Raw genomic sequence first — 57,671 nt, forward strand, 5'->3', positions numbered from 1 at the left:
GCCAGTTTTGCCGCCGTGGCAATTTCATCTTCCCCTTGCGCAGCCACCAGCATCGCGGCCAGACGCGGATCGTTGCCCAGCGCCGCCATTTTCTGACCGCGCGCCGTCAGACGCTCGCCTTCCAGCGCGCCAAGCTGCGTCAGCAACGTGCGCGCAGCGGCGAGGTTAACGACAGGGGGAGAATCAAGCCAGGTAAGCTGTCCAGGATCCGGACAGCCCCACTGCAGCAGATCCATCACCAGACCCGACAAATCACTTTGTAAAATTTCTGGCGTGCTTTGCTGCGCCGCGCGTTCAGCCTGTTCCGCGCTGGTCAAATGCAGGCAGATACCCGGCTCAAGACGTCCCGCTCGGCCAGCGCGCTGCACCATCGACGCCTGGCTGATGCGCTGCGTCAGGAGTTTAGTCAGCCCGGTACGCGGGTCAAAGCTTGCTACCCGCTCCTGCGCGCTATCCACCACCAGGCGAATACCTTCAATGGTCAAACTGGTTTCAGCAATGTTGGTTGCCAGCACCACCTTGCGCTGCCCAACCGGAGCAGGAAGGATAGCTTTACGCTGATCCTGCAGCGACAGCGCGCCGTAAAGCGGGCAAAGCAGCACATCGCCGCCTACGCGGGTAGAAAGGTGCTCCTGCACGCGCTGGATCTCACCGACACCCGGCAAAAACAGAAGCAGCGAGCCGGGTTCCTGACGCAGCAGTTCTGCGGTTGCGATGGCGACCGCTTCGTCAAAACGCTGATGGGTCGGAAGCGGTTGATAGCGGCGTTCAACGGGAAACGCCCGCCCTTCAGAGCTGATAACAGGCGCATCGGGTAGCGCCTGCCGTAGCCGCTCATTGTCCAGCGTGGCCGACATTATCAAAAGCCGGAGATCGTCGCGCAGCCCCTGCTGAACGTCCAGCAACAGCGCGAGGGCCAGATCCGCCTGCAGGCTGCGCTCGTGGAATTCATCCAGGATCACCAGCCCAACGCCGTTCAGCTCCGGATCGTTTTGCAGCATGCGGGTAAGAATGCCCTCGGTGACCACTTCAAGACGCGTGGTCGGGCCAACGCAGGTCTCGGCACGCATCCTGTAACCTACCGTTTCGCCCGGTTTTTCATTCAGCAGCTCCGCCAGGCGCTGCGCCACGTTGCGCGCGGCCAGCCTGCGCGGCTCCAGCAGGATAATTTTCCCGCTGATGTTCCCGTCTTTCAGAATCTGCAGCGGCAGCCAGGTGGACTTACCCGCCCCCGTCGGGGCATTCAGCAAAACCTGCGGGGAGTGGCGTAAGGCAGCGAGAAGGTCAGGAAGAACGACGGCGACCGGCAATGAGGACACTAACAGCTCCAGAGGGTTAACATTAGTCGGCGTACATTGTAGCATCGGCGCATATCATTACCGAGTCCTCCGTATGCCTGAGTCGAAACGGCTGTTTTTTGCCATTGAATTGCCCACCACGATACAGCGTCAAATTGTTCGCTGGCGTGCTGACAACTTCGCGCCGGAAGCAGGCCGTCCTGTTGCGGCGGCTAACCTGCACCTGACGCTGGCCTTTTTGGGCGACGTCAGCGCCGAAAAACAGCGGGCATTAGCCGCAATGGCCGGGCGTATTGCCCAGCCGAAATTTACGCTGCAACTTGACGACGCGGGTCAGTGGCTGCGTTCGCGCGTGGTCTGGCTGGGAACGCGCCAGCCGCCGCGCGGATTATTGCAGCTGGCGAACATGCTGCGCGCGCAGGCGGCGCGCAGCGGCTGTTATCAGAGCCCACAGCCGTTTCATCCACATATCACGCTGCTGCGCGATGCCGGTCAGGCCGTTGCCATCCCGCCGCCGGGTTTTCACTGGGCGTTTCCGGTCAACACATTCGCGCTTTATGAATCCGTCTTTGCACAGGGACGCACCCGTTATACGCCGCTACAGCGCTGGACGCTGGGCAACACCGAAAGGAATTCTGATGAAGTTTAGTCCTCCTCTGCAGCACGCCACGTTAATCCAACGCTACAAACGCTTCCTCGCCGATGTGATTACCCCCGAAGGGGTTCAGCTCACCCTGCACTGCCCCAATACCGGAGCCATGACGGGATGTGCGACGCCGGGTGACAGGGTCTGGTATTCCACATCAGAAAATAGTAAACGGAAATATGCCCATACCTGGGAAATGACCGAAACCCAAAACGGGGCATTTATTTGCGTTAATACCCAGCGCGCCAATCAGCTGGTTAAGGAAGCGCTGACCCTTGGCACAATTCCCGAACTGGTGGGATATGGCACGCATAAAAGTGAAGTGAAATATGGCGATGAGGGCAGCAGAATTGACTTCATGTTACAGGCGGAAGACAGGCCGGAGTGCTATATTGAAGTGAAATCAGTGACGTTAGCGGAACAGGAAAATGGCTACTTCCCGGATGCGGTAACGCTACGTGGCCAGAAGCATCTGCGAGAGCTAATGAGTGTTGCGGCGGCGGGCAAACGCGCCGTATTGCTGTTTGCGGTGTTGCATTCAGCCATTGAACGTTTCTCCCCTGCCCGCCATATTGACCCTAAATACGCGCAATTGTTGAATGAGGCACAAAAGCAGGGGGTAGAGGTTTTCGCTTATAAAGCGGAACTTTCTGCCGATAATATGACTCTGAGATCCTCTCTTCCCATTGTCTTATAAGGGATTAGACGATTGACGAATAAGTGTTCTGGCCGCGTGCGCAAATACGCTTTTCCTCACAGGCTTGTCAAGTGTTACGTTTAGATAATTGCCATACGGAAAAGCATCTGCTATTTATAGCGACCTGATTTTTCCCCCAACACGGGGATCGATAGTGCGTGTTAAGGAGAAGCAACATGCAAGAAGGGCAAAACCGTAAAACATCGTCCCTGAGTATTCTCGCCATCGCTGGGGTGGAGCCGTATCAAGAGAAGCCGGGCGAAGAGTATATGAACGAAGCCCAGCTGTCGCACTTCAAGCGTATTCTTGAAGCATGGCGTAATCAACTCAGGGATGAAGTCGATCGCACCGTTACTCATATGCAGGATGAAGCTGCCAACTTCCCGGATCCGGTAGACCGTGCCGCTCAGGAAGAAGAGTTCAGCCTCGAACTGCGTAACCGTGACCGCGAACGCAAACTGATCAAAAAGATCGAGAAAACGCTGAAAAAAGTCGAAGACGAAGATTTTGGCTACTGCGAATCCTGCGGTGTTGAAATCGGTATTCGTCGCCTGGAAGCGCGTCCAACCGCCGATCTGTGCATCGACTGTAAAACGCTGGCCGAAATCCGCGAAAAACAGATGGCCGGTTAACACCAGCGCTGTTTACACACTCCAAAGGCGGGAGTCTCTCCCGCCTTGTTACTGTTGATATGTCTGAATCACACTATATTGGGCGCTTCGCGCCATCTCCTTCCGGTGAATTACACTTCGGCTCATTAATTGCCGCGCTCGGCAGCTACCTGCAGGCTCGCGCCCGCCTGGGAAAATGGCTTGTCCGCATTGAAGATATTGACCCTCCGCGTGAAGTTCCCGGTGCAGCAGAGACCATTCTGCGTCAGCTGGAACATTACGGTCTTCACTGGGATGACGAGGTGCTCTGGCAGTCAAAACGTCACGATGCTTATCGGGAACGTCTGGCCTGGCTTCGCGATCGGGGGCTTGCCTATAACTGCACCTGCACCCGCGCGCGTATCCAGAGCGTGGGTGGGGTCTATGATGGCCACTGTCGTACGCTCAATCTCCCCCCGGAAAATGCCGCCGTGCGCATCAAGCAGCGCTCCCCGGTGACGCGCTTTAACGATCTCCTCTCCGGTGAGATTCATGCCGATGAACGTCTGGCGCGTGAGGATTTTATTATTCACCGTCGTGACGGCCTTTTCGCCTACAACCTGGCCGTGGTCGTCGACGATCGTTTTCAGGGCGTGACGGAGATTGTGCGCGGGGCGGATCTGGTCGAGCCCACCGTGCGACAAATATCGCTGTATCACCAGTTTGGCTGGACGGCCCCGGATTACATTCATCTGCCGCTGGCGGTTAATGCGCAGGGCTTAAAATTGTCAAAGCAGAACCACGCCCCGGCCCTGCCAGAGGGCGATCCGCGTCCTGTTTTGATCGACGCGCTGCGGTTTCTCAACCAGAATGTAACCAACGAATGGCAGGATCTGCGTATTGACGAACTGCTGAAAATGGCCGTTGCCAACTGGACGCTCGCGGCAGTGCCCAAAATCCAGCATTCTCAAATGCGTTGCGCTGAGCTATGATTAGCCGCTTTTTTCATAACAAAACACACTACGAGGTGTACCATTTTTACCCGAGTCGCTAATTTTTGCCGTAAAGTGCTAAGCCGCGAAGAGAGCATGGCGAACGATGCTATTGCACAGCCACACATGTCGGTTATTCCGCGTGAGCAGCACACAATTTCCCGCAAAGATATCAGTGAAAATGCCCTCAAGGTGCTCTATCGTCTGAATAAAGCGGGCTACGAGGCCTATCTCGTAGGCGGTGGAGTGCGTGATTTACTGCTGGGCAAAAAACCGAAAGATTTCGACGTGACGACCAGCGCCACGCCTGAGCAGGTGCGCAAACTATTCCGTAACTGCCGTCTCGTTGGCCGCCGTTTCCGTCTGGCTCACGTGATGTTTGGGCCAGAAATTATCGAAGTGGCGACCTTCCGCGGCCACCACGAAGCGGGCGCGTCCGATCGCACGACGTCACAGCGCGGCCAGAACGGTATGCTGCTGCGTGACAATATCTTCGGATCCATCGAAGAAGATGCCCAGCGTCGCGACTTCACCATCAATAGCCTTTATTACAGCGTGGCGGATTTCACCGTGCGCGATTACGTCGGCGGCATGCAGGACCTGAAAGAAGGTCTGATCCGTCTGATCGGCACGCCGGAAACGCGCTATCGTGAAGATCCCGTGCGTATGCTGCGCGCCGTGCGTTTCGCCGCCAAGCTGAACATGCGCATCAGCCCGGAAACGGCAGAGCCTATTCCGCGTCTGGCGACGCTGATTAACGACGTGCCCCCTGCCCGCCTGTTCGAAGAGGCCCTGAAGCTGCTGCAGGCCGGCCACGGCTTTGAAACCTACAATCTGCTGCGTGAATACAACCTGTTCCAGCCGCTGTTCCCGACCATTACCCGCTACTTCACCGAAAACGGTGACAGCCCAATGGAGCGGATGATTGTGCAGGTGCTGAAAAATACCGATACCCGCATTCGCAACGACATGCGCGTGAACCCGGCGTTCCTGTTTGCCGCGATGTTCTGGTATCCGCTGCTGGAAACGGCCCAGCGCATCACCCAGGAGAGCGGACTCGCCTATTACGATGCGTTCGCGCTGGCCGCCAACGACGTGCTCGACGAAGGCTGCCGCACGCTCGCCATTCCGAAACGTATTACCACTCTGGTGCGCGATATCTGGCAGCTTCAGCTGCGCATGTCCCGTCGTCAGGGCAAACGCGCCTGGAAGCTGATGGAGCATCCTAAATTCCGCGCAGCCTTCGATCTCCTGTCGCTGCGCGCGGAAATTGAACGCAACCAGGAGCTGCAGCGTCTGGCGCAGTGGTGGGCCGAATTCCAGGTTTCCGCCCCGCCAGAACAAAAAGATATGCTCACCGGGCTGGATGAAGAGCCGGAACCGCGTCGCCGTCATCGTCGCCCGCGCAAACGCGCGCCGCGTCGTGAAGGAACAGCATGACCCTCGCGTATATCGCCATCGGCAGCAATTTAGCCTCTCCGCTGGAGCAGGTGAATGCTGCCGTACAGGCGCTGGGTGAGATCCCGCAAAGCAAGATTGTGGCTGTCTCCTCGTTCTACCGCACTCCGCCGCTGGGTCCGCAGGATCAGCCTGATTATCTGAACGCCGCCGTGATCCTTGAGACTGAACTGGGCCCAGAAGAGCTGCTGGACAATACCCAGCGCATCGAACTGCAGCAGGGCCGCGTTCGCAAAGCCGAGCGCTGGGGACCGCGCACGCTGGACCTCGACATTATGCTGTTTGGTCACGAGACCATTAACACTGAACGTCTCACCGTTCCGCATTACGACATGAAAAATCGCGGGTTTATGCTCTGGCCGCTGTTTGAAGTCGCGCCCGATCTTATCTTCCCGGATGGCACCCCACTTAAGTCCATTCTGGACAGCCTCAACGCGGAAAGACCCGCTCGCTGGTGATCGGGTCCCCCTGCTGATTAGCCTCAAAATAATTGTGGCTAATCGGTTACCTAAAATCATTGTTCCCTCGAATGTTACTGTTAGAATGCGCAAAGATTCGCTTTGGGCTATCAGGAAACAGTATGAAACCAACCACCATCTCCTTACTGCAGAAATGCAAACAGGAAAAAAAACGCTTCGCCACCATCACCGCGTATGACTACAGCTTCGCCAAACTGTTTGCCGAAGAGGGGATCAACGTCATGCTGGTCGGAGATTCGTTAGGGATGACGGTACAAGGACATGATTCCACCCTGCCGGTGACGGTTGAGGATATCGCTTACCATACCCGCGCCGTGCGCCGTGGCGCCCCAGCCTGCCTGCTGCTTTCCGATCTGCCGTTTATGGCCTACGCCACGCCGGAGCAGGCATTTGAAAACGCGGCAGCGGTGATGCGTGCGGGCGCTAATATGGTCAAAGTTGAAGGCGGCGCCTGGCTGGTGGATACGGTGAAGATGCTCACCGAGCGTGCCGTGCCGGTGTGCGGCCATTTGGGTTTGACGCCGCAATCCGTCAACATCTTTGGTGGATATAAAGTGCAGGGCCGTGGTGATGCAGCCCAGACGCTGCTGGATGATGCCCTGGCGCTGGAAGCCGCAGGTGCCCAACTGCTGGTGCTGGAGTGCGTGCCGGTTGAGCTGGCGAAGCGCATTACTGAAGCTCTGTCGATTCCGGTGATTGGTATTGGTGCGGGCAACGTGACTGACGGTCAGATTCTGGTGATGCACGACGCCTTTGGCATCACTGGCGGACATATTCCAAAATTTGCCAAAAATTTCCTCACCGAAGCGGGCGACATGCGCGCTGCGGTCAGGCAGTATATTGCCGACGTTGAATCCGGTGTTTACCCGGGTGAAGAACACAGTTTCCATTAAGGAGTCTCGTTGTGCTAATCATTGAAACCCTGCCGCTGCTTCGCCAGCATATCCGTCGTGCGCGTCAGGAAGGTAAACGTATCGCACTGGTCCCGACCATGGGCAACCTGCATGACGGCCATATGAAGCTGGTTGACGAAGCAAGAGCCCGTGCAGATATCGTGGTGGTCAGTATCTTCGTTAACCCAATGCAGTTTGACCGCGCCGACGATCTGGCACGCTATCCGCGCACCCTGCAGGAAGATTGCGAGAAGCTCAAAAAACGCCATGCGGATATCGTCTTCTCACCTGCACCGGCGGATGTTTACCCGCAGGGTACTGAAGAGGCAACCTACGTTGACGTCCCGGGCATTTCCACAATGCTCGAAGGCGCGAGCCGCCCGGGTCATTTCCGCGGCGTTTCCACTATCGTCAGCAAGCTGTTCAACCTTGTGCAGCCGGACGTTGCCTGCTTCGGTGAGAAAGATTTCCAACAGCTGGCGCTGATCCGCAAGATGGTTGCGGATATGGGTTACGATATCGAGATTGTCGGCGTACCGATTGTACGCGCCAAAGACGGTCTGGCGCTCAGCTCGCGAAATGGCTACCTGACCGCCGACCAGCGTAAAATCGCGCCGGGCTTAAGCAAGGTCATGAATACCATGGCAGAACAGCTTCTGGCGAAAGAGTTAACTGCCGAAGAGATTATTGCTCTGGCTGAACAGGCGCTGAACGATAAAGGCTTCCGCGCTGATGATATTCAAATTCGCGATGCCGACACGCTTCTGGAGCTTACACAGACCAGCAAACGTGCGGTCATTCTGGTGGCGGCATGGCTTGGTCAGGCCCGCCTAATCGACAACAAAGTGGTTGAACTGGCGTAGGTTTCTCTACCCGGAAGATGAAAGGTAAACGTAATGATTCGCAAAATGCTGCAAGGTAAGCTTCACCGTGTGAAAGTCACCCAGGCCGACCTGCACTATGAAGGCTCCTGCGCCATCGACCAGGATTTCCTTGATGCCGCGGGCATCCTTGAAAACGAAGCGATTGATATCTGGAACGTTAACAACGGCAAACGTTTCTCAACCTATGCCATCGCCGCCGAGCGCGGGTCTAAAATCATCTCCGTTAACGGCGCGGCAGCGCACTGCGCGGACGTGGGCGATATTGTGATTATCGCCAGCTTCGTGATGATGTCTGATGAAGAGGCACGCCGCTGGCAGCCGAAAGTCGCCTATTTTGAAGGCGACAACGACATGAAACGTACCGCGAAGGCGATTCCGGTTCAGGTTGCTTAAGCATTATCCCTGCGGCTGATTGCTGATCAGCCGCGACATTGTTTCCAGCGAATCCGTTCTTAAGATGTACAGGCGTTTCAGTAAGAACGGATTATCCCCCGGCTTCACCTTCCCTTTCACCGTCGTCACTGCCAGATGGAAACCGGCATCATTTGCCGCCTTTATCGCTTTATTGTCGTAGCCGCCAAACGGATAGGAAAGATAGAGCACGCGCGGGTTAAACTGCGCCAGCGCGCGACGCGAGCGTTCAAAATCAAACAAAATCACGTGATAGCTGCGGCTCAGTAAAATCGGGTGCTTATACCCATCCACGCGGTGCAGGAAGTGGGTATGTGACTGAATATCAAACACATCCTGAATGCCCTTTATCTCCTGCACGCTCATAAACTGCAGCGATTTGGGGTCCCATTTCTGCGGGTGGCCTTTAATGCGGGAAGAGATAATAAATGCGGTAGCCTTGAAGCCGTATTCTTTCAGCACAGGATAGGCATAGCGGCTGACAGATTTCAGGCCGTCGTCAAAGGTTATTACCACCGATTTTGCAGGCAGGTTCATTTTGTTACGCACGTACCCTTCCAGCTGGTACATCGTCAGGGTGGTATAGCCTTGATCGCGTAACCAGGCCATCTGGTTGTTAAACGCACGTACGCTGGTGGTCGTGGACGTATGTCGAAAGCGCGTGTTTTCTTCATCACGCAAAATATGATGGTAGGTCAGAACCGGAAGTCCATTATCTTCCTGCGCATCCAGGCTGCTGATCCACGCCAGACGATTGCCGATGCGGATCTGAAACCAGGTCTGATTCAGGCGGTCTTTCAGTTTGTTTAATATGGGATAGCGAAGATTGGCGCTTAATGTGCCGAACGGCGCGCTACCGCTCGACGGCGCGTTATAGACCGGCGTGTCTTTCCAGGTAATGAGATTCTGATTGCTCAGGGGTTTATTGAGATCCCCGAGGCTGTCCTCAACGCGCTGCTTCCCCTGAACCGGCTCCAGGTGCCCTTTATCGATAAAACCCGTGCCAAAACCGAAGCGAAATTCATAGTAGTCCGCCGCCGCGGGCACAACGGCGAGGATCTGCCCGGCGCGCACGTTACCGACGTTGATCACGCTGTTTCCCACCTGCGCCCAGATCGCCGCGTCTTCGGTGGTTTGCATGTACTGGGCAGGCAGCGTTTGCTGACTGAGTAAACTGGCTGAGCTGACGCCGGAAATGAGCATCAATAGCAGGAAAAGAATGCGCGGTAGCATGGTGTCTTAATCGGTGCGGAAAACTGCCGCTATTGTAACAAATGAGACATCAATACCAACGTTTAATTCTTATACAAATCGTGGAGCAGGACGAAAGGAGGATTTTTTTGCTGCTGATGCCACAAGCTGCTGACGCCCGGAACGCCCTGTGCCACGATAGCCTGGCGAAACTCAGCGCTGCTTAAGGATCCACGCTGCGGATACATTAACGCCAGCAGGGAGAGGTTAATACCCGAGATCACTTCACAGCACGCGTGCTTATGGCTGAGCAAAGCGGCTGCGCGGTAAGGCGCCGCGCCCGATTTATCGGTAAGGAAAATCACACCATCACCGGTGTCCGTTTCATGCAGGGCATCGCACATCATGCGGCTAAGCATGTTGGTGCTCAACCCGCGCCAGTAGTTTACCGCCCGGCATTGCACCAGCGGGCCAAATCTGGCTTCAAGCTTATCAAGCATTTCCTGCGCCTGTTCATCATGGCAGGTGATAACCCATCCCAGCATAACTCTCTCCTTAGCAGGAAAGTAGTTTAGCGAAGTGAAGGTTAGCTTTCGGTGATAGCTGTCAAAGAAAGTGCCCGGCAAACTAAACGTCGCCGGGCAAAAGATTAGCTGCGCAGACCGCGTCCGCGCTGGATCAGATACCAGCAGAGCAGGTAGAAGGCGATGATGAACACCACCAGCACCGCAACCGTGGTAAACAGCGGCACATCGGTAATGCCGAGGAAGCCAAAGCGAAAACCGCTGATCATATAGACAATCGGGTTCAGGTGCGACAGCGCCTGCCAGAACGGTGGCAGCAGCGTCAGGGAGTAGAACACCCCGCCGAGATAGGTCAGCGGCGTCAGCACGAAGGTCGGAATCAGGCTGATATCGTCAAACGTCTTAGCGAACACAGCGTTCAGTAGTCCGGCCAGCGAGAAGAGGATTGCCGTCAGGAGCAGCGTCAGCGCGACGAACAGCCACGAGTGGACCTGGAACGGCACGAAGAACAGCGAAATCGCCGTGACCAGGATCCCCACGCACAGCCCGCGCGCTACGCCGCCGCCAACATAGCCCGCGATAATGACGTGCGTCGGCACAGGCGCAACCAGCAGCTCTTCAATATTGCGCTGGAACTTAGCGCTGAAGAATGACGACGCTACATTGGCGTAGGCGTTAGTAATCACCGCCATCATAATCAGTCCCGGCACGATAAACTGCATATAGGTAAAGCCGTGCATTTCACCAATCCGGGAACCAATCAGGTTACCGAAGATGATGAAATAGAGCGTCATCGTGATGACCGGTGGCACCAGGGTTTGCACCCAGATACGCATAAAGCGGTTAATCTCTTTCGCCCAGATACTTTTCAGCGCGACCCAGTATAGATGCGTCATGCCTTGTCTCCTTGTTTGTCCTGTACCAGAGAGACAAACAGCTCTTCCAGTCGGTTCGCTTTGTTACGCATACTTAAGACCTGAATCCCCTGCGCGCTCAGCTGCGAGAACACGCTGTTAATCCCCTGCTCGCGCAGCACTTCCACCTCCAGCGTCGAGGTATCGACGAGGCGATACTGATACCCTTCAAGCTTCGGCAGCGGGCTTTTAGCCGCCAGATCGAGGATGAAGGTTTCTGATTTCAGCTTGGAGAGCAGATTCTTCATCGAGGTGTTCTCCACCAGCTCACCGTGCTGGATGATGCCGATGTTCCGGCAGAGCATTTCCGCCTCTTCAAGGTAGTGGGTAGTCAGAATAATGGTGGTGCCTTTGTCGTTGAGATCCTTCAGGAAGCCCCACATGGAGCGTCGCAGCTCGATGTCTACGCCCGCCGTTGGCTCATCAAGAATCAGCAGTTTTGGCTCGTGCATCAGCGCGCGGGCAATCATCAGGCGGCGCTTCATCCCGCCGGATAGCATCCGGGCGCGTTCGTTACGCTTTTCCCACAGGTCGAGCTGCTTGAGGTATTTTTCGCTCCGTTCGAGGGCCTCTTTACGCTCGACGCCGTAATAGCCCGCCTGGTTAACGACGATCTGCTGCACCGTCTCAAACGGATTGAAGTTGAACTCCTGCGGCACCAGACCCAGCTGACGCTTGGCGTTCACCACATCTTTTTGCAGGTCATAACCAAAGACGCTCACCCGGCCGGACGTTTTATTGACCAGCGAGCTGATAATCCCAATGGTGGTCGATTTCCCCGCGCCGTTCGGCCCCAGAAGCGCGTAAAAATCACCGGCCTCTACTTTTAGATCTATTCCGCGCAGCGCCTGGACGCCGCCCGGATAGGTTTTTTTAAGCTGCTCAAGCTCCAGTGCAATTGCCATGAAATTAACTTACCTTCAGTTCTGACACACGTTGTGTGGTTTCATTAAAAGTCGGGTTACCCTATAGTAGCGCAACGCAATTACTCGGTTACAGGTCGCTAACCTCCATGAACAACATAGATACACTCATCAGCAACAATGCACTATGGTCAAAAATGCTGGTGGAGGAAGACCCCGGATTTTTTGGAAAACTCGCGCAGGCTCAGAACCCACGCTTTCTCTGGATTGGATGTTCCGACAGCCGCGTTCCGGCGGAGCGCCTGACCGGCCTTGAACCCGGCGAACTGTTTGTTCACCGCAATGTCGCCAATCTCGTGATTCACACCGATCTCAACTGTCTTTCTGTTGTTCAGTATGCCGTGGACGTTCTGCAAGTCGAGCACATCATCATTTGCGGCCATTACGGCTGCGGCGGCGTGCAGGCGGCGGTTGAAAACACGGAGCTGGGGCTCATTGATAACTGGCTACTGCACATCCGCGATATCTGGTTCAAACATAGCTCACTGCTGGGTGAAATGCCGCAGGAGCGTCGCATGGATACCCTTTGCGAACTCAACGTGATGGAGCAGGTGTATAACCTGGGCCACTCAACGATCATGCAATCAGCCTGGAAACGCGGGCAGAAGGTCTCTATCCACGGCTGGGCGTACGGAATTCACGATGGTCTGCTGCGCAATCTGGAAGTGACCGCCACCAACCGCGAAACGCTGGAGCAGCGTTACCGTTCGGGGATTGCCAACCTTCAGCTTAAGCATGTGAATCATAAATAAAGCCGGGGATGTTCTCCCTCTCCCTGCGGGAGAGGGCCGGGGTGAGGGCATCAGCCCGCAATTACTCGTCCAGCAATACCACTTTCCCAACATACGGCAGATGGCGATAACGCTGCGCGTAGTCAATGCCGTAACCGACGACGAATTCGTCAGGAATTGAGAAACCCACGAACTCTACCGGCACCTGCACTTCACGGCGGTCAGGCTTATCCAGCAGGGTGCAAATCGCCAGCGATTTTGGCTCACGCAGGCTCAGGATCTCGCGCACTTTTGACAGCGTATTGCCGGAGTCGATAATGTCCTCAACGATCAACACATCTTTGCCACGAATATCTTCATCCAGGTCTTTCAGGATTTTCACATCACGGGTGGTGGACATGCCGCTGCCGTAGCTGGAGGCGGTCATAAAATCGACTTCGTGGGGCACATGCACTTCACGGCACAGGTCTGCCATGAACATGAAAGAGCCACGCAACAGACCGACCAGCACCATTTCGCTGCCGCTGTCCTTGTAATGTTCGGTGATTTGACGACCCAGTTCGGCGATACGCGCTTTGATCTCGGCTTCCGGGATCATCACTTCAACAGTATGTTTCATATTACTAACCAAATGATTTTAATGAAAATCTCTCAATACGGATGAGTTAATATCCAGCACTGATACGCAAGCCCCTTATTATATCAGCAAATGGATAAGCCTGGCGTATGAGTTATAAAAAGCAAATATTGTGATTCCGATCACACTTGTTAATACCTATAATTAGTTGCTAGCAAATTATTAACAAAAACTGACGAGTACACTTTCTATGGCTGAAACAAACTCTAAACAGCCGCGTCTACTGGTGACATTAACAGCAGCGTTCGCAGCCTTCTGCGCGCTGTATCTGTTAATCGGTGGCGTCTGGCTGGTCGCTTTAGGCGGCTCCTGGTACTACCCGATTGCGGGCCTGGTGATGGTTGCCGTAACCGTCCTGCTGTTGCGTAGAAAACAATCCGCACTGTGGCTGTATGCCGCATTCCTTCTTGCCACCATGATCTGGGGCGTCTGGGAAGTCGGCTTTGACTTCTGGGCGCTGACGCCGCGCAGCGATATTCTGGTCTTCTTCGGTATATGGCTGATCCTGCCGTTTGTCTGGCGTCGCCTGATCGTGCCGTCCAGCGGTGCCGTTGCGGCGCTGGTAGTAGCCCTGCTGATCAGCGGCGGTATCCTGACCTGGGCCGGCTTTAACGACCCGCAGGAGATCAACGGTACGCTGAACGCAGAATCGACGCCTGCGGCGGCGATCTCTCAGGTCGCTGACGGCGACTGGCCTGCCTATGGTCGTAACCAGGAAGGCCAGCGTTACTCCCCGCTGAAGCAGATCAACGCGGACAACGTTAAAAACCTGAAAGAAGCCTGGATATTCCGTACCGGCGACCTTAAGATGCCGAACGATCCGGGTGAACTGACCAACGAAGTGACGCCAATTAAAGTCGGCGATATGCTTTATCTGTGTACGGCGCACCAGCGTCTGTTCGCGCTCGACGCGGCCACCGGTAAAGAGAAATGGCACTTCGATCCGCAGCTAAACTCCAACCCGTCCTTCCAGCACGTGACCTGCCGTGGCGTCTCTTACCACGAAGCGCGCCCGGATAATGCGAGCCCGGAAGTCATTGCCGACTGTCCTCGCCGCATCATGCTGCCGGTCAACGATGGTCGCCTGTTCGCCATCAATGCCGAAACGGGCAAGCTGTGCGAAACCTTTGCCAACAAAGGTATCCTGAATCTGCAGACCAACATGCCTGACACCACGCCGGGTCTGTATGAGCCAACCTCACCGCCAATCATCACCGATAAAACCATCGTGATTGCCGGTTCGGTAACGGATAACTTCTCCACGCGTGAAACCTCCGGCGTTATCCGTGGTTTCGACGTGAATACCGGTAAACTGCTGTGGGCCTTCGACCCGGGCGCGAAAGATCCAAACGCGATCCCGTCTGACGAGCATACCTTTACCTTTAACTCGCCAAACTCCTGGGCACCAGCGGCGTATGACGCGAAGCTGGACCTGGTCTACCTGCCGATGGGCGTTACTACGCCAGATATCTGGGGCGGTAACCGCACGCCGGAACAGGAACGTTATGCCAGCGCTATCGTGGCGTTGAACGCGACCACCGGTAAGCTGGCCTGGAGCTATCAGACCGTACACCACGATCTGTGGGATATGGATATGCCGTCCCAGCCGACGCTGGCGGACATTACCGTTAACGGCAAAACCGTTCCGGTGATTTACGCCCCGGCCAAAACCGGCAACATCTTCGTGCTGGATCGCAGCAACGGCAAGCTGGTTGTGCCTGCCCCGGAAAAACCGGTACCGCAGGGTGCGGCGAAAGGCGATTACGTCAGCAAAACCCAGCCGTTCTCCGACCTGAGCTTCCGTCCGAAGAAAGACCTCAGCGGGGCAGACATGTGGGGCGCCACGATGTTTGACCAGCTGGTGTGCCGCGTGATGTTCCACCAGCTGCGCTATGAAGGCATCTTCACGCCGCCTTCTGAGCAGGGCACGCTGGTCTTCCCGGGTAACCTGGGGATGTTCGAGTGGGGCGGGATCTCCGTTGACCCTAACCGTCAGGTAGCGATTGCTAACCCGATGGCGCTGCCGTTCGTTTCCCGTCTGATCCCACGCGGTCCGGGCAACCCAATGGAACAGCCGAAAGACGCGAAAGGCAGCGGTACCGAAGCCGGCATTCAGCCGCAGTACGGCGTACCGTTCGGCGTAACGCTGAACCCGTTCCTGTCTCCGTTTGGTCTGCCGTGTAAACAGCCTGCCTGGGGTTACATCTCCGGTCTGGATCTGAAAACTAACCAGATCGTGTGGAAAAAACGTATTGGTACACCACAGGACAGCATGCCGTTCCCGATGCCGGTTCCGGTGCCGTTCAATATGGGTATGCCAATGCTGGGTGGCCCAATTTCCACTGCCGGTAACGTGCTGTTCATCGCGGCAACCGCAGATAACTACCTGCGCGCGTACAACATGACCAACGGTGAGAAACTGTGGCAAGGCCGTCTGCCAGCGGGTGGACAAGCCACGCCGATGACCTATGAAGTGAATGGCAAGCAGTACGTTGTCATCTCTGCGGGCGGTCACGGTTCGTTTGGCACGAAGATGGGCGACTATATTGTCGCGTATGCGCTGCCTGACGAAAACAAGTAACTGAAAAGCCCGGTGGCGCTTACGCTTACCGGGCCTATGGATACGCTATGTAGGCCGGGTAAGGCGAAGCCGCCACCCGGCTTTTTTACACGGTAAAGCCCAGCATCATCCCCGTATCTTCATGTTCCAGCAGATGGCAGTGCGCCATGTAGGCAAACTCCCTCGGCGCGTCGTGGCCAAACTTCACCAGCACCTCGCTGACGCCGCCCTCCACCTTCACCGTATCCTTCCAGCCCGCGCGATGCGCGTCCGGCGCTTTACCGTTCTCAGAGAGAATGCGGAACTGGGTGCCGTGGATATGGAACGGATGCAGCATCATGTCCCCTTCGCCTGAAATCACCCAGCGCTCAAACTGGCCCTTTGTCGCAGCAAACATCGGCGTGTTCATATCGAACGCCTTGCCGTTGATCATATTGGCGTTGTGGAAATCAAAGCCATGGTCGCCGTGATTCATGTTCCCCATGCCGCCCATTTTTCCATGGTCCATATTCATATGGCCCATCATCTGCCCGTGATGCATTCCCGCCATCGCCTTATCGCCATATTTCGCCATCAGCGCCTGCATGCCCATCATATCGAGCATCGGGTTCATAGAGAGCTGCAGCTTGCGTTGCGTAAGCCCATCAAGCGACGGAAGTGCCGGCATAGTGGTTAACGTATCAGGGAGCGTGCCGGAAGCGGTCACCAGTAAAGGCTGGATACGCAGCACCGGATGCGGCTTGTCAAACGGCGCGACCGCCATCCCCATCTGGCTAACCGGCAGCGTCACGAGGTCAAACGCCTTGCCGTCGCTGATGTCCACCAGCACCTCAAAGCGTTCGCCCATCAGCATCGGCAGTTCGTTGACCTTCACCGGCTCAGGCAGCAGCCCGCCGTCGCTGGCGACCACGTACAGCGGACGCTTATCGCTGGTAGCAAAATTGAGGGAACGCGCGTTACAGCCGTTAAGCAGACGCAGGCGCAGCCAGCCCTTCGGTGCGGCGTGCTGAGGATAAATGGCGCCGTTGGTCAGCAGCGTGTCACCAAACCAGCCTACCGCCGCGCTCATCACATCCAGCTGGTAGTCAATTTGCCCGTCAGCGGTGAATTTCTTGTCCTGCACAATCACCGGCACATCGTCGATGCCCCACTGCTTCGGCAGGCGCAGCAGGCGGCTTTCGTCGTCTTCAATCAGCACCAGCCCCGCCAGCCCCATCGCCACCTGATGGCCCGTCTTACCATGCTGATGCGGATGGAACCAGCAGGTCGCCGCGCGCTGGTCGGGGGTAAAAGTGACGCTGCGCGAGCCGCCCGCTTTGATGATGCCCTGCGGCCCGCCGTCTACCTCTCCCGGCACTTCCAGCCCGTGCCAGTGCAGCGTCGTCTCTTCGGCGAGCGTGTTGTGGATATCCACCGTCACCGCTTTCCCTTTACGCAGCTGAAGCGCCGGACCGAGCAAATTGCCGTTATAGCCCCACGTCGTGGCGTTGTGCGCACCGAATGTTGTTTTGCCTGCCTGAACCACAAGCTGGATACGGCTGCGGGCGTCAGCGGTCACCAGGTCAGGGATGGGTAAGGCAGGCCTGTCAGCCGCGCAAACCGCGCGGCTCCAGAGGGGTAATGCGCTGGCAGCCCCCAGCACAGCGGAATATTTTAAAAAATCACGACGTTGCATGTTCATTTCCTTATTTCCAGCAGGCGATCTTTTGAGCATAAACCCTCCCCTTACCGGAAGGTCAAGTAAAGCGGCAATAATAAAGATCGTCGCACTGGCATCAAGTATGCTAACGTTAATTTTCCGTGAAGAAGTGGTAGAAGCAATGAAGACGTTTTTCAGGACAATTTTGTTCGGTAGCCTGATGGCAATGTGTGCGAACAGCTATGCGCTAAGTGAAAATGAAGCGGAAGATATGGCCGATTTAACGGCGGTTTTTGTATTCCTGAAAAATGATTGTGGCTACCAGAATTTACCCAACGGGCAGATTCGCCGCGCGCTGGTCTTTTTTGCCCAGCAGAACCAGTGGGATCTCAGCAACTACGACAGCTTCGACATGAAGGCGCTCGGCGAAGACAGCTACCGTGACTTAAGCGGTATTGGCATTCCCACTGCTAAAAAATGCAAAGCGCTGGCTCGCGACTCACTCAGCCTGCTCGCCTACGTTAAATAACCTTCCCGACGCCTCCTGTTGAACCTCTGGCCGTGCAACCACGGTTAGAGTTAGCTATCATGTTTCGCTCATTTTTTGCGAGCGTAACGGATGTTTACACAGGAGGAGTTCGCTATGGCCGACCACACGTTGTGGCATGAAACATTGCATGACCAGTTTGGTCAGTACTTTGCCGTTGATAACGTGCTCTATCATGAGAAAACCGATCACCAGGATCTGATCATCTTCGAGAATGCTGCCTTTGGCCGCGTGATGGCGCTGGACGGCGTTGTGCAAACCACCGAGCGCGACGAGTTTATTTATCATGAAATGATGACCCACGTCCCGCTCCTGGCGCACGGTCACGCGAAGCATGTTCTGATTATCGGCGGCGGCGACGGCGCAATGCTGCGTGAAGTGTCCCGCCATCGTTCCATTGAAACCATCACCATGGTGGAAATCGATGCGGGCGTCGTCTCTTTCTGCCGCCAGTACCTGCCCAACCACAATGCCGGCAGCTATGACGATCCGCGCTTTAGCCTGGTGATTGACGACGGCGTTAACTTTGTTAACCAGACCTCGCAGACCTTTGACGTGATTATCTCCGACTGCACCGACCCTATTGGCCCTGGCGCATCGCTGTTCACTTCCTCGTTCTACGAAGGCTGCAAGCGCTGCCTGAACCCGGGCGGGATCTTCGTCGCACAAAACGGCGTCTGCTTCCTGCAGCAGGATGAAGCGCTGGACAGCCATCGCAAGCTCAGCACCTATTTCGAGGATGTCAGCTTCTATCAGGCGGCCATTCCGACGTACTACGGCGGGATCATGACCTTTGCCTGGGCAACGGATAACGACGTATTACGCCATCTCTCCACCGAAATTATTCAGGCCCGCTTCCATCAGGCAGGTCTACAGTGCCGATACTACAATCCGGCTATTCATACCGCAGCGTTTGCTCTGCCGCAGTACCTGCAAGACGCATTATCCACTAAGGGGGTGAGCTAATTGAAAAAGCTTAAACTGCATGGCTTTAACAATCTGACCAAAAGCCTGAGTTTTTGTATTTACGATATCTGCTATGCCAAAACAGCGGAAGAACGCGATGGTTACATCGCCTATATCGACGAACTCTACAACGCCAACCGTCTGACCGAGATCCTGTCAGAAACCTGTTCCATTATCGGCGCAAATATCCTTAATATCGCCCGACAGGATTATGAACCCCAGGGCGCGAGCGTGACCATTCTGGTCAGCGAAGAGCCGGTTGACCCGAAGCTTATCGACAAAACGGAACATCCGGGCCCGCTGCCGGAAGTGGTTGTTGCCCACCTGGATAAAAGCCATATCTGCGTCCATACCTACCCGGAGAGCCATCCGGAAGGTGGGCTGTGTACGTTCCGCGCCGATATTGAAGTGTCGACCTGCGGCGTGATTTCCCCGCTGAACGCGCTGAACTATCTCATCCACCAGCTGGAATCGGATATCGTCACGATTGATTATCGCGTGCGCGGTTTTACTCGTGACGTCAACGGCATGAAGCACTTCATCGACCACGAGATCAACTCCATACAGAACTTTATGTCCGAGGACATGAAATCGCTGTACGACATGATGGACGTGAACGTGTATCAGGAAAACATCTTCCATACCAAGATGTTACTTAAGGAGTTCGACCTTAAGCACTATATGTTCCACACGAAGCCGGAAGATTTGAGCGAAGAAGAGCGTAAGGCTATTACTGACCTGCTCTGGAAAGAGATGCGCGAGATTTACTACGGCCGTAATATTCCGGCCGTGTAAGAACAAGCCGGAGCAGGGATGCTCCGGGCTGTTATTTCTGTTTCATGAAATCACGATATGCGTTCACCACCTGAAGGAAGTCTTCTACGCCACACATCGACAGGCTCTCTTCGTCATAGTAGCTCATTCCCTCTTCCATCTCGTCACCTGAAAACTCGAGCTGGTTGGCACGCACCATGACCTCTTCACCATCCATCCACAGCGTATATTCATGCCCGGCGCGCTGCCAGGATCGTTCACTGCCTTTTACCGTATTTGCCGCCTGTTCAACCTCATCAAGAAGTGCGAGGTTTTCTTTCACCTCTTCGTTAAACCAGTGTCCAACGGCTTCGTGGCCCATCGACATACGCACTTTCACCACTCCGGTGATGTCGCGCAGAAATTCGTAATCCATAGTGTTTTCCTCTGCAAAGCCATTAAGGTAATTATCGCAGCAGCGAGGAAGAAAAAAAGCGTGAGAGGTGGGAGGAATGAAAATAAAAAGGTGAGAGCAAGACCCTGCGGCCTGATGCCCTCACCCCGTCCCTCTCCCACAGGAGAGGGTGCAAACACTAAAAACCGTCTCGTGGAGACGGTTTTGCTGTTTATACTGCCGTCTGGAAGATAACCCCGTCAGCCTTCTCGGTGTACTGAGAGAGCTGATCGAAGTTCAGATAGCGGTAGGTATCAACCGCAGTCTTATCCACCTGAGCCACGAAGGTCTGATACTCTTCCGGCGTTGGCAGTTTGCCAATCAGCGCCGCAACCGCCGCCAGCTCAGCAGAAGCCAGGAAGACGTTCGCACCGGTACCTAAACGGTTCGGGAAGTTACGGGTCGAGGTGGAGACCACCGTCGCGCCGTCGGCTACGCGCGCCTGGTTACCCATACACAGGGAACAGCCAGGAATTTCGATACGTGCACCGCTCTTACCAAACACGCTGTAGTATCCCTCTTCGGTCAGCTGAGCCGCGTCCATACGGGTCGGCGGAGCCACCCACAGACGGGTTGGCAGCTGTCCTTTGTGGGTATCCAGCAGCTTACCGGCTGCGCGGAAGTGACCGATGTTGGTCATGCACGAACCGATGAACACTTCGTCGATCTTCTCGCCCTGAACTTCAGACAGCGGACGCGCGTCGTCCGGATCGTTCGGTGCACACAGGATTGGCTCTTTGATATCCGCCAGATCGATGTCGATCACCGCCGCGTACTCTGCGTCGGCATCGGCTTCAAGCAGCTGCGGATCGGCCAGCCATTTTTCCATGCCCTGGATACGACGCTCCAGCGTACGACGGTCGCCGTAGCCTTCTGCAATCATCCACTTCAGCAGCACGATGTTAGAGTTCAGGTACTCAATGATAGGCTCTTTGTTCAGCTTGATGGTACAGCCCGCAGCTGAACGCTCGGCGGAGGCATCGGTCAGCTCGAACGCCTGCTCAACCTTCAGATCCGGCAGACCTTCAATTTCCAGGATACGGCCAGAGAAGATGTTTTTCTTCCCTTTCTTCTCAACGGTCAGCAGACCCTGTTTAATCGCATACAGCGGGATCGCGTGAACCAGGTCGCGCAGGGTGATACCCGGCTGCATTTTACCTTTGAAGCGCACCAGCACCGATTCCGGCATATCCAGCGGCATTACGCCGGTCGCCGCAGCAAACGCCACCAGACCGGAACCCGCCGGGAAGGAGATACCGATTGGGAAACGGGTATGGGAGTCACCGCCGGTACCCACGGTATCCGGCAGCAGCATACGGTTCAGCCAGGAGTGGATTACGCCGTCGCCCGGACGCAGGGAAACACCGCCGCGGTTCATGATGAAGTCTGGCAGCGTGTGGTGCGTGGTCACGTCAACCGGCTTCGGATAAGCCGCAGTGTGGCAGAAGGACTGCATCACCAGATCGGAAGAGAAGCCCAGGCACGCCAGGTCCTTCAGTTCGTCGCGAGTCATTGGGCCAGTGGTGTCCTGAGAACCTACGGAGGTCATCTTCGGCTCGCAGTATGCGCCAGGACGAACGCCGGCGACGCCGCAGGCGCGACCGACCATTTTCTGTGCCAGAGAGTAACCGCGATTGCTTTCCGCCACGTCTTTCGCGTGACGGAATACATCACTGTGCGGCAGACCCAGCGCTTCACGCGCTTTGGTGGTCAGGCCACGGCCGATGATCAGCGGAATACGACCACCGGCACGCACTTCGTCGATCAGCACGTCGGTTTTCAGCTCAAAGCTTGCCAGCAGTTCGTTGGTTTCGTGGTTACGCACTTCACCTTTGTACGGGTAAACATCAATCACGTCGCCCATGTTCAGGTTAGAGACGTCCACTTCGATCGGCAGTGCGCCCGCATCTTCCATGGTGTTGAAGAAGATTGGTGCAATTTTGCCGCCGAGGCACAGACCGCCGCCGCGCTTGTTTGGCACGTGCGGAATATCGTCGCCCATGAACCACAGCACGGAGTTGGTCGCGGACTTACGGGAAGAACCGGTACCCACAACGTCACCCACGTAGGCCAGCGGGAACCCTTTTTTCTGCAGGGCTTCGATCTGTTTGATCGGGCCAACGCTGCCAGGCTGATCCGGCTCAATGCCTTCACGGGCGTTTTTCAGCATCGCCAGGGCGTGCAGAGGGATATCCGGGCGAGACCACGCGTCCGGTGCCGGAGAGAGGTCATCGGTGTTGGTTTCACCGGTCACTTTGAAGACGGTAACGGTGATTTTTTCAGCCAGCGCTGGACGGTTCAGGAACCATTCGGCATCAGCCCAGGACTGCATCACCTGTTTCGCATAGACGTTGCCAGCTTTGGCTTTTTCTTCCACATCGTAGAAGTTATCGAACATCAGCAGCGTAGACGAGAGCGCTTTAGCGGCAATCGGTGCCAGCTTGTCGTTATCCAGCGCGTCAATCAGCGGATGAATGTTGTAACCACCCTGCATGGTGCCGAGCAGTTCAATGGCTTTTTCAGGAGTAACCAGTGGGGAGGTGGCTTCGCCTTTGGCGATAGCAGCAAGGAATCCGGCTTTTACGTAGGCAGCTTCATCTACGCCAGGCGGTACGCGGTTGATCAACAGATCTAACAGGAATTCTTCTTCGCCCTTAGGCGGGTTCTTCAGCAGCTCGACGAGCGCGGCCATTTGGGTTGCATCTAAAGGTTTGGGTACAATTCCCTCGGCGGCACGTTCAGCTACGTGCTTACGGTATTCTTCTAGCACGACGGTTCTCCTCGCTCTCATTGTCATATGCGGCGGGCGTTCTCTTCACGCTCCTGTGAGACAGCAGTTTGTAGGGTAAATGCCCGATACCGCGTCGGGCAGCATAGCAGGATTTCTGCACAGTGTTAATCCGTTTACAAAAAAGCAACATTAAATAATTTGCTGAATCGTTAAGCATGGTGTAGCGGGGATTTAGGCCATCATTTGCGGTTTCTTCTGCACCGTGACGCTTCAGGTTTTCCTTCATCAGATATAATTGTGTAATAAATACTCACACTCTTTATCCGGACGTACCGGACGCTTCCCAATAAAAGTCAAAACGGTAAAAGGCGGGTGAATAATACTCACGCCAACCGTAACGCCTCACGGCACAGCGCTTGTCTCGTTGGAGTCATTTATGAAGTTGCCCTTTAAGCCACATCTGCTCGTCCTTCTGTGCAGTGCCGGGCTGCTTGCCGCCTCGGGCGTCATGTTTGTCAAAAGCCGCGCAACGGAACCCGTTGCGACAGCCCCCGTCGCCCAACAGCCGGCTGCACCGGCGCCGCCTGCTTCAGCCCAGCCCGCCCCTGCTGTCGCGCCAGCCTACACAGCCGCACAAATCGATCAGTGGGTTGCCCCCATTGCGCTCTACCCTGACGCCCTGCTTTCACAAATTCTGATGGCCTCGACTTACCCGGCCAACGTGATTCAGGCGGCGCAGTGGTCCAAAGACAACCCTAAAATGGAAGGAGACGCCGCGATTCAGGCCGTTGCCAGCCAGCCCTGGGATCCGAGCGTAAAATCGCTGGTCGCGTTTCCTCAGCTTATGTCCCTGATGGGTGAAAACCCGCCGTGGGTACAAAATCTGGGCGATGCGTTTCTCGCGCAGCCGAAAGACGTAATGGATTCCGTTCAGCGCCTGCGCGCGCTGGCACAAAAGACCGGCGCTTTACAATCCACGCCTCAGCAGACGGTTACCACCGTGACTAAACCGGCACCAGCGAAAACCAGCGCCACCGAGGCAACAACAACAACCACGTCTGCGCCCGCCCCTACGGTTATCAAAATTGAATCTGCCGATCCGCAGGTCGTTTACGTCCCCACCTATAACCCCAACACGGTTTACGGTACCTGGCCAAATACCGCCTATCCGCCCACCTATCTCCCGCCCACGCCCGGAGAGCAGTTTGGCAACAGCTTCGTTAACGGCTTAGGTTTCAGCCTGGGCGTTGCTACAACCTATGCCATTTTCAGCAATATCGACTGGGATGACGACGATGACTGGGACCACCATCATGACGGTGACTGGGATAATCACGGCGGCTATAACCGCAACGGTGATAACAACATCAATATCAACGTTGAGAACTTCAATAAAATCAGCGGACAGCGTCTGACGGACGCCAACCGTACCTGGCAGCACAACCCGGCCTATCGGGAAGGCGTGCCCTATCCGACTAACCAGCTCAACAGTCGCTTCCACTCCACCAGCACGGCGACAGGGCTCAGTTCAACGCAGCAAAAACCGGTTAACCGCGATAGCCAGCGTCAGGCCGCGCTGAGCCAGATGGAGAAATCCACGGGTAAAACCTTCCCCCAAACGGCGCGCACCGGCACGAAAGATGTTCAGCGTCAGGCCTCAAGTGAACAGCTGAAGCAGATTTCCCAGCGCAATAACTACCGTGGCTACGACACCAAACCGCAGACGACGAGGCGGAGCACCACGCAGCAGCGAGAAAATCGCCAGACCACCGCGCAGAGGCAAGAGAAACGGGTATCGCAGCCCGCGCAGCAACGCACTCTGCAGCAGCGAAACAGCCAGCCCCGGGCCAATGCGCTGAGCGGCAACGACAGCCGCTCCGCGAACTGGCAGGCGCAGCAGCAGCGCGGTGCGCAAAGCAGACAGTTCGCTGCGCGCCAGCAGCAGCGTCAGGCGTCTGGTGGACGCGCTGAACGCCGTGAAATTCGACATCGCTAAGGGAACCGACATGAAAAGTAAACTACTCAGCGGAATGGTGTTGTTCATGCTTTCGGCCCCGGTGATGGCGCAGCAGTCCTTCAGCACGCCCGATCGGGCGACCGATGCGCTGGCCAACGCCATCAGTGAGCAAAATGAGAGCGCGATGAGCAATCTGCTTGGAGAGAACTGGCGCGATTTTCTGCCCCCTGAAGGCGTTGATCCTGATGCCGTCGATCGCTTCCTGCGCGACTGGAAAGTCCGTCATAAGACAGTTATCGAAGGGGATACGGCGCATCTGGTTGTCGGAGACAGCGGCTGGCAGCTTCCTATCCCGGTGATCAAAACCACTGCAGGCTGGCAGTTCGATATTAAAGAAGGGGCTGAAGAAATCCTGACCCGCGAAATTGGGCGTAACGAACTCGCCGCCATTGAAGCCTTACATGCCTATGTTGATGCGCAGCAAAGCTACTTTGCAATGAACCAGAAATACGCGCAGAAGATTGTCAGCTCGAAGGGGAAAAAAGACGGTTTGTACTGGCCCGCCTCCCCCGGCGAAGCGCCCAGTCCGCTCGGACCGGCATTTAGCCCAAAAGAGCCAGGTACTGGCTATCACGGCTATCGCTTCCGCATCCTGCCGGATAATAATGGTTTCGCGATGGTGGCCTGGCCGGTCAGCTACGGCCAGACGGGCGTCATGAGCTTTTTGATAAACCAGGACGACAAGGTGTACCAGTCCGATCTCGGCAGCGATTCAGAGCAGAAAGCCCGTGCGCTAGCCGCCTATAGCCCTGATAAAACCTGGCAGCCTGTAGCCCCCTGAAAGCAGCGCATAAAAAAAGCGGCCATTGGCCGCTTTTTTCATCTGAAGAAACTTATTTCTTCTTCGCTTTCGCGTTTGGCAGGTCGGTGATGCTGCCTTCAAACACTTCTGCCGCCAGGCCCACGGACTCGTGCAGAGTCGGGTGAGCGTGGATGGTCAGCGCGATGTCTTCAGCGTCACAGCCCATTTCGATAGCCAGACCGATTTCACCCAGCAGCTCGCCGCCGTTGGTACCGACAATCGCACCACCGATCACACGGTGAGTCTCTTTGTCGAAGATCAGTTTGGTCATACCGTCTGCGCAGTCGGATGCGATAGCACGGCCAGAAGCAGCCCACGGGAAGGTGGCGGTTTCGTAGCTGATGCCTTTCTCTTTCGCTTCTTTCTCAGTCAGACCAACCCATGCCACTTCTGGCTCGGTGTACGCGATAGATGGGATCACTTTCGGATCGAAGTAGTGCTTCATGCCGGCGATAACTTCAGCGGCAACGTGACCTTCGTGAACACCTTTGTGCGCCAGCATTGGCTGACCGACGATATCGCCGATAGCAAAGATGTGCGGCACGTTAGTGCGCAGCTGCTTGTCAACGCGGATGAAGCCACGGTCGTCCACTTCCACGCCAGCTTTGCCCGCGTCGAGGTTTTTACCGTTCGGTACACGACCGATAGCCACCAGCACGGCGTCGTAACGCTGTGGTTCGGATGGGGCTTTTTTGCCTTCCATGGAAACGTAAATACCGTCTTCTTTCGCTTCAACGGCAGTCACTTTGGTTTCCAGCATCAGGTTGAATTTCTTGCTGATGCGTTTGGTGAAGACTTTAACGATGTCTTTGTCGGCAGCCGGGATAACCTGGTCGAACATTTCAACCACGTCGATCTCTGAACCCAGCGCATGGTACACGGTACCCATTTCCAGACCGATGATACCGCCGCCCATAACCAGCAGACGCTTAGGAACGGTTTTCAGCTCCAGCGCATCGGTGGAATCCCACACGCGTGGATCTTCATGCGGAATGAATGGCAGTTCGATTGGGCGAGAGCCTGCCGCGATGATCGCGTTGTCGAAGTTGATCACGGTTTTGCCGTTTTCGCCTTCCACTTCCAGGGTGTTCGCACCGGTGAATTTACCCAGACCGTTTACCACTTTCACTTTACGGCCTTTGGCCATACCCGCCAGACCGCCGGTCAGCTGAGTGATAACTTTCTCTTTCCAGGTACGAATTTTGTCGATATCGGTTTTCGGCTCGCCGAAGACGATACCGTGTTCAGCCAGCGCTTTGGCTTCTTCGATAACTTTCGCTACGTGCAGCAGCGCTTTAGAAGGGATACAGCCGACGTTCAGACAAACACCGCCGAGGGTGCTGTAACGTTCTACGATGACGGTTTCCAGACCTAAATCCGCGGCGCGGAATGCTGCGGAGTAACCTGCCGGGCCTGCCCCAAGTACTACGACCTGAGTTTTGATTTCTGTGCTCATCATGACCTCTTAATTTATACCCGTCGTCCACCGGGTCGTTCTATCCGCCCGCAGTTTACAAAATTGTTAACAATTTTGAAACAACAAACGGCTCACGAATTGTCGCTTTCGCCAATAACCTCACAAACACCATGAGATTATCAGAAAAAAGCCGGCCGACTGGCCGGCTTTTCGATTACATCACCAGGCGGCGAATGTCGCTCAGCATGTTGTTGATGATGGTGATGAAGCGCGCACCATCAGCACCGTCGATCACGCGGTGGTCGAAGGACAGAGAGATTGGCATCATCAGACGCGGTACGAACTCTTTGCCATTCCACACCGGCTCCATCGCGGACTTAGACACACCGAGGATAGCCACTTCCGGCGCGTTCACAATCGGCGCGAAGTGGGTGGTACCCAGGCCGCCGATGCTGGAGATAGTGAAGCAGCCGCCCTGCATTTCGCCGGCAGTCAGCTTACCATCGCGCGCTTTCTTGGAGATCACGGTCAGTTCACGGGACAGCTCAGTGATGCTCTTCTTGTTCACGTCTTTGAAGACCGGAACAACCAGACCATTTGGCGTATCAACCGCAACACCGATGTTGATGTATTTCTTCAGCGTCAGCTTCTGGCCGTCTTCGGACAGGGAGCTGTTGAAGCGTGGCATTTGTTCAAGAGCCGCAGCAACCGCTTTCATGATGAAGACCACTGGGGTGAATTTCACGTCCAGTTTACGCTTCTCAGCTTCGGCGTTCTGCTGTTTACGGAACGCTTCCAGATCGGTGATATCGGTCTTATCGAAGTGCGTAACGTGCGGGATCATCACCCAGTTACGGCTCAGGTTCGCACCAGAGATTTTCTGGATACGGCCCAGCTCCACTTCTTCGATTTCGCCGAACTTGCTGAAGTCCACTTTCGGCCATGGCAGCATGCCCGGGATACCGCCGCCAGCGGCTGCAGCTGGTGCAGCTTCGGCGCGTTTCACCGCGTCTTTCACGTAGGTCTGAACGTCTTCGCGCAGGATACGACCCTTACGGCCGGTCCCTTTCACTTTCGCCAGGTTAACACCGAATTCGCGCGCCAGGCGACGAATCAGCGGGGTAGCGTGGACGTAAGCGTCGTTTTCAGCGAACTCTGATTTTTCTGCTTTTGCAGCAGGGGCAGCGGCTGGTTTAGCAGCCTGAGCCGGAGCAGCCGCGGCAGCCGGAGCAGCGGCAGGCGCAGCGCCTTCCACTTCGAAGACCATGATCAGAGAGCCGGTAGACACTTTGTCGCCGGTGCTGATTTTGATCTCTTTAACGGTACCCGCGAATGGCGCAGGGACTTCCATAGAAGCCTTGTCGCCTTCAACGGTGATCAGTGACTGTTCAGCGGCAACTTTGTCGCCCACTTTTACCATCACTTCGGTGACTTCAACTTCGTCACCGCCGATGTCCGGTACGTTAACGTCTTTCGCGCCGCCAGCAGCGGCTGGTGCTGCGGCAGAAGCCGGAGCAGCGGCCTGTGAAGGCGCGGCAGCAGGGGCAGCACCCGCCACTTCGAAGATCATGATCAGGGAGCCGGTAGACACTTTGTCGCCGGTGTTGATCTTGATCTCTTTAACGGTACCCGCGAACGGAGCCGGCACTTCCATAGAGGCTTTGTCGCCTTCTACGGTGATCAGTGACTGCTCTGCCGCAACGGTATCGCCCACTTTCACCAGGATCTCAGTGACTTCAACTTCGTCACCGCCGATATCCGGCACGTTCACTTCTTTTGCAGCTGCGGCAGCTGCTGGAGCAGCGGCGGCCGGAGCGGCTTTCTTCTCTTCCTGCGCAGGTGCAGCAGCTGCTGCACCGTCGGCGGAATCGAAAATCATGATCAGTTTGCCAGTCTCGGTTTTATCGCCAACAGAGACTTTGATCTCTTTAACGATGCCAGCCTGAGGAGACGGGACTTCCATAGAGGCTTTGTCGCCTTCTACGGTGATCAGCGACTGTTCAGCTTCAACTTTGTCGCCTACTTTGACCAGGATCTCGGTGATTTCAACTTCATCAGCCCCGATGTCCGGTACATTGATTTCGATAGCCATTATTCTTTTACCTCTTACGCCAGACGCGGGTTAACTTTTTCTGCATCGATGTTGAATTTGGTGATTGCGTCTGCAACCACTTTCTTATCGATTTCGCCACGTTTAGCCAGTTCGCCCAGTGCTGCTACAACCACGTAAGAAGCATCAACTTCGAAGTGGTGACGCAGGTTTTCGCGGCTGTCAGAACGACCGAAGCCGTCAGTACCCAGTACGCGATAATCATCAGCTGGAACGTAAGTACGAACCTGCTCAGCGAACAGTTTCATGTAGTCAGTAGACGCCACCGCTGGCGCGTCGTTCATCACCTGAGCGATGTAAGGAACGCGTGGGGTTTCCATTGGGTGCAGCATGTTCCAGCGCTCACAATCCTGGCCATCACGCGCCAGTTCAGTGAAGGAGGTAACAGAGTACACATCGGAACCGACACCGTAGTCTTTCGCCAGGATCTGCGCTGCTTCACGAACGTGACGCAGGATAGAACCGGAGCCCAGCAGCTGAACTTTACCTTTGCTACCTTCGATGGTTTCGAGTTTGTAGATACCTTTACGGATACCTTCCTCGGCGCCTGCTGGCATTGCCGGCATGTGGTAGTTTTCGTTCAGGGTGGTGATGTAGTAGTAAATGTTCTCCTGCGCTTCACCGTACATGCGCTGCAGACCGTCATGCATGATGACAGCCACTTCGTACGCGTAAGACGGGTCGTAAGAGATACAGTTAGGGATAGTCAGAGACTGAATGTGGCTGTGACCATCTTCGTGCTGCAGACCTTCACCGTTCAGGGTCGTACGACCGGAAGTACCACCGATCAGGAAGCCGCGAGCCTGCTGGTCGCCTGCCTGCCAGCACAGGTCACCGATACGCTGGAACCCGAACATGGAGTAGTAAATGTAGAACGGGATCATCGGCAGGTTGTTGGTGCTGTAAGAGGTCGCAGCAGCCAGCCAGGATGCGCCTGCGCCCAGCTCGTTGATACCTTCCTGCAGGATCTGACCTTTCTCGTCTTCTTTGTAGTATGCAACCTGCTCACGGTCCTGCGGGGTGTACTGCTGGCCGTTCGGGCTGTAGATACCGATCTGACGGAACAGACCTTCCATACCGAAAGTACGCGCTTCGTCGGCGATGATTGGCACCAGGCGATCTTTGATCGACTTGTTCTTCAGCATCACGTTCAGAGCACGAACGAAAGCGATAGTGGTAGAGATCTCTTTGTTCTGCTCTTCCAGCAGCTGAGAGAAGTCTTCCAGCGCTGGCAGTTCCAGCTTCTCGGTGAAGTTAGGCTGACGAGCTGGCAGGTAGCCTTTCAGCGCCTGACGACGTTCGTGCAGGTACTTGTGCTCTTCAGAACCTTCCGGGAAGGTGATGTAAGACAGGTTTTCTACCTGCTCATCGGTGACTGGAACGTTGAAACGGTCGCGGATATAACGCACACCGTCCATGTTCATTTTCTTAACCTGGTGAGCGATGTTTTTACCTTCTGCGGTATCACCCATGCCGTAACCTTTAATGGTGTGGGCCAGGATTACAGTCGCTTTACCTTTGGTTTCACGCGCTTTTTTCAGTGCAGCGTAGATTTTCTTAGGATCGTGACCACCGCGGTTCAGGGCCCAGATCTGCTCATCAGTCCAGTCTGCAACCAGGGCTGCGGTTTCTGGATATTTGCCGAAGAAGTGCTCACGCACGTAGGCACCGTCTTTGGATTTGAAGGTCTGGTAGTCACCGTCAACGGTTTCGTTCATCAGCTGGATCAGTTTACCGCTGGTGTCTTTACGCAGCAGTTCGTCCCAACGGGAACCCCACATCACTTTGATCACGTTCCAGCCAGCACCTGCGAAGATGCCTTCCAGTTCGTTGATGATCTTGCCGTTACCGGTTACCGGACCATCCAGACGCTGCAGGTTACAGTTGATGATGAAGCACAGGTTATCCAGCTTCTCACGGGTTGCGATGGTGATCGCACCTTTGGATTCTGGCTCATCCATTTCGCCGTCGCCCAGGAAGGCGTATACGGTCTGCTCAGAGGTGTCTTTCAGACCACGGTGTTCCAGATACTTCAGGAATTTCGCCTGGTAGATCGCACCGATTGGGCCCAGACCCATAGATACGGTCGGGAACTGCCAGAATTCAGGCATCAGTTTAGGGTGCGGGTAAGAAGACAGACCTTTACCGTGAACTTCCTGACGGAAGTTGTTCATCTGCTCTTCAGTCAGACGACCTTCCAGGAATGCACGTGCATAGATGCCCGGAGAGATGTGGCCCTGGAAGTACACCAGATCGCCGCCGTCTTTCTCGTTCGCTGCACGGAAGAAGTGGTTGAAGCACACTTCGTAAACGGTCGCAGAAGACTGGAAGGACGCCATGTGGCCACCCAGTTCCAGGTCTTTCTTGGATGCGCGCAGAACGGTCATAATGGCGTTCCAGCGGATTGCAGAACGGATACGACGTTCCAGATCCAGATTGCCCGGGTATTCCGGTTCGTCTTCGACGGCAATCGTGTTTACGTAGTTGCTAGCCCCTGCACCTGAAGCAACCTTCACGCCGCCTTTGCGGGCTTCAGAAAGCAGCTGATCAATCAGATACTGAGCGCGCTCAACACCTTCTTCACGGATGACCGATTCGATCGCCTGTAGCCAGTCGCGAGTTTCGATCGGATCCACGTCATTTTGGAGACGTTCTGACATGGGGGTATTCCTTATCTATCTAATACGTTGATTTGTCTGGAACCTGTCCCATTGTGCTCTTGGGCAAGAACACAATAAGACAGGTTCTGCGTTTAGTTGCCGCGCTCTAAAAGTACCTGGCGCTTAATCCTTTCGTTGCTGTATGCGGCGTAATGAACGTTCGCGACGCGATTGTTCACGGCTGCGGTCCAGCAAGATTTCCTCAATGAAAGCCAGATGGCGGTGCGACGCTTCGCGCGCCTGCTCCGGTTCCCCGGCCATTATCGCCTCGAATACTCGGGTGCGATGGTTGCTTACCAGTGGGAGCATGTCCCGACGGGCATACAACAATTCAAAATTTTGACGAACGTTCTGGGCCAGCATCGGCTCCATGCAGCGTAGCAGATGGAGGAGCACCACGTTGTGGGCCGCTTCGGTGACGGCGATTTGATACTGGACGACGGCGCTGGACTCGGCGTCTAAATCGCCGGACTGCTGTGCCCGTTCAATGGCCTGATGCAGTTCACGGATACGCACGCGATCTTCATCAGTGCTGCGAAGGGCGGCGTAATAGGCCGCAATACCTTCCAGCGCGTGACGGGTCTCAAGCAGATCAAACTGGGATTCTGGGTGGTCAGAGAGAAGTTCTACCAGCGGATCGCTGAAGCTCTGCCACAGGCTGTTTTGCACAAAGGTTCCGCCGCCCTGGCGACGAAGCAGCAAGCCCTTTGCTTCGAGACGTTGAATCGCCTCACGCAGAGAAGGACGTGAAACGTCGAACTGTTTTGCCAGCTCGCGTTCTGGCGGAAGTTTCTCACCCGGGCGCAGAGTCCCTTCGAGGATTAAAAACTCCAGCTGCTGCTCAATCACATCAGATAGTTTTGGTTGGCGAATTTTGCTGTAGGCCATATTCCCTGTCTTACGCCTTTTTGCCCGGAGTCAATTGGTCTTACCAATTTCTATTTCGTATCGCTAAAGTAACAAAGTATTCACCTTCTGTCCATATTGGTTTTGATTGAAATCAGTAAACCCTGCACATTTTAACAACCTTACAGAAATAACGTTTCAGAAATGTAACTTTGCACAAATGAGTTGATTACCCCCAAAGAGGGAGTTTTAACCATAATGAAACGAGGGTTTTTGCAATCTGAAGCGATTCAACAAAGCAAATAATGAAAATTCGCCCACTTAAGGCGCATTTCTATTCTATAGGTTGGGTGAGTAACAACGAGCGGGCCGATTTACAAATGCTTTCTTTTTATTCAAGTCGTCATCACCCCTTCATAAAGCAGGTGCATTCGCAGGCACTTACCACTATTCTGGCGCTTACGGAAGTCACCTCCGCTTTTTTCGGTCTCGTTAACCGTAAAGAAATAAATACAGAATATGGATTTTCATAATTACACACGCTCAGCGTGAACATAACAACCACACACGAGGTTTCAAATGGAAGCTCAACAGCACGGCGATCAGCTAAAGCGCGGGCTTAAAAACCGCCATATTCAGCTCATCGCACTGGGCGGTGCGATTGGTACCGGCCTGTTTCTGGGCAGCGCATCCGTTATCCAGTCTGCCGGTCCGGGCATTATTTTGGGTTACGCGATTGCGGGTTTCATTGCTTTTCTGATCATGCGCCAGCTGGGCGAAATGGTCGTGGAAGAGCCGGTCGCAGGCTCCTTCAGCCACTTTGCCTATAAGTACTGGGGCAGCTTTGCCGGTTTTGCCTCGGGCTGGAACTACTGGGTGCTGTACGTTCTGGTTGCCATGGCCGAACTGACCGCCGTCGGGAAATACATTCAGTTCTGGTATCCCGAAATCCCAACCTGGGCTTCTGCTGCGGCCTTCTTCGTCATTATCAACGCCATTAACCTGACCAACGTTAAAGTGTTCGGGGAGATGGAGTTCTGGTTTGCCATCATCAAGGTCATTGCCGTGGTGGCGATGATTATCTTCGGCGGCTGGCTGCTGTTCAGCGGCAACGGCGGCCCTCAGGCCACGGTGCGCAACCTTTGGGAACAGGGTGGATTCCTGCCTCACGGCATGACCGGCCTGGTGATGATGATGGCGATCATTATGTTCTCCTTTGGCGGCCTGGAACTGGTGGGCATCACCGCTGCTGAAGCCGACAACCCTGAGCAGAGCATCCCGAAAGCCACAAATCAGGTTATCTACCGCATTCTGATCTTCTATGTGGGCTCATTGGCCGTGCTGCTCTCCCTGCTGCCGTGGACGCGCGTCACCGCCGACACTAGCCCGTTTGTGCTGATCTTCCACGAGCTGGGCGACACCTTTGTCGCCAACGCCCTGAACATCGTGGTGCTGACCGCCGCGCTCTCCGTTTACAACAGCTGCGTATACTGCAACAGCCGCATGCTGTTCGGCCTGGCCCAGCAGGGTAACGCGCCAAAAGCGCTGCTCAACGTCGATAAGCGCGGCGTGCCGGTAAACACGATTCTTGTTTCGGCGGTCGTAACCGCGCTGTGCGTGCTCATTAACTACATGGCACCGGAATCGGCGTTTGGCCTGCTGATGGCGCTGGTGGTCTCTGCCCTGGTCATCAACTGGGCGATGATCAGCCTGGCGCACATGAAGTTCCGCCGCGCAAAACAGCAGCAGGGCGTCACCACGCGCTTCCCTGCCCTGCTCTATCCGCTGGGTAACTGGATCTGCCTGCTGTTTATGGCAGCCGTGCTGGTGATTATGCTGATCACCCCGGGTATGGCGATTTCCGTCTACCTGATCCCGGTCTGGATTGCGATCCTGGGCGTGGGCTATCTGTTCAGTCAGAAAAGCCGTAATGCCATGAAGGCACACTAAGCCTCTCTTCGCGGCACCTGCTTTTGCGGGTGCCGCGCGTTGTTACCTCCTTCACACTTTCACGTCCACAGCGCATTTATCCATATCACCGCCCTGATACTGCAACGCATATATTCCTTCGCCAGCAAATAATTCTCTCCATACCGTAAACCGGAGAGCTGTCGATGGATAACAACAAACTGTCAGTAAAAGAAAAGATCGGCTATGGGATGGGCGACGCGGGATGCAACATCATCTTTGGCGCCATCATGTTGTTTGTTAACTATTTTTATACGGATATTTTTGGCCTCGCCCCTGCGCTGGTCGGCGTGCTGCTGCTTTCCGTGCGCGTGATTGACGCCGTAACGGACCCGATCATGGGCGCGATTGCTGACCGTACCCGCAGCAAATATGGCCGGTTTCGTCCATGGCTGCTGTGGATCGCCTTCCCCTACGCGCTGTTCAGCATCCTGATGTTCACCACGCCTGAGTGGAGCTATAACAGCAAAGTTATCTATGCGTTTGTCACCTATTTCCTGCTGTCGCTTACCTATACCGCCATCAATATCCCCTATTGCTCGCTGGGCGGGGTGATCACCAACGATCCAAAAGAACGTGTGGCCTGCCAGTCCTATCGCTTCGTGCTGGTCGGCATCGCCACGCTGCTGCTCTCATTAACGCTGCTGCCGATGGCCGACTGGTTTGGCGGGGACAACAAAGCCAAAGGCTACCAGATGGCGATGACCGTTCTGGCGCTGATTGGCACATGCATGTTCCTGTTCTGCTTCGCCACCGTGCGCGAGCGCGTGCGTCCGGCGGTGCAGACCAATGACCAGCTGAAAAATGACCTGAAAGACGTGTGGAAAAACGACCAGTGGGTGCGCATTCTGCTGCTGACGCTCTGCAACGTCTGCCCGGGCTTTATCCGCATGGCGGCCACCATGTATTACGTGACCTGGGTGATGGGTCAGAGCACTCATTTCGCCACGCTGTTTATCAGCCTGGGCGTCGTCGGCATGATGCTCGGCAGCATGCTGGCAAAAGTGCTGACCGACCGCTGGTGCAAACTAAAGGTCTTCTTCTGGACCAATATCGTGCTGGCGATTTTCTCCTGCGCCTTTTATTTCTTCGACCCGAAAGCCACCGTCACCATCGTGGTGCTCTACTTCCTGCTGAACATCCTGCACCAGATCCCGTCTCCGCTACACTGGTCGCTGATGGCCGACGTGGACGACTACGGCGAGTGGAAGACCGGTAAGCGCATCACCGGGATCAGCTTCTCCGGCAACATCTTCTTCCTGAAGCTGGGGCTAGCGATTGCCGGAGCGATGGTCGGCTTCCTGCTCTCCTGGTACGGTTATGATGCGGGAGCAAAAGCGCAGAGCGCGGACGCCATTAACGGGATCGTGCTGCTCTTTACCGTCATTCCCGGCATTGGATACTTAATTACCGCGGGTGTAGTACGACTGCTGAAGGTGGATCGTGAAACCATGAAGCAGATCCAGTCCGATCTGGAAAAACGCCGCAACAACTATCAAGAGCTGAACGATTATCAGGAACTGAAAGCTGCTGAGACTAAATAAGGAAATCCGAATGCAAACCTGGCCAAACCCGTTTATCGAACAACGCGCCGATCCGTACATTTTACATCACGAGGGGCAGTACTATTTTATCGCCTCCGTGCCGGAGTACGACAGGCTGGCGATCCGCCGCGCAGCGTCGCTGGAAGGCTTACGTCATGCCGAAGAAGTGGTGGTCTGGCGTAAACCCGAGACCGGATCAATGAGCCAGCTGATTTGGGCGCCGGAACTGCACTACATTGACGGGAAGTGGTACATCTATTTTGCTGCGGCGCACACCCAGGCGCTCGACGCGCTCGGGATGTTCCAGCACCGCATGTTTGCCATTGAATGTGCCGACAGCGATCCGCTTACCGGCACGTGGGTGGAAAAAGGGCAGATCAAAACGCCTTTCGATACCTTCGCCCTGGACGCCACCACCTTTTTGCATCAGGGGAAACGCTGGTATCTGTGGGCGCAAAAAGCGCCGGATATCACCGGGAACTCCAACCTTTATCTGTGTGAAATGGCGAACCCGTGGACGCTGAAAGGCGAGCCGGTGATGCTCAGCAAGCCGGAATACGACTGGGAGTGTCGCGGGTTTTGGGTCAACGAAGGCCCGGCGGTACTGGTTCACGGCGATAAGCTGTTTATCAGCTATTCCGCCAGCGCTACCGACGAGAACTACTGCATGGGGCTGCTGTGGATAGACCTGAACGCGGATCCGCAAAACCCACTGAACTGGCAAAAATCTCCGCATCCCGTATTCGTGACCAGCTACGAAAACCGCCAGTTCGGCCCGGGCCATAACAGCTTTACGCAAATGCCGGAAGGGGGCGATGTGCTGGTGTATCACGCGCGGAATTACACCGAAATTGAGGGCGATCCGCTGTACGATCCGAATCGCCATACCCGCCTGAAGCTTGTCCGCTGGAATGAAAACGGGATGCCTGATTTCGGCATCCCGCCCGCGGATACGCTTTAGACTTTGCGGCGCGCTGGCTTACACCAGCGTGCCGTAGATAGTCAGCAGCGCCACGATAACCACCACCACAAACGACGTTTTCTTCGCCATGGAGACAGCGGCTTTCGGCGTTTCAATCTTGTCGGTATGCGGCTCACGTGCCAGCGAGAACTGCGCCAGACGCGTTAGCACCTGATACTGCGACGTATGGCGATCGGCAAGAGAAGCAAACCACGCGGGCAACGCTTTTTCACCGTGGCCAATTAACGCGTAAACCACGCCCACCAGACGCACCGGGAGCCAGTCTAGCACGTGCAGGATGGCATCGATGCCGGACAGCAGGCGTTCATGCGGCGTCAGATAGCGGGCAAGCCAGGTCTGCCAGGCGCGCAGGAACGCATACCCCATCAGCAAGACCGGTCCCCACGGGCCGCCTACCACAAACCAGAACAGCGGCGCCAGGTAGTAACGGAAGTTAATCCACAGCAGCGCGTTCTGCAGTTCGCGCAGAAACTCGCGCTCGTCGCAGTCCGGCGGCACGCCGTGGATCATCGTCAACTCGCTCGCCATGGCACCGCGCGCATGGGCATCGTCACGGGAGGCGGCTTTCAGGTAGGCGTGATAGTGCAAACGCACCTTGCCCGCACCAATGCACAGCACGCCGAGCAGGATCCACACCACCAGCAGCGGCACGTTGAAAAACAGTCCGTACAGCGAGCGCAGGAGCAGGAACGTAATAACCATCATCCCTGCCATCATCAGCAGCGTGCGCAACATGGAAAAATGCTTAATCCGGCGGAAAAGCACCTCCAGCCGGTGATCCAGATGCCAGTGCTCGCCGAGCTTGAACAGGCGTTCAGCGATGATGACCAGCAGCATGGTAAACAACGTCATGGTATCTCCTTATTCTGACGACGCGGTGAGCATGGCGCGAAAGCGGGGCCAGTCGAATGCCGGGCCGGGATCGGTTTTTCTCGCCGGGGCAATATCGCAGTGCCCGGTAATATTGTCGGCGATTGCCGGGTAAAGTCCGATAAGCGTGCGGGTCACAGCCGCTAGCTGTTGATACTGTGAATCGGTGTAGGGCGTGGTATCCGTGCCTTCCAGTTCGATCCCGATAGAAAAATCATTGCACCGCTCGCGCCCGTGATACACCGACACCCCGGCATGCCAGGCGCGCTTATCAAAAGGAACATACTGAACCACTTCACCATCGCGACGAATCAGGCAGTGAGCCGATACGCGCAGATGTGCAATTTCAGCAAAGAAGGGATGAGCATCGGGATCAATCGTTCCCGTGAATAACGCATCAATCCACGGGCCGCCAAATTCACCCGGCGGGAGACTAATATTATGAACCACCAGCAGTGTGGGCTTTTCATCCTCCGGGCGGCAATCGTGGTGCGGCGAGGGCACACGCCGCGCATCCACCAGCCATCCGTTTTCTAACAACATGCTGGAACTCCTTCTGTATGGTGCAATGACTCGGTTCAGAGTAGCATGTTTCAATATTATGATTCGTTACCAATTTGGAGTTTTATCATGCCGCCTCGCCGCTACAACCCCGACCACCGACGTGAAGCGCTTCTGGAACGTATTAATATGGATATTCCGGCAAGCGTCTCCCATGCTTTGAAAGAAGATCTGGGCGGTGATGTTAATGCCGAAAAGGATATTACCGCACAATTGTTGCCGAAAGAGACGCGCTCCCACGCGGTCATTATCACCCGCGAAGAGGGTGTTTTTTGCGGCAAGCGCTGGGTTGAAGAGGTCTTTACTCAACTGGCGGGTGATGATGTGCAGATTATCTGGCACGTTGAAGACGGCGATGCGATTACGGCAAACCAGCCGCTGTTTGAACTGGACGGTCCTTCCCGCGTCTTGCTGACTGGCGAACGTACCGCGCTCAACTTTGTACAAACGCTCTCTGGTGTCGCCAGTGAAGTACGTCGCTACGTTGACCTGCTGGCAGGCACCAGCACCCAGCTGCTGGATACCCGCAAAACGCTGCCGGGCCTGCGCACGGCGCTGAAGTATGCGGTGCTGTGCGGCGGTGGCGCAAACCATCGTCTGGGCCTGTCCGACGCCTTCCTGATTAAAGAGAACCACATTATTGCCTCAGGCTCCGTGCGTCAGGCGGTGGAGAAGGCCTTCTGGCTGCATCCGGACGTGCCGGTTGAAGTGGAAGTGGAAAACCTGGACGAGCTGGAGCAGGCGATTAAGGCCGGGGCCGATATCATCATGCTCGATAACTTCGAAACCGAGCAGATGCGCGAGGCGGTAAAATTGACTAACGGCCGGGCCCAGCTTGAAGTGTCCGGGAACGTCACCTTCGAAACGATCCGTGAATTCGCCGAAACCGGCGTGGATTACATCTCCGTCGGCGCGCTGACCAAACACGTTCGCGCCCTCGACCTCTCAATGCGCTTCAAATAATGCATTCTCCCCTCTCCGCCCGGAGAGGGGAATTTCAGCCCCGCTCGCATATCCGCTGTTCTTCCCTGCAACGCGGCATAAATTCTCTGAATGTGCTTTCCCGTTCACTTTTTTGCCCCTCGTATCTGCCCTTTCGCGCTGACAGAGTAGCGCCACTAAACGTAAGGAGCAGATATGAACAGACAACACGGATTCACTCTCATTGAGCTGATGGTGGTCATCGGCATTATCGCGATTCTGAGCGCCATCGGCGTACCAGCCTATCAGAACTACCTGCGCAAAGCGGCGCTGACCGATATGCTGCAAACCTTCGTTCCTTACCGCACGGCCATTGAGCTTTGCGCACTGGATCACGGAGGCGTGGAGAGCTGCGATGCCGGCAGTAACGGTATTCCTTCCCCCACCACGACACGCTACGTTTCAGGAATGAGCGTGGCAAAAGGGACCGTGACCTTAACAGGACAGGAGAGTCTTAACGGGCTGACGGTAACCATGACGCCACGGTGGAACGACGGCAACGGTATGACGGGCTGGACGCGCGACTGTAAGATCGGTGCTGATAGCGCCCTGAAACAGGCCTGCGAAGACGTTTTCCGCTTCGACAACAACTGAGGAGCGGATAATGAATACCGAGCAACTCGTGGCGCTTTGTCTGCGCCACCGCGCGCTGCTGCTCACCAGCGACAGTGACATGGTCAGCATTGCCGTCGTGGGAAGCCCCGCGGCTGAACTCATGGAGGCGCTGCGCTTCGCGACCCAGAAACGAATTGATATTGAGTGCTGGAGCGCTGAGCGCATGGAAAAACACCGGCAGCTAACGTCCCAATCACATCTGCCCGGCATTACGCAAACATACTCAACAGTTGATGTCCTCAACCACACGCTGCAGCAGGCAATCAACCGACGCGCCTCTGATATTCATATCGAACCGATGGAGCACGCGTGCCAGATTCGTTTACGTATCGACGGCGTACTTTGCCCTCAGCCTCCCCTTGCCGCTGAACTGGCAAGCCTGTTCAGCGCACGTTTAAAGGTGCTAGGTAACCTGGATATTGCAGAACGTCGTTTGCCCGAGGACGGTCAGTTTACGATTGAGCTGGCAAACGAGCCGGTCTCATTTCGGATCGCGACGCTTCCCTGCAGCGGTGGTGAGAAAATTGTGCTGCGTCTCTTGCATCAGGTTCAGCAGGCCCTTGAGCCTGAAGCGCTTGGTATGAGTGCTGAACAACTGGCCCGTTTCAACGAGGTGCTCCACCAGCCGCAGGGGCTGATTCTGGTCACCGGCCCTACCGGCAGCGGCAAAACCGTGACGCTGTACAGCGCGCTGCAGGCGCGTAACACCCCTGACGTCAACATATGCAGCGTGGAGGATCCCATTGAGATCCCCCTTGCGGGTTTAAACCAGACGCAGATTAATCCCCGGGCGGGTTTAACATTCCAGAGCGTGTTAAGGGCGCTGCTACGTCAGGATCCCGACATCATTATGGTCGGCGAAATCCGTGACGGTGAAACGGCAGAAATTGCCATTAATGCCGCCCAGACCGGTCATCTGGTACTTTCAACGCTGCACACCAACTCGACGGCAGAAACCCTGATTCGACTGGAGCAGATGGGCGTCGCGCGCTGGATGATATCTTCCGCGCTGTCGATGGTGATTGCCCAGCGACTGGTCCGGCGCCTGTGCCCACATTGTCGTCGGGAAGCCAGCGAGCATGCTGAATTACCGCGCGCCGTATGGTCCAGACCACTTCCTCGCTGGCAGTCCACCGGCTGCGATCGCTGTTATCACGGTTTTTATGGCCGCGTGGCTATTTTTGAAGTACTCGCGGTCGACAATGCGCTGCGGCAGGCCATTGCCAGCGGAACGGGAACAGAAGTGATAGAAGCGAGCGCCCGGCAGGCGGGAATGATTTCTCTTTTCGAGCACGGTTGCATGGCCGTCGAACAAGGGCTGACCACGCTCGAAGAACTGGTGCGCGTGCTGGGAATGCCAAATGGCGGCTAATCAACTCTGGCGCTGGCGAGCGCTCACCAAAGAAGGTGAACTCCGAAGCGGGACACTCTGGGCCACAGACCGCAATGCCGCCTTCACCCGGCTAGTGCGGAGCGATCTCCATCCTTTGACGCTGACCCGATGCGCTCAGCAACACCGCTGGCGGCCACATCACTGCTACGAGATGTTTCGCCAGCTTGCAACGCTTCTGCAGGCCGGGCTGACGTTGTCCCACAGCCTGCAGATGCTGGCAGAGCAACATCCGTTAAAACCGTGGCAGGCACTGCTGCAAAGTATTGCCGATGAGCTCGGTGAGGGAGCCCCCTTTTCTGAGTCGCTAAAAAAGTGGCCAGCCGTTTTTAGCCCACTGCATGTCTCGATGGTGAAAACCGGTGAGCTCACAGGGAAACTGGAGGAGTGTTGTCGCCAGCTCGCGCAGCAGCAAAAAGCGCAGCAGGAGCTCAGAGCAAAGGTAAAAAAAGCCCTGCGCTATCCGGCGATTGTCCTGACGCTGGCCGTGCTCGTGGTGCTGGCGATGGTTGTCCTGGTCTTGCCCGAGTTTGCCGCGATCTATAAAACGTTTAACGCTCCGCTTCCCCTGCTGACACAGATGGTCATGGGGATGGCCGCCTTTATCCAGTCCTATGCCCTCGCGTTGTTCGCCGCGTTATTAGCGCCCTTGGCCACTGCCTGGGCTCTGCGGCAGAACCCTCGCTGGCAGCGCATGCTGATGTATACGCCCGTGATGGGCGCGCTGGCAAAAGGACAAAAACTGGGGCACATCTTTACCGTGCTGTCACTCACGCAGCAGTCCGGAATCCCCTTTCTACAGGGCCTGGAGAGTGCAGAGGAGACCGTTGAAAGTCGGTACTGGCAGGGAATACTCCGTGGCGTTCGGGAGGACATTGAAAAAGGTCTCCCCGTCTGGTCATCCTTTAATAAAGCGGGCATCTTTACACCGCTGTGTATTCAGCTTTTACGAACCGGCGAAATATCAGGTGCGCTGGATATCATGCTGGCAAACCTCGCCCGGCATCACACGGAACAGACCTTTCAACGAGCAGATAGCCTGGCGGCCCTTCTGGAACCGGTGCTTCTGATTGTGACAGGGGTCATCATCGGCACGCTGGTGGTGGCAATGTACCTGCCAATTTTCCATCTGGGGGATGCGTTGAGTGCGGGATAGTACAGCAGGGCTGGCGCACGGGCATGCGCCAGCGAAAGCCATTACAGGCTATTGAATACGCGGTTTTCTTGTTCCTGAACGCGAATAAACGTCGTACGCTTTGTCAGCTCTTTCAGACGGGATGCTCCAACGTAGGTGCAGGCAGAGCGCAGGCCGCCGAGGATATCGCGTGCGGTGTTTTCAACCGGGCCGCGCAGAGGCAGCTTCACGGTTTTGCCTTCTGCCGCACGGTATTTTGCTACGCCACCGACGTGACGGGTCATCGCAGACTCAGAGCTCATACCGTAGAACAGCATGAATTTCTCGCCGTTCTCTTCAACTACGGTACCACCGCTCTCTTCGTGACCTGCCAGCATACCGCCGAGCATCACGAAGTCCGCGCCGCCGCCGAAAGCCTTTGCGACATCACCCGGCATGGTGCAACCGCCGTCGCTGATGATCTGTCCGCCCAGCCCGTGCGCCGCATCGGCACATTCAATGACGGCGGAGAGCTGCGGATAACCGACGCCGGTTTTGACGCGTGTCGTGCATACAGAGCCCGGACCAATGCCCACTTTCACGATATCGGCACCGGAGAGGATCAGCTCTTCACACATTTCACCGGTCACCACGTTGCCCGCGATGATGGTTTTCGTCGGCCAGGCCTCACGCGCCTTGCTGACGAACTGCACGAAGTGCTCGGAGTAACCGTTCGCCACGTCAATACAAACGAAGTTGAGCGCCGGGTTAGCGTTCAGGATCTGTTTGGTCTTCTCGAAATCCGCATCGGAGGTGCCGGTAGAAACCATCACATGCTTCACTACGTCAGCAGATGTGGACGCGACAAACGCATTCCACTCTTCAGGGCTGTAATGTTTGTGCACGGCGGTGAGAATATCAAACTGTGCCAGGGCGGTTGTCATCTCAAAGGTACCCACAGTATCCATGTTGGCAGCGATGATCGGCACGCCAGACCAGGTCTGACCGGAATGCTTAAAGGTGAATTGACGTTCGAGTTCAACGTCTGAGCGACTTTTCAGTGTAGAGCGTTTAGGGCGGATAAGAACGTCTTTGAAACCTAACTTCAGATCTTCTTCGATACGCATGTGCGGATTCCTGGGGTTAGAGGCAAATATGTTAAAAGCACAACTCCAGTGACGCTATCATACGCACTAATACCTGCTCCGCAAGACTGCGAAATTCTCTTTTTTTACGCTACAATCCTATAAATTTACCTGGTCAAAAGCCGGTAAACAGGGCTAAACAGTTGCTGGCGCACCTGAGAGTTTTAATCCACTGATTTTAATAATGAATAATTCCCAGGATTTGATTTAATGGGGTATATCGTCGCATTAACCGGCGGCATCGGTAGTGGCAAAAGTACCGTTGCGGACGCGTTTTCTCGTTTGGGTATCACGATTATTGATGCCGATATCATTGCCCGCCAGGTGGTAGAGCCCAATACACCCGCGCTAAAGGCCATAGCAGAACATTTTGGTCAGGCAATCATCAATGCCGACGGCACACTGAATCGCCGTCAGCTTCGCGAATGGATTTTTTCTGATTCTGCGGAAAAAGCCTGGCTTAATGCCCTGCTCCACCCCATCATCCACCAGGAAACTCAGCGTCAGATAGCCGCAGCCCGCTCGCCCTATGTCCTGTGGGTGGTCCCGCTGCTGGTGGAAAATCAGCTGCATCAGAAAGCCGATCGGGTGCTGGTGATTGATGTTGAACCCGAAACGCAAATCCAGAGAACCATGACGCGCGATCGCGTTTCGCGGGAGCATGCTGAACAAATTCTTGCCGCTCAGGCTACGCGCGCTCAGCGTCTTGCCGTGGCGGATGATGTTATTGATAATAACGGCGCACCAGATGCCATTGCATCGGATGTTGCCCGTCTGCACGCGCAGTATCTGACGTTCGCCGCGCAGGCCGTTGCACAGGAAAAACTATAATGTCGACACACATCCTTTTTGAGCATCCGCTCAATGAAAAAATGCGCACCTGGCTGCGTATCGAATTTCTTATTCAACAACTTTCACAACATCTGCCGGTTAACGATCATGCCACCGCATTGCACTTCTTCCGCAACGTAGGCGATCTGCTGGATGTGATTGAACGCGGTGATGTCCGCACAGAATTACTCAAAGAGCTGGAGCGCCAGCAGCGTAAATTGCAGGCATGGACAGAAGTCCCCGGCGTAGATCAGAGCCGTATCGACGCGCTCCGCCAGCAGTTGAAAAGCAGTAGCGCCGTCCTGATGGCCGCGCCACGCGTCGGGCAGTTTTTGCGCGAAGACCGCCTGATTGGCCTGGTGCGCCAGCGTCTGAGCATCCCTGGCGGCTGCTGCAGCTTCGACCTGCCGACGCTGCATATGTGGCTACATATGCCACAGGCGCAGCGTGACGCACAAGTGAACAGCTGGCTGGCAAGCCTGGAGCCAATGCACCAGACGCTGTCGCTGATCCTCGACCTGATACGTAACTCTGCGCCGTTCCGCAAGCAAACCAGCCTGAATGGTTTCTACCAGGACAACGGTGATGATGCCGATCTTCTGCGCCTGAATTTATCGCTTGGCGAACAGCTTTACCCGCAGATTTCCGGGCATAAGAGCCGTTTTGCGATTCGCTTTATGCCGCTGGACAGTGAAAATGGCACCGTGCCGGAACGTCTCGATTTTGAACTGGCCTGTTGTTAAGGAGTGCCGATGTCTGATGTCACCACCGTAAGCTGCCCAACCTGTGGTAAAACCGTTGTCTGGGGCGAAGTCAGTCCGTTCCGCCCATTCTGCTGCAAGCGCTGTCAGCTCATTGACCTGGGCGAATGGGCGGCGGAAGAGAAACGCATTCCAAGCAAAGGCGATCTCTCGGACAGCGATGACTGGAGTGAAACCCAGCAGTAATCTGTAAAGCCTGCTGGCGCTTCGCTCAGCAGGCCTACGGTTGTGCGACTAACCGCAGGATCACGGGCTCATTAGCTGGCGGGAATTTTTCGGCATCACATGCCTGAAGCTCTACCCAGTTACCCGGCTGTCCCTCTTTTCCCCAGGGTTCACCCTCCCAGTTTTCCACCAGCCAGAACCACAGCGTGATGTGCCTGTCCGGAAACTGGTACTCAAGCTTATCAAACAGCGTTGCGCCAAGCGGAGTGATCCCCACCTCTTCCTGAAGCTCCCGAACCAGCGCCTCTTCCGGCGTTTCACCTGACTCGATTTTACCGCCTGGAAACTCCCACTTGTTCGCCATATGGGCGTCGGCAGCGCGCTGGGTGATAAAGATTTGGTTTTGCGGGTTGCGAATAATCCCGACGGCAATTTGCAGTATTTTCATATTGTCACTTCCATAAAAAAGGCGCAGATTTCTGCGCCTTTTTGTTTTTTTATGAACTTAGCTCAGGCGGCCGTGGCACGCCTTGTACTTTTTACCGGAACCACACGGGCACGGATCGTTACGACCCACTTTACGATCGCCGGTCTGCGCGGCGATCGCCGCTGCGGCTTCGCTGTCGTCGGTCTGGTGGCTCAGCTGTTGCATTTGTGCCAGACGCTCGGCTTCTTCACGACGCTGTTGCTCCATCGCTTCTACCTCTTCCGGCATACGCACCTGAACCTTGCTCAGGGTGCTGATCACTTCATACTTCAGCGACTCCAGCATAGACGCAAACATGGAGAAGGATTCACGCTTGTATTCCTGCTTCGGATCTTTCTGCGCATAGCCACGCAGGTGGATACCCTGACGCAGGTAGTCCATAGCCGCCAGGTGCTCTTTCCACAGGGAATCCAGGGTCTGCAGCATCACGCCTTTTTCGAAGTGACGCATCATCTCAGCGCCAACGACCTCTTCCTTACGCTTGTATACGTCCAGCGCGGTTTCAAAGATACGTTCACGCAGGGTCTCTTCGTGTAGCTCAGGCTCTTTATCCAGCCACTCTTTGATTGGCAGATCGAGGTCAAAGTCGTTTTTCAGGCGTTCCTGCAGGCCTTCGATATCCCACATTTCTTCCAGAGACTGCGGTGGAATATGCGCGTCGATGGTGGCTTTAAACACATCTTCACGAATGCTGTTGATGGTTTCGCTCACGTCGGAGACGTCCAGCAGTTCGTTACGCTGGGTGTAGATCGCACGACGCTGATCGTTAGCCACGTCATCATATTCCAGCAGCTGCTTACGAATATCAAAGTTGCGGCTTTCCACTTTACGCTGTGCGTTAGCAATCGCTTTAGTCACCCACGGGTGCTCAATGGCTTCGCCAGGTTTCATCCCCAGCTTACGCATCATGCCGGACACGCGGTCGGAGGCGAAAATACGCATCAGCGCATCTTCCATAGACAGGTAGAAGCGGGATGAACCGGCATCACCCTGACGACCCGCACGGCCACGCAGCTGGTTATCAATACGACGAGATTCATGACGCTCTGTACCGATGATGTGCAGACCGCCGGAAGCCAGAACGGCATCATGACGAACCTGCCAGTCGGCTTTGATCTGCGCAATCTGTTCTGGCGTTGGGTTTTCCAGCTCCGCCACTTCAGCCTGCCAGCTACCGCCCAGCATAATATCGGTACCACGACCCGCCATGTTGGTGGCGATGGTCACGGCAGCCGGATAACCCGCCTGCGCAACAATGTCCGCCTCTTTAGCGTGGAACTTGGCGTTCAGAACGTTGTGCTTGATGCCTGCTTTGGTCAGCTCGTTGGAAACCACTTCAGATTTCTCGATGGAGATGGTCCCCACCAGAACCGGCTGGCCTTTTGCGGTACGTTCGCGAATGTCTTCAATGATCGCCTGAATTTTTTCCGCTTCGGTCATGTACACCAGGTCCGGCATATCCTTACGGATCATCGGACGGTTGGTTGGAACAACCACGGTATCCAGCTTGTAGATGGAGCTGAATTCAAACGCTTCAGTATCAGCAGTACCGGTCATGCCCGCCAGCTTCTCGTACAGACGGAAGTAGTTCTGGAAGGTGATAGACGCCAGCGTCTGGTTTTCATTCTGAATATCCACGCCTTCTTTGGCTTCCACAGCCTGGTGAAGACCGTCAGACCAGCGACGTCCCTGCATGGTACGGCCGGTGTGCTCATCGACAATGATCACTTCGCCGTCTTTTACGATGTAGTCGACGTCGCGGGTGAACAGCGCGTGGGCACGCAGCGCGGCGGTCACGTGGTGCATCAGCATGATGTTGCTCGGTGAGTACAGGGACTCACCCTCTTCCATAATGCCTTCAGCAACCAGCAGCTCTTCAATTTTCACCAGACCACGTTCGGTCAGGTTCACCTGGCGCGCTTTTTCATCAACGGAGAAGTGGCCTTCACCCTGGAAGGTATCCGAGTCCTCTTTCTCCTGACGCAGCAGGTGTGGAATGATTTTGTCGACCTTACGGTACATCTCGGAGCTGTCTTCAGCCGGGCCGGAGATGATAAGCGGAGTACGCGCTTCATCGATCAGGATGGAGTCCACCTCATCCACCAGCGCGTAGTGCAGCTTACGCTGGACGCGCTCTTCAGGGCTGAACGCCATGTTGTCACGCAGGTAGTCGAAGCCGTATTCGTTGTTGGTACCGTAGGTAATATCCGCGTTATACGCTTCACGCTTGGCTGGCGCAGGCAGGCCGGACATGTTGATGCCAACAGTCATACCGAGGAATTCGAAAAGTGGACGGTTGTTTTCGGCGTCACGCTGCGCCAGATAGTCGTTGACGGTAACGACGTGAACGCCTTTACCGGTCAGCGCGTTCAGGTAAGCCGGCAGCGTTGCGGTCAGGGTTTTACCTTCACCGGTACGCATTTCCGCGATGCAGCGCTCGTTGAGCACCATACCACCCAGCAGCTGAACGTCGAAGTGACGCATGCCGAACACGCGCTTACTCGCTTCGCGCACGACAGCAAACGCTTCCGGGATCAGGCTTTCTAAGGTTTCACCTTTTTCCAGACGCGCACGAAATTCCGCCGTTTTCGCTTTAAGCTCGTCATCAGAGAGCTTCTCCATCGCCGGTTCCATACCGTTGATGACGGCAACTGCTTTGCGCATACGGCGCAGGGTACGATCGTTACGACTACCAAAAACTTTAGTTAACAATTTGATTAGCATAATAAATTCTCAAACGCCCCATTGTGGGCAGGTAAATTAAGGTATTGAAAAAGTTAATTTAGCTGAGGCGTTGCGGCCCGGCGCGAATGCCGTGAGCCTGGCTAATCCAGGATGAAACAGAGAATGAAACAGGTGAAACAAATTCACGTTGCGTCGACTGACGAACTATGACCGGCGGCTGGCTGTCCTGCGTGAGCAGCGCGTTGAGCGTGTCCAGCAGGGCAAGATGCTGAGCCTGCACCGGCAGCGCCTCTTCCGCAACAGGCATGGCCTGCGGTGCCATCGCAAACGACAGATGGCGGATAACCGTGCGGATAGCGTGCTGGTGCCAGTAATCGACGGTGAAGTTTGGACGGCGGCTGGCTTCAAGCCACGCAAGATTAGTGAAGTTAACCCGCGTGTTGAAATCGTGTTTAGTAGTGGAGGTTTTTGCGGGCGTCGCCGCTTCGGCACTGTTGCTGAGCGCAGGCAACCCAAAGCTCGCCGCGACCATCCCTAATAAGAGATGCGGCCAGAAGTAACGTCTGCCAAATTGTCGCCAGCGCGTCAGTATTCCGCTCACCTGCTCCACCCAATAAGCCAGCCTTGCAGAGGCTGAGTTCAGTTATTCTTTTAGCGCCCAGATAGTATCACTAAAGCCAATGCACATCAGCAGGAATGAGGTGCCGCCGCGGGGAAAAACGGTCAAGAATGCAGCTAACGCACACATTTTCTGCGAAAGACAAACAAGAGATAACGCTGGGGCAAACTAAGAAGGGTAAAAATAAAAACGACTGGTCTTCCTGGTCGGAGAGAGTACCAGGTTAACCAGTCGATTTTTTTACGAAACGGCGTGAACCGTTACGCCAGAACCATGCTCGGTGCTTTGAAAGCCAGCGGCAGCTCAGCTTCGTCTTCGAAGGTCACATATTCCCAGGCTTCCTGTTTTGCCAGGACGGCCTGCAACAGTTTGTTGTTCAGCGCATGACCGGATTTGAACGCGGTAAATGCACCAATGATGTTGTGACCACACATGAACAGGTCGCCAATAGCATCCAGCATTTTGTGACGAACGAATTCATCTTCGAAACGCAGGCCGTCTTCGTTCAGTACGCGATAATCGTCAACAACGATGGCACAATCGAAGCTGCCGCCCAGGCACAGGCCGCGGGACTGCAGATATTCGATATCACGCATGAAGCCAAACGTACGGGCTCGGCTGATCTGGCGCATAAACGCATCGGCAGAGAAGTTCATCGCATAGCGTTGGGTGCTGGAGTCAATCGCCGGATGGTTAAAGTCGATGGTAAAGTCCAACGAGAAACCATTGTACGGTTTGAATTCAGCCCATTTGTCGCCATCTTCGACGCGAACGGTCTCTTTGATGCGAACAAATTTCTTCGCGCAGTTCAGTTCTTCGATGCCAGCATCCAGCAACAGATAGACGAACGGTGCAGCACTGCCATCCATAATCGGGATTTCTGGCGCATCGACTTCAACAATAATGTTGTCGATACCCAGTCCCGCCAGGGCGGCGTTCAGGTGCTCAACGGTAGAAATCCGCACGTCATGCTCGTTCACCAGACAAGTACAGAGCATAGTATCACGCACAGATTTGGCATCGGCCGGAAAATCTACCGGTGGATTCAAGTCGGTGCGACGATAGATGACCCCGGTATTGGCCGGCGCAGGGCGTAACGTCAGCGTGACTTTCTTGCCGGTATGTAAACCGACACCCGTCGCCTGAACGATACGTTTAAGTGTCCTTTGTTTGATCATCGTATAATCTCGCCAAATTAACTATCCAACCGAGAGTGTATATCACTAACGGTGGGCCAGTTTAGCACAAAGAGCGCAAATCCCCAAATTCCAGCCAATTCTTAGTCAGCTTGCTTACGCAGGAACGCCGGGATATCCAGATAATCTGGCTCTTTCGCCGTTTGCGGCGTTGGGTCGTTCACCACTTTCGCGGCCGGTTTCTGCTCCTGAGTCAGAGGAGACATACCGTGCTGCTGGTAACGATCCATTACCGGTTGCTGAGTCTGCTTGTTAGTCACTAAGGTGATCTCAGGACGTTTGTCCATGCCGATACCGGTCGCAACAACGGTAACACGCAGCTCGTCGTTCATTTCAGGGTCAAGAGAAGTACCGATTACCACGGTAGCGTTGTCAGAGGCGAACGCACGGATAGTGTTACCCACGGTTTCGAACTCATCCAGACGCAGGTCAAAGCCAGCGGTAATGTTGACCAGCACGCCGCGCGCACCAGACAGATCGATATCTTCCAGCAGTGGAGAAGAGATGGCCATTTCAGCCGCTTCTTCTGCACGATCTTCACCGCTCGCCACGCCAGAGCCCATCATCGCGTAGCCCATTTCGGACATCACGGTGCGAACGTCTGCAAAGTCAACGTTCATCAGGCCAGGACGGGTAATCAGTTCAGCGATACCCTGAACCGCGCCTTTCAGCACGTCGTTTGCTGCGCCGAAGGCGTCCAGCAGGGAGATACCACGCCCCAGAACCTTCAACAGCTTGTCGTTAGGGATGGTGATCAGCGAGTCCACATGCTTGGACAGTTCGGTGATACCCTGCTCCGCGAATGCCATACGCTTCTTGCCTTCAAAGTTGAAAGGCTTGGTCACGACAGCAACGGTCAGGATACCTAAATCTTTAGCTACTTCAGCTACAACAGGTGCTGCGCCGGTACCCGTACCGCCACCCATACCTGCTGCGATGAAGACCATGTCCGCACCTTCCAGTGCAGCGCGCAGCGCTTCACGATCTTCTTCAGCCGCATTGCGACCAACTTCCGGGTTAGCCCCTGCTCCCAGCCCTTTGGTGATACCACCGCCGATCTGGATAGTCTGGCCTACAGCCGTCTTACGCAGTGCCTGCGCATCGGTGTTAACTGCGAAGAATTCAACACCTTCAATGCGTTCACGCACCATATGCTCTACGGCGTTACCGCCGCCGCCACCGACGCCGATGACTTTAATCACCGCGTCGTTGGTCAGTTCCATAGGTTCAAACATAATTTCTCTCTCCGTTGTGCCTGTCGCCCGAGACCGCTAATTCTCTCCGGTCTCTTAAAAAAATTAAAACTCTTTTCGCAACCAGTTGTTCAGTCGTTTGACCCACGACCCCACTGAGACGCGTTTTTCCACTTCTGCTTCACCACTGAGATGAGATTCCTTCCCGTAGTGAAGCAGGCCCACAGCCGTTGAATAATACGGCTCCTGCGCATAATCCGTTAAACCGGTGATATTCAGCGGCGCACCAATACGCACCTGCGTATGGAACACGCGCTGAGCACAGGCCGCAAGACCTTCAATTTGCGCTGCACCGCCGGTTAATACAATCCCCGCCGCAAGATGATGCTTAACACCCTGCTGACGAAGCTGTTCCTGTAACTGTAAAATCTCTTCGTTGACCAGGTTGAGCAGCTCGGTATAGCGCGGCTCAATCACCTCTGCCAACGTCTGGCGCTGCAGGCTACGCGGTGGACGACCACCGACGCTCGGCACTTCAACGCTCTCATCTTTGCCAACGATAGACCCCAGCGCACAGCCGTGGCGCACTTTAATCGCTTCTGCATCGCTCGGCGGCGTACCAAAAGCGTAAGCAATATCGCTGGTCACAACGTTGCCGGCATAAGGGATCACTTTAGTGTGGCGCAACGCACCGCCGGTATAGACGGCGATATCCATTGTACCACCACCAATATCGACCACACAGACACCCAGTTCACGTTCATCTTCTGTCAGCACGGAATAACTTGCCGCCAGACCCGCGAAAATAAGTTGGTCAACTTTCAGGCCACAACGTTCAACGGCTTTTACAATGTTCTTCGCCATATCGTTGTGACATGTGATCAGGTGCACTTTTGCCTGCATACGTACGCCAGAAAGACCGACCGGGTTCTTGATCCCTTCCTGGTAGTCAATCGCATATTCCTGCGGGATCACGTGCAATACGCGATGCTCATCGCGGACACGCACGGATTTCGCCGTGTGCACTACGTTTTCAACGTCTTCCTGCGTCACTTCTTCTTCGGAAATCGGCACCATACCAATTTCGTTCTGGCAGCTAATGTGCTTACCAGAAAGGGCCAGATAGACAGAAGAAATCTGGCAATCTGCCATCAGTTCAGCCTGATCGATGGCGCGCTGAACGCATTTCACCACCGATTCAAGATCGTTTACCCCACCTTTATCCATACCACGGGAAGGGCAACTGCCTACGCCAATGATATTGACCATACCGTCGGGCAGAACTTCCCCTACTAAAGCGGCAACCTTCGCGGTGCCAATCTCCAGTCCAACTACCAGTTTTCTGTCCGTCGCCTTGATCATTGTTGTTCTGCCTGTACCTGTGCCTGATTCTGTTGCTGATTAGGTTCCTCGACCGGAGCCGGTACCCAACCGACTGCTGCGCCTGAGTCATAGCGCAAATCAACGTAGCTTATCCGTTTGCCGTCAGTCTGTGCCTGCTGCTGTAAAACCGGGTAAAGTTCGACAAAACGCGCCAGACGCTTCATGGTGTCCCCGCGTCCCAGGTTGAGCTTAATGCCGTTCGTTAACGTCAGCTGCCAGGAACGGCGCGCCGTCATGGCAGCATCTTTTAACGTAAACCTGTCCTTCGCCAGCACCTGACCCATTTCGCGAAAACCCTGTAACACTTCGTTTTCGCTGCCTTCAGGGCCATACAACATCGGTAAATTTTGCTTGTTGACACGATCGGCCGGGACGCTGAAGGAATTTCCGTCTGCGTCAACCATGTGCTGATCATTCCAACGCGCAATGGGCACAAATTCAACCAGATGAATCTTCAATTCATCAGGCCATTGCTTTCTTACGCTCGCCTGTTTTATCCATGGCAGACGTTCAATCTGACTCTGGATAATATTGACGTCCTGAGTCATGAAAGTGCCAGGCGAGCCCAGCGCCAGTATTGACTGGCGAATATCGTCGTTACGCGTATAGTGACGCTCACCGGTGACCACCAGCTTAGAGAGCGGCAACCGCTGCGCATCTTCCATCCAGCCCAGGACCATCCAGCCGCTGATAAACACGGTGCACAGCACCCCGAGCAGGAAAATGATGCCTGCAAGACGCGTTCCATTACTGCGGCGTGAAGAGGTGTATTCGTCCTCGTCATCGCGGTTGCGCGTGTTCAATGCAGCCTGAGACATATCAGCCCGCCTGGTCCAGAATGCGTACGACTAACTGCGAGAAACTCATCCCCGCCTGACGCGCGGCCATCGGCACAAGGCTGTGGCTCGTCATACCCGGAGAGGTGTTGGCTTCCAGCAGATAAAATTGTCCATCTTTGTCTTGCATCACATCGATGCGTCCCCAGCCCTGGCAACCCAGAACATGCCAGGCTTTAAGCACCAGGGACTGTAAATCGGCTTCACGCTCAGCTTCAAGACCACTTGGGCAGAAATATTGCGTCTCATCAGAGAGATACTTCGCCTCATAATCATAGAAGACTCCGGCGGGTTGGATACGGATTGACGGTAAAATTTCTTCGCCAAGCATCGCGACGGTAAATTCCGGCCCGCTAAGCCATTTTTCAATCAGAACTTCTTCATCATGTTGAAATGCCAGTGCTAAAGCGGACGAAAGATCTTCAGCTTTGTCGACTTTGGACATTCCCACGCTGGAGCCTTCCCGGCTGGGCTTTACAATAACCGGTAAGCCCAGTTCAGCAATGCGTGCATTAACGCTATCCGAAAGGCCCAATTCAAATTCGCGACGCGTCAGCGCTACCCATGGCGCAACAGGTAATCCCGCGCCCTGCCACAGCAGCTTGCTGCGCAGTTTGTCCATTGAGATAGCGGAAGCCATCACGCCGCTGCCGGTGTACGGCAGGCCGATCAGATCAAGAAGCCCCTGCAGGGTTCCGTCTTCACCACCACGACCATGCAAAGCGATAAAGACTTTATCGAAGCCCATGGCTTTTAATTGCGTCACGTCGACCTCTTTTGGGTCGACCAGGTGCGCGTTGACGCCCCCCTCCCGCAGGCCCGCCAGCACAGCCGCGCCGGAATTCAGGGAAACCTCGCGTTCAGCAGAGGTGCCGCCAGACAGGACAGCAATCTTATCAGCCATGATGCTCATCCTCCTGGGTTTGCGGCTTCAGTTTGATTTCAGCTAAGGTACGGGCGATTTTGCCGATATTTCCCGCGCCCTGAATCAGAATCAAATCGTTACCCGTCAGGACCGGTGCCAGAATTTCCGCCACCTGCGCAGGGTCAGAAACCAGAATAGGGTCAACCTTACCGCGTCCACGGATTGTACGGCACAGGGAGCGGCTGTCAGCCCCTGGAATCGGCGTCTCGCCTGCGGCGTATACGTCCAGCATTAACAGGGTGTCTACCTGTGACAGGACGCTGGCGAAATCGTCATACAGATCGCGCGTACGCGTGAAGCGGTGCGGCTGGAAGATCATCACCAGATTTTTGTCAGGCCAGCCCGCGCGTGCGGCTTTAATGGTGGCGTCCACTTCGGTCGGATGGTGGCCGTAGTCGTCCACCAGCATCGCTGAGCCGGCTTTACCGTTCACGGCATCCAGCGGGAATTCACCGAGGAAGTCGAAACGGCGACCGGTGCCCTGGAAGCTTTCCAGCGCGCGCAGAATTGCATCATCATCAATGCCTTCTTCCGTCGCGACGGCCACTGCCGCTGCGGCATTGAGGGCATTATGGCGCCCTGGTGCATTCAGCGTGACGTGCAGCAGTTCTTTGTCCTGACGCGCCAGCGTGAAGTGTCCCTGCGCACCAATCTGTTTGTACTCCTCCACGCGAACGTCAGCGTCTTCGCTGAAGCCGTAGGTGGTGATTTGACGACCCACGCGCGGCAGCAGCTCGCGGATCACCGGATCGTCTACACACATCACCGCACGCCCATAGAACGGCAGGTTATGCAGGAAGTTGATGAAAGTCTGCTTTAAGTTCTCGAAGTCACCCTGGTAGGTATCCATATGGTCAGCTTCGATGTTGGTGACAATCGCCACCATCGGCTGCAGGTGCAGGAACGACGCGTCGCTCTCATCCGCTTCGGCAATCAGATAACGGCTGTGGCCCAGACGCGCATGTACGCCTGCGGCTTTGACCAGACCGCCGTTGACGAACGTCGGATCGAGCCCCGCTTCCGCATAAATACTGGAGACCATCGCCGTGGTCGTGGTTTTACCGTGTGTCCCGGCAATGGCGATGCCGTGACGGAAACGCATCAGTTCCGCCAGCATTTCTGCACGGCGGATCACCGGAATGCGCGCTTCGTGCGCAGCAACGATTTCAGGGTTGTCAGAGGAGATGGCGCTTGAGACCACCACCACGCTCGCATCGCGCACATTTTCCGGACGATGGTTGAAATAGATAGTCGCCCCAAGCGACGCCAGCTGCTGCGTAACAGGGTTTGGCGCCAGGTCAGACCCGCTGATCTGATAGCCTTCGTTAGCTAACACTTCGGCAATACCGCCCATGCCAGCACCACCGATGCCAACAAAGTGAATGTGCCGGACGCGACGCATCTCGGGCACGATTGAACGCAGTTTTGCCAGTTGTTGTGTATTCATTCTCTAAACGCCATCGACTACTTAAAATTCGTGCAGCGCAACACGCGCTGCGAGGGTTAAGCCTGGGCTGCCAGGCTCACTTCTTTTGCCACCCGTTCCGTCGCATCAGGGATAGCGGCCGCGCGCGCGCGTTGTGCCATCTCCAGCAGTGCGTCTCTGTTCCAGCCCGCCAGGGTGGTGGCGACCGCGTCGGCGGTAAATTGTGGCTGCTCAAAAATTTTCGCGGCACCGGCTTTCTCAAGCGGCAGCGCATTCCAGTACTGCTGTCTGTCTTTGTGCTGGAACGGCACAAACAGGGCCGGCAGACCCGCGGCGGCGATCTCACTCACCGTCAGCGCGCCTGAGCGACAGACCACGACATCGGCCCAGGCATACGCTGCCGCCATGTCGTCGATAAACTCAGTGACTTTATGCTGCGGCTGACCTTCGTCTGCATAAGCTTGCTCAACGGTCTGCTGAGCGCCTTTCCCGCTCTGGTGCCAGATGGTCACGGTATCGCCCAGCTTTGCGGCAACCTGCGGCATCGTCTGGTTTAAAATGCGTGCGCCCTGAGAGCCCCCGACGACCAGTACACGAACCGGCCCTTCACGGCCCGTCAGGCGAGCATCCGGCAGCGGCAGCGCCAGCACGTCGACACGCACCGGATTACCCACCACGTCCGCTTTCGGGAACGCGCCGGGAAACGCCTGCATCACTTTAGTGGCGATCTTCGCCAGCCACTTGTTAGTCAGACCGGCAATACCGTTCTGCTCATGCAGCACGACGGGAATGCCTAACGACCATGCCGCCAGCCCGCCAGGACCCGAGACATAGCCCCCCATGCCCAGCACCACATCGGGCTTAAAGCGCTTCATAATGGTGCGCGCCTGACGCCAGGCGTTAAAAATACGCACCGGTGCCAGCAGCATTGCCTTGAGGCCTTTGCCCCGAAGGCCGGAAATACGAATAAAGTCGATCTCGATACCGTGCTTCGGTACCAGGTCGGCCTCCATGCGGTCTGCGGTTCCCAGCCAGCGTACCTGCCAGCCCTGATCCATTAAATGGTGCGCAACCGCAAGCCCCGGGAACACGTGTCCGCCGGTACCGCCAGCCATCACCATTAACCGCTTCGGTTGATTCATCGTGAACCTCGTGTAAACGCCTGGGCTTTTTCCAGACGCGTTTCATAATCTATGCGCAACAACAGCATGATGGCCGTCGACA

54 protein-coding genes (2 of these 54 cut by a window edge) are annotated in these 57,671 nt (G+C 55.4%); 27 read left to right on the forward strand and 27 right to left on the reverse strand.

What is annotated here, in order from left to right:
* Positions 1-1,319, reverse strand: partial view of an ATP-dependent helicase HrpB gene (hrpB, locus tag LRM19_RS10825; protein WP_271368694.1) — the 5' portion only. 1,111 nt of this gene lie to the left of the window's left edge; 1,319 of the gene's 2,430 nt are visible here — the first part of the coding sequence; the start codon lies at positions 1,317-1,319; the stop codon falls past the left edge of the window.
* A gap of 73 nt (positions 1,320-1,392) precedes the next feature.
* On the opposite strand from hrpB, the gene thpR reads away from it, so the two are divergent.
* The 9 genes from thpR (at position 1,393) to panD (ending at position 8,330) form a co-directional block, all read left to right on the forward strand.
* On the forward strand, positions 1,393-1,947 hold the full coding sequence (thpR, locus tag LRM19_RS10830; protein ID WP_271368695.1) for an RNA 2',3'-cyclic phosphodiesterase: 555 nt from the start codon (positions 1,393-1,395) through the stop codon (positions 1,945-1,947).
* Positions 1,937-2,641 (forward strand): DNA/RNA nuclease SfsA, encoded by a 705-nt coding sequence (gene sfsA / locus LRM19_RS10835; protein WP_023310436.1) that lies wholly within the window; start codon positions 1,937-1,939, stop codon positions 2,639-2,641. The genes thpR and sfsA overlap by 11 nt, the downstream gene beginning before the upstream one ends.
* A gap of 176 nt (positions 2,642-2,817) precedes the next feature.
* Positions 2,818-3,273, forward strand: a complete 456-nt coding sequence (gene dksA / locus LRM19_RS10840; RefSeq protein ID WP_001155232.1) for an RNA polymerase-binding protein DksA — start codon at positions 2,818-2,820, stop codon at positions 3,271-3,273.
* 59 nt (positions 3,274-3,332) lie between these two features.
* On the forward strand, positions 3,333-4,223 hold the full coding sequence (gluQRS, locus tag LRM19_RS10845) for a tRNA glutamyl-Q(34) synthetase GluQRS (RefSeq protein ID WP_133293801.1): 891 nt from the start codon (positions 3,333-3,335) through the stop codon (positions 4,221-4,223).
* Positions 4,224-4,265: 42 nt separating this feature from the next.
* Positions 4,266-5,663 carry a polynucleotide adenylyltransferase PcnB gene (gene pcnB / locus LRM19_RS10850; protein WP_202977124.1) on the forward strand — a complete coding sequence of 466 codons (1,398 nt, stop codon included), beginning with the start codon at positions 4,266-4,268 and terminating at the stop codon, positions 5,661-5,663.
* Complete coding sequence (folK, locus tag LRM19_RS10855) at positions 5,660-6,139, forward strand: 2-amino-4-hydroxy-6-hydroxymethyldihydropteridine diphosphokinase (RefSeq protein ID WP_248175383.1); 480 nt, start codon at positions 5,660-5,662, stop codon at positions 6,137-6,139. Before pcnB ends, folK begins: the two co-directional genes overlap by 4 nt.
* A gap of 122 nt (positions 6,140-6,261) precedes the next feature.
* Entirely contained in the window at positions 6,262-7,053 is a 792-nt protein-coding gene (gene panB / locus LRM19_RS10860; RefSeq protein ID WP_045401071.1) for a 3-methyl-2-oxobutanoate hydroxymethyltransferase, read from the forward strand.
* A gap of 11 nt (positions 7,054-7,064) precedes the next feature.
* On the forward strand, positions 7,065-7,916 hold the full coding sequence (gene panC / locus LRM19_RS10865) for a pantoate--beta-alanine ligase (protein ID WP_111964013.1): 852 nt from the start codon (positions 7,065-7,067) through the stop codon (positions 7,914-7,916).
* 33 nt (positions 7,917-7,949) lie between these two features.
* Positions 7,950-8,330 carry an aspartate 1-decarboxylase gene (panD, locus tag LRM19_RS10870; RefSeq protein ID WP_006810068.1) on the forward strand — a complete coding sequence of 127 codons (381 nt, stop codon included), beginning with the start codon at positions 7,950-7,952 and terminating at the stop codon, positions 8,328-8,330.
* Between the two features lie 3 nt (positions 8,331-8,333).
* On the opposite strand, the gene LRM19_RS10875 is transcribed toward panD, so the two are convergent.
* From LRM19_RS10875 to LRM19_RS10890, 4 genes are all read right to left on the reverse strand, one after another.
* The gene (locus LRM19_RS10875) at positions 8,334-9,581 is read right to left on the reverse strand and encodes a polysaccharide deacetylase family protein (protein WP_115876423.1); all 1,248 of its coding nucleotides are present in this window, start codon (positions 9,579-9,581) and stop codon (positions 8,334-8,336) included.
* A gap of 62 nt (positions 9,582-9,643) precedes the next feature.
* Positions 9,644-10,084 carry a PTS sugar transporter subunit IIA gene (locus LRM19_RS10880; protein ID WP_023310429.1) on the reverse strand — a complete coding sequence of 147 codons (441 nt, stop codon included), beginning with the start codon at positions 10,082-10,084 and terminating at the stop codon, positions 9,644-9,646.
* Positions 10,085-10,188: 104 nt separating this feature from the next.
* Entirely contained in the window at positions 10,189-10,959 is a 771-nt protein-coding gene (locus LRM19_RS10885) for an ABC transporter permease (protein WP_023334536.1), read from the reverse strand.
* The gene (locus LRM19_RS10890; protein ID WP_008501946.1) at positions 10,956-11,882 is read right to left on the reverse strand and encodes an ABC transporter ATP-binding protein; all 927 of its coding nucleotides are present in this window, start codon (positions 11,880-11,882) and stop codon (positions 10,956-10,958) included. Before LRM19_RS10890 ends, LRM19_RS10885 begins: the two co-directional genes overlap by 4 nt.
* 107 nt (positions 11,883-11,989) lie before the next feature.
* On the opposite strand from LRM19_RS10890, the gene can reads away from it, so the two are divergent.
* On the forward strand, positions 11,990-12,652 hold the full coding sequence (gene can, locus LRM19_RS10895; protein ID WP_008501947.1) for a carbonate dehydratase: 663 nt from the start codon (positions 11,990-11,992) through the stop codon (positions 12,650-12,652).
* 61 nt (positions 12,653-12,713) lie between these two features.
* On the opposite strand, the gene hpt is transcribed toward can, so the two are convergent.
* Positions 12,714-13,250, reverse strand: coding sequence for a hypoxanthine phosphoribosyltransferase (hpt, locus tag LRM19_RS10900; RefSeq protein WP_008501948.1), 537 nt, complete (start codon positions 13,248-13,250; stop codon positions 12,714-12,716).
* Positions 13,251-13,458: 208 nt separating this feature from the next.
* On the opposite strand from hpt, the gene LRM19_RS10905 reads away from it, so the two are divergent.
* A complete protein-coding gene (locus tag LRM19_RS10905; protein ID WP_271368809.1) occupies positions 13,459-15,849 on the forward strand; it encodes a glucose/quinate/shikimate family membrane-bound PQQ-dependent dehydrogenase in 2,391 nt (796 codons plus the stop codon).
* An 85-nt stretch (positions 15,850-15,934) separates the two neighbouring features.
* On the opposite strand, the gene cueO is transcribed toward LRM19_RS10905, so the two are convergent.
* Positions 15,935-17,503: a multicopper oxidase CueO gene (gene cueO, locus LRM19_RS10910; RefSeq protein WP_271368810.1), complete on the reverse strand. Its 1,569-nt coding sequence runs from the start codon at positions 17,501-17,503 to the stop codon at positions 15,935-15,937.
* Between the two features lie 145 nt (positions 17,504-17,648).
* Between cueO and LRM19_RS10915 the strand changes: the two genes are divergently transcribed.
* The 3 genes from LRM19_RS10915 (at position 17,649) to speD (ending at position 19,775) form a co-directional block, all read left to right on the forward strand.
* Positions 17,649-17,996: a YacC family pilotin-like protein gene (locus tag LRM19_RS10915; RefSeq protein WP_014882582.1), complete on the forward strand. Its 348-nt coding sequence runs from the start codon at positions 17,649-17,651 to the stop codon at positions 17,994-17,996.
* A 114-nt stretch (positions 17,997-18,110) separates the two neighbouring features.
* Positions 18,111-18,980 carry a polyamine aminopropyltransferase gene (gene speE, locus LRM19_RS10920; protein WP_039265690.1) on the forward strand — a complete coding sequence of 290 codons (870 nt, stop codon included), beginning with the start codon at positions 18,111-18,113 and terminating at the stop codon, positions 18,978-18,980.
* Positions 18,981-19,775 carry an adenosylmethionine decarboxylase gene (gene speD / locus LRM19_RS10925; RefSeq protein WP_008501953.1) on the forward strand — a complete coding sequence of 265 codons (795 nt, stop codon included), beginning with the start codon at positions 18,981-18,983 and terminating at the stop codon, positions 19,773-19,775.
* Between the two features lie 31 nt (positions 19,776-19,806).
* Here speD and yacL read toward each other — a convergent pair whose 3' ends face one another.
* A complete protein-coding gene (gene yacL, locus LRM19_RS10930; protein WP_023310423.1) occupies positions 19,807-20,169 on the reverse strand; it encodes a protein YacL in 363 nt (120 codons plus the stop codon).
* Positions 20,170-20,359: 190 nt separating this feature from the next.
* A complete protein-coding gene (gene acnB / locus LRM19_RS10935) occupies positions 20,360-22,957 on the reverse strand; it encodes a bifunctional aconitate hydratase 2/2-methylisocitrate dehydratase (protein WP_032645211.1) in 2,598 nt (865 codons plus the stop codon).
* Positions 22,958-23,354: 397 nt separating this feature from the next.
* Between acnB and LRM19_RS10940 the strand changes: the two genes are divergently transcribed.
* Positions 23,355-24,914 (forward strand): DUF3300 domain-containing protein, encoded by a 1,560-nt coding sequence (locus LRM19_RS10940; protein WP_271368813.1) that lies wholly within the window; start codon positions 23,355-23,357, stop codon positions 24,912-24,914.
* 10 nt (positions 24,915-24,924) lie between these two features.
* Entirely contained in the window at positions 24,925-25,716 is a 792-nt protein-coding gene (locus LRM19_RS10945; protein WP_045401139.1) for a DUF2950 family protein, read from the forward strand.
* Between the two features lie 52 nt (positions 25,717-25,768).
* Here the strand turns inward: LRM19_RS10945 and lpdA are convergent, their stop codons facing one another.
* The 4 genes from lpdA to pdhR form a co-directional block, all read right to left on the reverse strand.
* Positions 25,769-27,193, reverse strand: coding sequence for a dihydrolipoyl dehydrogenase (gene lpdA, locus LRM19_RS10950; RefSeq protein WP_003856313.1), 1,425 nt, complete (start codon positions 27,191-27,193; stop codon positions 25,769-25,771).
* 175 nt (positions 27,194-27,368) lie between these two features.
* Positions 27,369-29,246: a pyruvate dehydrogenase complex dihydrolipoyllysine-residue acetyltransferase gene (gene aceF / locus LRM19_RS10955; protein ID WP_271368815.1), complete on the reverse strand. Its 1,878-nt coding sequence runs from the start codon at positions 29,244-29,246 to the stop codon at positions 27,369-27,371.
* A gap of 14 nt (positions 29,247-29,260) precedes the next feature.
* Positions 29,261-31,924 carry a pyruvate dehydrogenase (acetyl-transferring), homodimeric type gene (gene aceE, locus LRM19_RS10960; protein ID WP_028015529.1) on the reverse strand — a complete coding sequence of 888 codons (2,664 nt, stop codon included), beginning with the start codon at positions 31,922-31,924 and terminating at the stop codon, positions 29,261-29,263.
* Between the two features lie 123 nt (positions 31,925-32,047).
* Positions 32,048-32,812 carry a pyruvate dehydrogenase complex transcriptional repressor PdhR gene (gene pdhR / locus LRM19_RS10965; RefSeq protein WP_008501960.1) on the reverse strand — a complete coding sequence of 255 codons (765 nt, stop codon included), beginning with the start codon at positions 32,810-32,812 and terminating at the stop codon, positions 32,048-32,050.
* Positions 32,813-33,075: 263 nt separating this feature from the next.
* Between pdhR and LRM19_RS10970 the strand changes: the two genes are divergently transcribed.
* The 4 genes from LRM19_RS10970 to LRM19_RS10985 all read left to right on the forward strand — a co-directional run bounded on the left by LRM19_RS10970 (position 33,076) and on the right by LRM19_RS10985 (position 37,243).
* The gene (locus LRM19_RS10970; RefSeq protein WP_080337251.1) at positions 33,076-33,303 is read left to right on the forward strand and encodes a hypothetical protein; all 228 of its coding nucleotides are present in this window, start codon (positions 33,076-33,078) and stop codon (positions 33,301-33,303) included.
* A 46-nt stretch (positions 33,304-33,349) separates the two neighbouring features.
* On the forward strand, positions 33,350-34,720 hold the full coding sequence (gene aroP / locus LRM19_RS10975) for an aromatic amino acid transporter AroP (RefSeq protein WP_045355157.1): 1,371 nt from the start codon (positions 33,350-33,352) through the stop codon (positions 34,718-34,720).
* Between the two features lie 164 nt (positions 34,721-34,884).
* The gene (locus LRM19_RS10980) at positions 34,885-36,282 is read left to right on the forward strand and encodes a glycoside-pentoside-hexuronide (GPH):cation symporter (protein ID WP_271368817.1); all 1,398 of its coding nucleotides are present in this window, start codon (positions 34,885-34,887) and stop codon (positions 36,280-36,282) included.
* 10 nt (positions 36,283-36,292) lie between these two features.
* Complete coding sequence (locus LRM19_RS10985; protein ID WP_271368818.1) at positions 36,293-37,243, forward strand: glycoside hydrolase family 43 protein; 951 nt, start codon at positions 36,293-36,295, stop codon at positions 37,241-37,243.
* Between the two features lie 18 nt (positions 37,244-37,261).
* On the opposite strand, the gene ampE is transcribed toward LRM19_RS10985, so the two are convergent.
* Positions 37,262-38,116 (reverse strand): beta-lactamase regulator AmpE, encoded by an 855-nt coding sequence (gene ampE, locus LRM19_RS10990; RefSeq protein ID WP_271368819.1) that lies wholly within the window; start codon positions 38,114-38,116, stop codon positions 37,262-37,264.
* A 9-nt stretch (positions 38,117-38,125) separates the two neighbouring features.
* A complete protein-coding gene (gene ampD, locus LRM19_RS10995; RefSeq protein WP_115876430.1) occupies positions 38,126-38,677 on the reverse strand; it encodes a 1,6-anhydro-N-acetylmuramyl-L-alanine amidase AmpD in 552 nt (183 codons plus the stop codon).
* Between the two features lie 87 nt (positions 38,678-38,764).
* On the opposite strand from ampD, the gene nadC reads away from it, so the two are divergent.
* The 4 genes from nadC (at position 38,765) to hofC (ending at position 42,837) form a co-directional block, all read left to right on the forward strand.
* Positions 38,765-39,658 (forward strand): carboxylating nicotinate-nucleotide diphosphorylase, encoded by an 894-nt coding sequence (nadC, locus tag LRM19_RS11000; protein ID WP_271368820.1) that lies wholly within the window; start codon positions 38,765-38,767, stop codon positions 39,656-39,658.
* Positions 39,659-39,832: 174 nt separating this feature from the next.
* Entirely contained in the window at positions 39,833-40,270 is a 438-nt protein-coding gene (ppdD, locus tag LRM19_RS11005) for a prepilin peptidase-dependent pilin (RefSeq protein WP_111964028.1), read from the forward strand.
* Positions 40,271-40,280: 10 nt separating this feature from the next.
* Complete coding sequence (gene gspE, locus LRM19_RS11010; RefSeq protein ID WP_271368822.1) at positions 40,281-41,663, forward strand: type II secretion system protein GspE; 1,383 nt, start codon at positions 40,281-40,283, stop codon at positions 41,661-41,663.
* Positions 41,653-42,837 carry a protein transport protein HofC gene (gene hofC / locus LRM19_RS11015; protein WP_115876433.1) on the forward strand — a complete coding sequence of 395 codons (1,185 nt, stop codon included), beginning with the start codon at positions 41,653-41,655 and terminating at the stop codon, positions 42,835-42,837. Before gspE ends, hofC begins: the two co-directional genes overlap by 11 nt.
* A 41-nt stretch (positions 42,838-42,878) precedes the next feature.
* On the opposite strand, the gene LRM19_RS11020 is transcribed toward hofC, so the two are convergent.
* Entirely contained in the window at positions 42,879-43,922 is a 1,044-nt protein-coding gene (locus tag LRM19_RS11020) for a GMP reductase (RefSeq protein ID WP_271368823.1), read from the reverse strand.
* Between the two features lie 228 nt (positions 43,923-44,150).
* Between LRM19_RS11020 and coaE the strand changes: the two genes are divergently transcribed.
* The 3 genes from coaE to yacG are packed head-to-tail and all read left to right on the forward strand — an operon-like array spanning position 44,151 to position 45,718.
* A complete protein-coding gene (coaE, locus tag LRM19_RS11025; RefSeq protein WP_271368824.1) occupies positions 44,151-44,771 on the forward strand; it encodes a dephospho-CoA kinase in 621 nt (206 codons plus the stop codon).
* Positions 44,771-45,514 (forward strand): cell division protein ZapD, encoded by a 744-nt coding sequence (gene zapD, locus LRM19_RS11030; protein ID WP_047173318.1) that lies wholly within the window; start codon positions 44,771-44,773, stop codon positions 45,512-45,514. The genes coaE and zapD overlap by 1 nt, the downstream gene beginning before the upstream one ends.
* A 9-nt stretch (positions 45,515-45,523) precedes the next feature.
* Complete coding sequence (gene yacG, locus LRM19_RS11035) at positions 45,524-45,718, forward strand: DNA gyrase inhibitor YacG (RefSeq protein ID WP_045401034.1); 195 nt, start codon at positions 45,524-45,526, stop codon at positions 45,716-45,718.
* Positions 45,719-45,752: 34 nt separating this feature from the next.
* Here yacG and mutT read toward each other — a convergent pair whose 3' ends face one another.
* The 11 genes from mutT to ftsW all read right to left on the reverse strand — a co-directional run.
* Positions 45,753-46,145 carry an 8-oxo-dGTP diphosphatase MutT gene (gene mutT / locus LRM19_RS11040; protein ID WP_045401031.1) on the reverse strand — a complete coding sequence of 131 codons (393 nt, stop codon included), beginning with the start codon at positions 46,143-46,145 and terminating at the stop codon, positions 45,753-45,755.
* A gap of 57 nt (positions 46,146-46,202) precedes the next feature.
* The gene (secA, locus tag LRM19_RS11045; protein ID WP_111964034.1) at positions 46,203-48,908 is read right to left on the reverse strand and encodes a preprotein translocase subunit SecA; all 2,706 of its coding nucleotides are present in this window, start codon (positions 48,906-48,908) and stop codon (positions 46,203-46,205) included.
* A gap of 58 nt (positions 48,909-48,966) precedes the next feature.
* Positions 48,967-49,470, reverse strand: a complete 504-nt coding sequence (gene secM / locus LRM19_RS11050) for a secA translation cis-regulator SecM (protein WP_271368828.1) — start codon at positions 49,468-49,470, stop codon at positions 48,967-48,969.
* A gap of 278 nt (positions 49,471-49,748) precedes the next feature.
* Positions 49,749-50,666 (reverse strand): UDP-3-O-acyl-N-acetylglucosamine deacetylase, encoded by a 918-nt coding sequence (lpxC, locus tag LRM19_RS11055; protein WP_008501977.1) that lies wholly within the window; start codon positions 50,664-50,666, stop codon positions 49,749-49,751.
* 101 nt (positions 50,667-50,767) lie between these two features.
* Complete coding sequence (gene ftsZ / locus LRM19_RS11060; protein ID WP_008501978.1) at positions 50,768-51,919, reverse strand: cell division protein FtsZ; 1,152 nt, start codon at positions 51,917-51,919, stop codon at positions 50,768-50,770.
* Between the two features lie 63 nt (positions 51,920-51,982).
* Entirely contained in the window at positions 51,983-53,239 is a 1,257-nt protein-coding gene (ftsA, locus tag LRM19_RS11065) for a cell division protein FtsA (RefSeq protein ID WP_023334508.1), read from the reverse strand.
* Complete coding sequence (gene ftsQ / locus LRM19_RS11070) at positions 53,236-54,078, reverse strand: cell division protein FtsQ (RefSeq protein ID WP_133293781.1); 843 nt, start codon at positions 54,076-54,078, stop codon at positions 53,236-53,238. Before ftsQ ends, ftsA begins: the two co-directional genes overlap by 4 nt.
* Before the next feature lies 1 nt (position 54,079).
* On the reverse strand, positions 54,080-55,000 hold the full coding sequence (locus LRM19_RS11075) for a D-alanine--D-alanine ligase (protein WP_115876436.1): 921 nt from the start codon (positions 54,998-55,000) through the stop codon (positions 54,080-54,082).
* Positions 54,993-56,468, reverse strand: a complete 1,476-nt coding sequence (gene murC, locus LRM19_RS11080) for a UDP-N-acetylmuramate--L-alanine ligase (protein WP_115876437.1) — start codon at positions 56,466-56,468, stop codon at positions 54,993-54,995. The genes LRM19_RS11075 and murC overlap by 8 nt, the downstream gene beginning before the upstream one ends.
* A gap of 56 nt (positions 56,469-56,524) precedes the next feature.
* Positions 56,525-57,589: an undecaprenyldiphospho-muramoylpentapeptide beta-N-acetylglucosaminyltransferase gene (gene murG / locus LRM19_RS11085; protein ID WP_039260813.1), complete on the reverse strand. Its 1,065-nt coding sequence runs from the start codon at positions 57,587-57,589 to the stop codon at positions 56,525-56,527.
* A protein-coding gene (gene ftsW, locus LRM19_RS11090; RefSeq protein ID WP_115876438.1) for a cell division protein FtsW crosses the window boundary here: on the reverse strand, positions 57,586-57,671 show its 3' end. 1,159 nt of this gene lie beyond the right edge of the window; 86 of the gene's 1,245 nt are visible here — the last part of the coding sequence; the start codon falls outside the window, past its right edge — the gene reads right to left on this strand; the stop codon is at positions 57,586-57,588. Before ftsW ends, murG begins: the two co-directional genes overlap by 4 nt.

Origin of the sequence: Enterobacter sp. PI-10 (assembly GCF_027947695.1) — a bacterium.
GTDB classification, from domain to species: Bacteria; Pseudomonadota; Gammaproteobacteria; order Enterobacterales; family Enterobacteriaceae; genus Enterobacter; species Enterobacter vonholyi.

Coding starts and splice junctions, on each gene's coding strand:
- thpR (WP_271368695.1), top strand. CDS start 1,393: ATGCCTGAGTCGAAACGGCTGTTTTTTGCCATTGAATTGCCCACCACG.
- sfsA (WP_023310436.1), top strand. CDS start 1,937: ATGAAGTTTAGTCCTCCTCTGCAGCACGCCACGTTAATCCAACGCTAC.
- dksA (WP_001155232.1), top strand. CDS start 2,818: ATGCAAGAAGGGCAAAACCGTAAAACATCGTCCCTGAGTATTCTCGCC.
- gluQRS (WP_133293801.1), top strand. CDS start 3,333: ATGTCTGAATCACACTATATTGGGCGCTTCGCGCCATCTCCTTCCGGT.
- folK (WP_248175383.1), top strand. CDS start 5,660: ATGACCCTCGCGTATATCGCCATCGGCAGCAATTTAGCCTCTCCGCTG.
- panB (WP_045401071.1), top strand. CDS start 6,262: ATGAAACCAACCACCATCTCCTTACTGCAGAAATGCAAACAGGAAAAA.
- panD (WP_006810068.1), top strand. CDS start 7,950: ATGATTCGCAAAATGCTGCAAGGTAAGCTTCACCGTGTGAAAGTCACC.
- LRM19_RS10875 (WP_115876423.1), bottom strand. CDS start 9,581: ATGCTACCGCGCATTCTTTTCCTGCTATTGATGCTCATTTCCGGCGTC.
- LRM19_RS10880 (WP_023310429.1), bottom strand. CDS start 10,084: ATGCTGGGATGGGTTATCACCTGCCATGATGAACAGGCGCAGGAAATG.
- LRM19_RS10885 (WP_023334536.1), bottom strand. CDS start 10,959: ATGACGCATCTATACTGGGTCGCGCTGAAAAGTATCTGGGCGAAAGAG.
- LRM19_RS10890 (WP_008501946.1), bottom strand. CDS start 11,882: ATGGCAATTGCACTGGAGCTTGAGCAGCTTAAAAAAACCTATCCGGGC.
- can (WP_008501947.1), top strand. CDS start 11,990: ATGAACAACATAGATACACTCATCAGCAACAATGCACTATGGTCAAAA.
- hpt (WP_008501948.1), bottom strand. CDS start 13,250: ATGAAACATACTGTTGAAGTGATGATCCCGGAAGCCGAGATCAAAGCG.
- LRM19_RS10905 (WP_271368809.1), top strand. CDS start 13,459: ATGGCTGAAACAAACTCTAAACAGCCGCGTCTACTGGTGACATTAACA.
- cueO (WP_271368810.1), bottom strand. CDS start 17,503: ATGCAACGTCGTGATTTTTTAAAATATTCCGCTGTGCTGGGGGCTGCC.
- LRM19_RS10915 (WP_014882582.1), top strand. CDS start 17,649: ATGAAGACGTTTTTCAGGACAATTTTGTTCGGTAGCCTGATGGCAATG.
- speE (WP_039265690.1), top strand. CDS start 18,111: ATGGCCGACCACACGTTGTGGCATGAAACATTGCATGACCAGTTTGGT.
- yacL (WP_023310423.1), bottom strand. CDS start 20,169: ATGGATTACGAATTTCTGCGCGACATCACCGGAGTGGTGAAAGTGCGT.
- LRM19_RS10940 (WP_271368813.1), top strand. CDS start 23,355: ATGAAGTTGCCCTTTAAGCCACATCTGCTCGTCCTTCTGTGCAGTGCC.
- LRM19_RS10945 (WP_045401139.1), top strand. CDS start 24,925: ATGAAAAGTAAACTACTCAGCGGAATGGTGTTGTTCATGCTTTCGGCC.
- lpdA (WP_003856313.1), bottom strand. CDS start 27,193: ATGAGCACAGAAATCAAAACTCAGGTCGTAGTACTTGGGGCAGGCCCG.
- aceF (WP_271368815.1), bottom strand. CDS start 29,246: ATGGCTATCGAAATCAATGTACCGGACATCGGGGCTGATGAAGTTGAA.
- aceE (WP_028015529.1), bottom strand. CDS start 31,924: ATGTCAGAACGTCTCCAAAATGACGTGGATCCGATCGAAACTCGCGAC.
- pdhR (WP_008501960.1), bottom strand. CDS start 32,812: ATGGCCTACAGCAAAATTCGCCAACCAAAACTATCTGATGTGATTGAG.
- LRM19_RS10970 (WP_080337251.1), top strand. CDS start 33,076: ATGAAAATTCGCCCACTTAAGGCGCATTTCTATTCTATAGGTTGGGTG.
- aroP (WP_045355157.1), top strand. CDS start 33,350: ATGGAAGCTCAACAGCACGGCGATCAGCTAAAGCGCGGGCTTAAAAAC.
- LRM19_RS10980 (WP_271368817.1), top strand. CDS start 34,885: ATGGATAACAACAAACTGTCAGTAAAAGAAAAGATCGGCTATGGGATG.
- LRM19_RS10985 (WP_271368818.1), top strand. CDS start 36,293: ATGCAAACCTGGCCAAACCCGTTTATCGAACAACGCGCCGATCCGTAC.
- ampE (WP_271368819.1), bottom strand. CDS start 38,116: ATGACGTTGTTTACCATGCTGCTGGTCATCATCGCTGAACGCCTGTTC.
- ampD (WP_115876430.1), bottom strand. CDS start 38,677: ATGTTGTTAGAAAACGGATGGCTGGTGGATGCGCGGCGTGTGCCCTCG.
- nadC (WP_271368820.1), top strand. CDS start 38,765: ATGCCGCCTCGCCGCTACAACCCCGACCACCGACGTGAAGCGCTTCTG.
- ppdD (WP_111964028.1), top strand. CDS start 39,833: ATGAACAGACAACACGGATTCACTCTCATTGAGCTGATGGTGGTCATC.
- gspE (WP_271368822.1), top strand. CDS start 40,281: ATGAATACCGAGCAACTCGTGGCGCTTTGTCTGCGCCACCGCGCGCTG.
- hofC (WP_115876433.1), top strand. CDS start 41,653: ATGGCGGCTAATCAACTCTGGCGCTGGCGAGCGCTCACCAAAGAAGGT.
- LRM19_RS11020 (WP_271368823.1), bottom strand. CDS start 43,922: ATGCGTATCGAAGAAGATCTGAAGTTAGGTTTCAAAGACGTTCTTATC.
- coaE (WP_271368824.1), top strand. CDS start 44,151: ATGGGGTATATCGTCGCATTAACCGGCGGCATCGGTAGTGGCAAAAGT.
- zapD (WP_047173318.1), top strand. CDS start 44,771: ATGTCGACACACATCCTTTTTGAGCATCCGCTCAATGAAAAAATGCGC.
- yacG (WP_045401034.1), top strand. CDS start 45,524: ATGTCTGATGTCACCACCGTAAGCTGCCCAACCTGTGGTAAAACCGTT.
- mutT (WP_045401031.1), bottom strand. CDS start 46,145: ATGAAAATACTGCAAATTGCCGTCGGGATTATTCGCAACCCGCAAAAC.
- secA (WP_111964034.1), bottom strand. CDS start 48,908: ATGCTAATCAAATTGTTAACTAAAGTTTTTGGTAGTCGTAACGATCGT.
- lpxC (WP_008501977.1), bottom strand. CDS start 50,666: ATGATCAAACAAAGGACACTTAAACGTATCGTTCAGGCGACGGGTGTC.
- ftsZ (WP_008501978.1), bottom strand. CDS start 51,919: ATGTTTGAACCTATGGAACTGACCAACGACGCGGTGATTAAAGTCATC.
- ftsA (WP_023334508.1), bottom strand. CDS start 53,239: ATGATCAAGGCGACGGACAGAAAACTGGTAGTTGGACTGGAGATTGGC.
- ftsQ (WP_133293781.1), bottom strand. CDS start 54,078: ATGTCTCAGGCTGCATTGAACACGCGCAACCGCGATGACGAGGACGAA.
- LRM19_RS11075 (WP_115876436.1), bottom strand. CDS start 55,000: ATGGCTGATAAGATTGCTGTCCTGTCTGGCGGCACCTCTGCTGAACGC.
- murC (WP_115876437.1), bottom strand. CDS start 56,468: ATGAATACACAACAACTGGCAAAACTGCGTTCAATCGTGCCCGAGATG.
- murG (WP_039260813.1), bottom strand. CDS start 57,589: ATGAATCAACCGAAGCGGTTAATGGTGATGGCTGGCGGTACCGGCGGA.